At 69.9% G+C, this 56,008-nt stretch carries 51 protein-coding genes (1 of these 51 cut by a window edge); 20 read left to right on the plus strand and 31 right to left on the minus strand.

Translation table 11 applies throughout. The features are described 5' to 3' along the window. Positions 1-78: 78 nt before the first annotated feature. The 5 genes from VFZ09_RS15990 to msrB all read right to left on the minus strand — a co-directional run bounded on the left by VFZ09_RS15990 (position 79) and on the right by msrB (position 7,718). Entirely contained in the window at positions 79-1,956 is a 1,878-nt protein-coding gene (locus VFZ09_RS15990) for a sensor histidine kinase (RefSeq protein ID WP_329728444.1), read from the minus strand. Between the two features lie 10 nt (positions 1,957-1,966). After that, complete coding sequence (locus tag VFZ09_RS15995; RefSeq protein WP_329728445.1) at positions 1,967-4,282, minus strand: hypothetical protein; 2,316 nt, start codon at positions 4,280-4,282, stop codon at positions 1,967-1,969. Between the two features lie 15 nt (positions 4,283-4,297). After that, the gene (locus VFZ09_RS16000; protein ID WP_329728446.1) at positions 4,298-6,559 is read right to left on the minus strand and encodes a hypothetical protein; all 2,262 of its coding nucleotides are present in this window, start codon (positions 6,557-6,559) and stop codon (positions 4,298-4,300) included. Positions 6,560-6,690: 131 nt separating this feature from the next. Further along, a complete protein-coding gene (locus tag VFZ09_RS16005; protein ID WP_329728447.1) occupies positions 6,691-7,182 on the minus strand; it encodes a DUF6748 domain-containing protein in 492 nt (163 codons plus the stop codon). An 86-nt stretch (positions 7,183-7,268) separates the two neighbouring features. Further along, entirely contained in the window at positions 7,269-7,718 is a 450-nt protein-coding gene (gene msrB / locus VFZ09_RS16010) for a peptide-methionine (R)-S-oxide reductase MsrB (RefSeq protein WP_329728448.1), read from the minus strand. 273 nt (positions 7,719-7,991) lie between these two features. On the opposite strand from msrB, the gene dnaN reads away from it, so the two are divergent. The 3 genes from dnaN to VFZ09_RS16025 all read left to right on the plus strand — a co-directional run bounded on the left by dnaN (position 7,992) and on the right by VFZ09_RS16025 (position 13,475). Next, positions 7,992-9,098, plus strand: a complete 1,107-nt coding sequence (gene dnaN, locus VFZ09_RS16015) for a DNA polymerase III subunit beta (protein WP_329728449.1) — start codon at positions 7,992-7,994, stop codon at positions 9,096-9,098. 42 nt (positions 9,099-9,140) lie between these two features. Then, entirely contained in the window at positions 9,141-10,250 is a 1,110-nt protein-coding gene (locus VFZ09_RS16020) for an acyltransferase (protein ID WP_329728450.1), read from the plus strand. An 81-nt stretch (positions 10,251-10,331) separates the two neighbouring features. After that, positions 10,332-13,475 carry a sensor histidine kinase gene (locus VFZ09_RS16025; protein ID WP_329728451.1) on the plus strand — a complete coding sequence of 1,048 codons (3,144 nt, stop codon included), beginning with the start codon at positions 10,332-10,334 and terminating at the stop codon, positions 13,473-13,475. Positions 13,476-13,479: 4 nt separating this feature from the next. Here VFZ09_RS16025 and VFZ09_RS16030 read toward each other — a convergent pair whose 3' ends face one another. From VFZ09_RS16030 to VFZ09_RS16040, 3 genes are all read right to left on the minus strand, one after another. After that, entirely contained in the window at positions 13,480-13,881 is a 402-nt protein-coding gene (locus VFZ09_RS16030; RefSeq protein WP_329728452.1) for a hypothetical protein, read from the minus strand. Positions 13,882-13,925: 44 nt separating this feature from the next. Continuing rightward, entirely contained in the window at positions 13,926-15,209 is a 1,284-nt protein-coding gene (locus VFZ09_RS16035; protein WP_329728453.1) for a hypothetical protein, read from the minus strand. A 137-nt stretch (positions 15,210-15,346) separates the two neighbouring features. After that, the gene (locus tag VFZ09_RS16040) at positions 15,347-15,814 is read right to left on the minus strand and encodes a hypothetical protein (protein ID WP_329728454.1); all 468 of its coding nucleotides are present in this window, start codon (positions 15,812-15,814) and stop codon (positions 15,347-15,349) included. Between the two features lie 444 nt (positions 15,815-16,258). On the opposite strand from VFZ09_RS16040, the gene VFZ09_RS16045 reads away from it, so the two are divergent. Further along, the gene (locus VFZ09_RS16045) at positions 16,259-16,957 is read left to right on the plus strand and encodes a hypothetical protein (RefSeq protein WP_329728455.1); all 699 of its coding nucleotides are present in this window, start codon (positions 16,259-16,261) and stop codon (positions 16,955-16,957) included. A 15-nt stretch (positions 16,958-16,972) separates the two neighbouring features. Here the strand turns inward: VFZ09_RS16045 and VFZ09_RS16050 are convergent, their stop codons facing one another. Both VFZ09_RS16050 and VFZ09_RS16055 read right to left on the minus strand, forming a co-directional pair. Then, positions 16,973-20,770, minus strand: coding sequence for a protein kinase domain-containing protein (locus tag VFZ09_RS16050; protein ID WP_329728456.1), 3,798 nt, complete (start codon positions 20,768-20,770; stop codon positions 16,973-16,975). After that, complete coding sequence (locus tag VFZ09_RS16055; RefSeq protein WP_329728457.1) at positions 20,767-21,222, minus strand: response regulator; 456 nt, start codon at positions 21,220-21,222, stop codon at positions 20,767-20,769. The genes VFZ09_RS16050 and VFZ09_RS16055 overlap by 4 nt, the downstream gene beginning before the upstream one ends. Positions 21,223-21,408: 186 nt before the next feature. On the opposite strand from VFZ09_RS16055, the gene VFZ09_RS16060 reads away from it, so the two are divergent. Next, a complete protein-coding gene (locus VFZ09_RS16060; protein ID WP_329728458.1) occupies positions 21,409-22,293 on the plus strand; it encodes a hypothetical protein in 885 nt (294 codons plus the stop codon). Here the strand turns inward: VFZ09_RS16060 and VFZ09_RS16065 are convergent. The 10 genes from VFZ09_RS16065 to VFZ09_RS16110 all read right to left on the minus strand — a co-directional run bounded on the left by VFZ09_RS16065 (position 22,281) and on the right by VFZ09_RS16110 (position 32,644). Beyond that, positions 22,281-22,970, minus strand: coding sequence for a TetR/AcrR family transcriptional regulator (locus tag VFZ09_RS16065; protein WP_329728459.1), 690 nt, complete (start codon positions 22,968-22,970; stop codon positions 22,281-22,283). The two genes, VFZ09_RS16060 and VFZ09_RS16065, sit on opposite strands and share 13 nt — an antisense overlap. A gap of 136 nt (positions 22,971-23,106) precedes the next feature. Beyond that, entirely contained in the window at positions 23,107-23,913 is an 807-nt protein-coding gene (locus VFZ09_RS16070; protein WP_329728460.1) for a hypothetical protein, read from the minus strand. 22 nt (positions 23,914-23,935) lie between these two features. Then, positions 23,936-24,691: a hypothetical protein gene (locus VFZ09_RS16075; RefSeq protein WP_329728461.1), complete on the minus strand. Its 756-nt coding sequence runs from the start codon at positions 24,689-24,691 to the stop codon at positions 23,936-23,938. Between the two features lie 346 nt (positions 24,692-25,037). Beyond that, positions 25,038-26,102: a cysteine synthase A gene (locus VFZ09_RS16080; RefSeq protein ID WP_329728462.1), complete on the minus strand. Its 1,065-nt coding sequence runs from the start codon at positions 26,100-26,102 to the stop codon at positions 25,038-25,040. A 19-nt stretch (positions 26,103-26,121) separates the two neighbouring features. Beyond that, on the minus strand, positions 26,122-26,757 hold the full coding sequence (locus tag VFZ09_RS16085; RefSeq protein WP_329728463.1) for a hypothetical protein: 636 nt from the start codon (positions 26,755-26,757) through the stop codon (positions 26,122-26,124). Positions 26,758-26,971: 214 nt separating this feature from the next. Further along, complete coding sequence (locus VFZ09_RS16090) at positions 26,972-27,934, minus strand: hypothetical protein (protein WP_329728464.1); 963 nt, start codon at positions 27,932-27,934, stop codon at positions 26,972-26,974. A gap of 101 nt (positions 27,935-28,035) precedes the next feature. Next, a complete protein-coding gene (gene yjjJ, locus VFZ09_RS16095; protein WP_329728465.1) occupies positions 28,036-29,328 on the minus strand; it encodes a type II toxin-antitoxin system HipA family toxin YjjJ in 1,293 nt (430 codons plus the stop codon). A 183-nt stretch (positions 29,329-29,511) separates the two neighbouring features. Further along, the gene (locus VFZ09_RS16100; protein WP_329728466.1) at positions 29,512-31,086 is read right to left on the minus strand and encodes an aromatic amino acid hydroxylase; all 1,575 of its coding nucleotides are present in this window, start codon (positions 31,084-31,086) and stop codon (positions 29,512-29,514) included. Between the two features lie 69 nt (positions 31,087-31,155). Beyond that, the gene (locus VFZ09_RS16105) at positions 31,156-32,091 is read right to left on the minus strand and encodes a LysR family transcriptional regulator (protein ID WP_329728467.1); all 936 of its coding nucleotides are present in this window, start codon (positions 32,089-32,091) and stop codon (positions 31,156-31,158) included. Position 32,092: 1 nt separating this feature from the next. Beyond that, on the minus strand, positions 32,093-32,644 hold the full coding sequence (locus VFZ09_RS16110; RefSeq protein WP_329728468.1) for a Uma2 family endonuclease: 552 nt from the start codon (positions 32,642-32,644) through the stop codon (positions 32,093-32,095). 190 nt (positions 32,645-32,834) lie between these two features. On the opposite strand from VFZ09_RS16110, the gene VFZ09_RS16115 reads away from it, so the two are divergent. Both VFZ09_RS16115 and recF read left to right on the plus strand, forming a co-directional pair. After that, positions 32,835-34,052 (plus strand): hypothetical protein, encoded by a 1,218-nt coding sequence (locus tag VFZ09_RS16115; RefSeq protein WP_329728469.1) that lies wholly within the window; start codon positions 32,835-32,837, stop codon positions 34,050-34,052. Between the two features lie 47 nt (positions 34,053-34,099). Then, complete coding sequence (gene recF / locus VFZ09_RS16120; RefSeq protein ID WP_329728470.1) at positions 34,100-35,266, plus strand: DNA replication/repair protein RecF; 1,167 nt, start codon at positions 34,100-34,102, stop codon at positions 35,264-35,266. A 97-nt stretch (positions 35,267-35,363) separates the two neighbouring features. On the opposite strand, the gene VFZ09_RS16125 is transcribed toward recF, so the two are convergent. From VFZ09_RS16125 to VFZ09_RS16140, 4 genes are read right to left on the minus strand one after another with little or no spacing between them, the layout of a single operon-like run. After that, complete coding sequence (locus tag VFZ09_RS16125) at positions 35,364-36,251, minus strand: hypothetical protein (RefSeq protein ID WP_329728471.1); 888 nt, start codon at positions 36,249-36,251, stop codon at positions 35,364-35,366. 53 nt (positions 36,252-36,304) lie between these two features. Further along, a complete protein-coding gene (locus VFZ09_RS16130; RefSeq protein WP_329728472.1) occupies positions 36,305-37,024 on the minus strand; it encodes a hypothetical protein in 720 nt (239 codons plus the stop codon). 3 nt (positions 37,025-37,027) lie between these two features. Next, complete coding sequence (locus VFZ09_RS16135; RefSeq protein WP_329728473.1) at positions 37,028-38,587, minus strand: AAA family ATPase; 1,560 nt, start codon at positions 38,585-38,587, stop codon at positions 37,028-37,030. A 22-nt stretch (positions 38,588-38,609) separates the two neighbouring features. Continuing rightward, positions 38,610-38,906 carry a YiaA/YiaB family inner membrane protein gene (locus tag VFZ09_RS16140; RefSeq protein WP_329728474.1) on the minus strand — a complete coding sequence of 99 codons (297 nt, stop codon included), beginning with the start codon at positions 38,904-38,906 and terminating at the stop codon, positions 38,610-38,612. A gap of 116 nt (positions 38,907-39,022) precedes the next feature. Here VFZ09_RS16140 and VFZ09_RS16145 point away from each other — a divergent pair, with 116 nt between their 5' ends. Further along, complete coding sequence (locus VFZ09_RS16145) at positions 39,023-39,901, plus strand: LysR family transcriptional regulator (RefSeq protein WP_329728475.1); 879 nt, start codon at positions 39,023-39,025, stop codon at positions 39,899-39,901. A gap of 6 nt (positions 39,902-39,907) precedes the next feature. Here VFZ09_RS16145 and VFZ09_RS16150 read toward each other — a convergent pair whose 3' ends face one another. Next, complete coding sequence (locus VFZ09_RS16150) at positions 39,908-40,090, minus strand: hypothetical protein (protein ID WP_329728476.1); 183 nt, start codon at positions 40,088-40,090, stop codon at positions 39,908-39,910. Between the two features lie 271 nt (positions 40,091-40,361). Here VFZ09_RS16150 and VFZ09_RS16155 point away from each other — a divergent pair, with 271 nt between their 5' ends. Both VFZ09_RS16155 and VFZ09_RS16160 read left to right on the plus strand, forming a co-directional pair. Continuing rightward, positions 40,362-40,985, plus strand: coding sequence for a GNAT family protein (locus tag VFZ09_RS16155; protein WP_329728477.1), 624 nt, complete (start codon positions 40,362-40,364; stop codon positions 40,983-40,985). A gap of 102 nt (positions 40,986-41,087) precedes the next feature. Then, a complete protein-coding gene (locus VFZ09_RS16160; RefSeq protein ID WP_329728478.1) occupies positions 41,088-41,447 on the plus strand; it encodes a hypothetical protein in 360 nt (119 codons plus the stop codon). Between the two features lie 69 nt (positions 41,448-41,516). Here VFZ09_RS16160 and VFZ09_RS16165 read toward each other — a convergent pair whose 3' ends face one another. Next, positions 41,517-41,891 (minus strand): hypothetical protein, encoded by a 375-nt coding sequence (locus VFZ09_RS16165; RefSeq protein ID WP_329728479.1) that lies wholly within the window; start codon positions 41,889-41,891, stop codon positions 41,517-41,519. Positions 41,892-42,082: 191 nt separating this feature from the next. Here VFZ09_RS16165 and VFZ09_RS16170 point away from each other — a divergent pair, with 191 nt between their 5' ends. From VFZ09_RS16170 to VFZ09_RS16190, 5 genes are all read left to right on the plus strand, one after another. Next, a complete protein-coding gene (locus tag VFZ09_RS16170) occupies positions 42,083-42,601 on the plus strand; it encodes a hypothetical protein (RefSeq protein WP_329728480.1) in 519 nt (172 codons plus the stop codon). Positions 42,602-42,699: 98 nt separating this feature from the next. After that, complete coding sequence (locus tag VFZ09_RS16175; protein WP_329728503.1) at positions 42,700-43,443, plus strand: ABC transporter permease; 744 nt, start codon at positions 42,700-42,702, stop codon at positions 43,441-43,443. 1 nt (position 43,444) lies between these two features. Next, on the plus strand, positions 43,445-44,263 hold the full coding sequence (locus VFZ09_RS16180) for an ABC transporter ATP-binding protein (protein WP_329728481.1): 819 nt from the start codon (positions 43,445-43,447) through the stop codon (positions 44,261-44,263). Then, a complete protein-coding gene (locus tag VFZ09_RS16185) occupies positions 44,260-45,492 on the plus strand; it encodes an MlaD family protein (protein WP_329728482.1) in 1,233 nt (410 codons plus the stop codon). The genes VFZ09_RS16180 and VFZ09_RS16185 overlap by 4 nt, the downstream gene beginning before the upstream one ends. Positions 45,493-45,629: 137 nt before the next feature. Continuing rightward, positions 45,630-45,962 carry a MazG nucleotide pyrophosphohydrolase domain-containing protein gene (locus VFZ09_RS16190; RefSeq protein ID WP_073565996.1) on the plus strand — a complete coding sequence of 111 codons (333 nt, stop codon included), beginning with the start codon at positions 45,630-45,632 and terminating at the stop codon, positions 45,960-45,962. A 2-nt stretch (positions 45,963-45,964) separates the two neighbouring features. Here the strand turns inward: VFZ09_RS16190 and VFZ09_RS16195 are convergent, their stop codons facing one another. Continuing rightward, positions 45,965-47,215, minus strand: coding sequence for a hypothetical protein (locus VFZ09_RS16195; protein ID WP_329728483.1), 1,251 nt, complete (start codon positions 47,213-47,215; stop codon positions 45,965-45,967). 264 nt (positions 47,216-47,479) lie between these two features. Here VFZ09_RS16195 and VFZ09_RS16200 point away from each other — a divergent pair, with 264 nt between their 5' ends. Then, on the plus strand, positions 47,480-48,289 hold the full coding sequence (locus VFZ09_RS16200) for a hypothetical protein (protein WP_329728484.1): 810 nt from the start codon (positions 47,480-47,482) through the stop codon (positions 48,287-48,289). Between the two features lie 111 nt (positions 48,290-48,400). Here the strand turns inward: VFZ09_RS16200 and VFZ09_RS16205 are convergent, their stop codons facing one another. The 4 genes from VFZ09_RS16205 to VFZ09_RS16220 all read right to left on the minus strand — a co-directional run bounded on the left by VFZ09_RS16205 (position 48,401) and on the right by VFZ09_RS16220 (position 52,042). Continuing rightward, positions 48,401-48,655: a hypothetical protein gene (locus tag VFZ09_RS16205; RefSeq protein ID WP_329728485.1), complete on the minus strand. Its 255-nt coding sequence runs from the start codon at positions 48,653-48,655 to the stop codon at positions 48,401-48,403. Positions 48,656-48,729: 74 nt separating this feature from the next. Next, complete coding sequence (locus tag VFZ09_RS16210; RefSeq protein WP_329728486.1) at positions 48,730-49,056, minus strand: hypothetical protein; 327 nt, start codon at positions 49,054-49,056, stop codon at positions 48,730-48,732. Positions 49,057-49,228: 172 nt separating this feature from the next. Continuing rightward, on the minus strand, positions 49,229-50,701 hold the full coding sequence (locus VFZ09_RS16215) for an ELWxxDGT repeat protein (protein WP_329728487.1): 1,473 nt from the start codon (positions 50,699-50,701) through the stop codon (positions 49,229-49,231). 216 nt (positions 50,702-50,917) lie between these two features. Next, positions 50,918-52,042, minus strand: coding sequence for a Kelch repeat-containing protein (locus VFZ09_RS16220; protein ID WP_329728488.1), 1,125 nt, complete (start codon positions 52,040-52,042; stop codon positions 50,918-50,920). A gap of 219 nt (positions 52,043-52,261) precedes the next feature. Here VFZ09_RS16220 and VFZ09_RS16225 point away from each other — a divergent pair, with 219 nt between their 5' ends. From VFZ09_RS16225 to VFZ09_RS16240, 4 genes are all read left to right on the plus strand, one after another. Next, positions 52,262-53,032 carry an SDR family oxidoreductase gene (locus VFZ09_RS16225; RefSeq protein ID WP_329728489.1) on the plus strand — a complete coding sequence of 257 codons (771 nt, stop codon included), beginning with the start codon at positions 52,262-52,264 and terminating at the stop codon, positions 53,030-53,032. Positions 53,033-53,068: 36 nt separating this feature from the next. Then, positions 53,069-53,599 (plus strand): hypothetical protein, encoded by a 531-nt coding sequence (locus VFZ09_RS16230; protein WP_329728490.1) that lies wholly within the window; start codon positions 53,069-53,071, stop codon positions 53,597-53,599. Positions 53,600-54,196: 597 nt separating this feature from the next. Further along, a complete protein-coding gene (locus VFZ09_RS16235) occupies positions 54,197-55,621 on the plus strand; it encodes a Tox-REase-5 domain-containing protein (protein ID WP_329728491.1) in 1,425 nt (474 codons plus the stop codon). Further along, a protein-coding gene (locus VFZ09_RS16240) for an Imm52 family immunity protein (protein WP_329728492.1) crosses the window boundary here: on the plus strand, positions 55,618-56,008 show its 5' portion. Its footprint extends 329 nt past the window's final position; 391 of the gene's 720 nt are visible here — the first part of the coding sequence; the start codon lies at positions 55,618-55,620; its stop codon lies off the right edge, out of view. The genes VFZ09_RS16235 and VFZ09_RS16240 overlap by 4 nt, the downstream gene beginning before the upstream one ends.

Consider the following 56,008-nt stretch of genomic DNA (forward strand, 5'->3'; position numbering starts at 1 on the left):
GGATTTTTTTTGAAGGCCCCGAGTCCTCACATCACGTGAAGACTCGGGGCCTTCGCCTTTGCGGGCTCCTCGGTGAGCTCACACCAGGCCGCTCGAGGCCGGCGCCGCGGGCAGGAGGAGTATCACCGTCGTGCCCACGCCCTCGTGACTGTCCAGCGTGATGGTTCCACCGTGGTCCTCGATCACGCGGTGGCACACCGCCAATGACAGGCCCTTCCCCGTCCACTGCTGCTTGGTGGTGAAGAAGGGATTGAAGATGCGCTCCAGGTGCTCGCGCGCAATGCCCCGGCCCGTGTCCCGCATCTCCACGCGCACCAGCTCCGCGTCCACCACCTGGGTGCTCAAGACGAGGTTGCGCTCCGGCCTGTCCCTCATGGCATTGAGGGCGTTGCCCAGCAGCCGGCCGAAGACATCTCCCAACGCCTGGGTATCGCCCAGTACCTTCACCTCTCCCGGGTGGAAGCGGCGGTCCACCTGCACCCCCACCTGGTTCAGCTCCGCGCCTCGGGACTCCAGCACCCGCTCCAGCATCCGGTGCAGGTCCAACGGCAGCCGTCCCAATTGCTGACGCTCGGAGAGCAGTTGCAGCTCGCGAACGATGCTGGCGATGCGCTGCGCCTGCTGGTGCACCGTGCCGAGCATCCGGCGCGAGGGGTCCTCCTGTGGCAGATCCATCAGCATCAGCTGCACGTTGCCCAGCACCGCGGCCAGCGGGTTGTTCATCTCGTGCGCCATTCCCGCTGCCAGGTCTCCCATCGCCGCCAGCCGCTGGCTGCGCGAGAGCTGCACCTGCGTCTGCTGTAGCTCCCGGGTGCGCTCCTCCACCTGCGCCGCGAGCTGCTCGTTGAAGCCCAGCAACTCCCGGTGCGCCTGCTCCAGCGCCTGCCCCATGTCGTTGAAGGCTCGCGCCAGGTCTCCCAGCTCGTCCCGGCGCTTGAGCGCGATGCGGTGGGCGAGGTTTCCCCGGGCCAGCTCTCGTGCGCCCTCGGCCAGCCGGGCGATGGGCCGGGCCAGCGCGCGCGCCAGCACCGGCGCCAGCGCCAGTACCCCCACCAGCGTCAGCCCCAGCACTCCGAACGTGCTCCGCGTCAGGGCATGCAGCGGCTCGAGCGCGGCCTCTCGCGGGCGGGCCACCACCGCCACCCAGCCCAGCTCCGGCACCGGGCTGACGGCCGCCTGCCACGCGCGGCCCTCCTCCTCATACTCCGCCAGCCCCGTCCGCTTCGCGCCCACCACCCCCGGCAGCTTCCCGGTGAAGTCCTCCCGATGGCGCTCGCGCTCCGGCTCACCGTCCAGCAGCAGCCGGCCCGCTCCATCCAGCAGGAAGAGCCGTTCATCGCCCACGCCCCGCGCGGCCAGCCGCTGGGCGAGCTCCTCCAGGCCCAACTCGGCGGCGAGCCCTCCCGCCCGGGTCCCCGGCACTCGTGCCGCCACCACCACCGCCGGCCGGCGGCGCACCTCGGTGAGGTAGGGCGCGGAGACGGCGTACGCCCGGCCCTCGGGCACCTGCGAGAGCAGCTCCGCCGCCCGCCGCTGGAAGTCCTCCACCTCTCCGGCGGCCACCGTGTCGTGGCGTCGGAACTGCGGCTCCTTCCGCGCGAAGGCCTCCGGATCATCCACGAAGACGGAGGTCGTCAGCTGGCCCCCTGCATCGAAGAGCCCCACCTGGGCAATGCGGTCGCGCCGCAGGAAGACGCGGATGAGGAATTCCTGCGCTTCCGATGGGCCGAGCTCGAGCGGCTCCTGGTGCACCAGCGCGCCGCCCAGCTCCGTGGCCAGCGAGAGGACATGCGCGGCGGCATGCTCGGCTTCGACCAGCGCCGTGCGCCGGTGCTGTTCGGCCACTGCCTCCGAGAGCGCCCGCTCCGCGTCGCGCCAGGCCAACAGGCCCACCGCCACGGTGGGCACCACGGCGGTGGCGATGAGCAGCAGCAGCAGCCGGGTGCGGATTCTCATGGGCTCGGGCTCATTGGCGCTTGGGACAGCTCAACTGCAGGTTGAGGCACTGACTGACCGTCTTCCTCGCGTCCGCGCTGTCCGTGATGATGAGCTCCAGACAGGACTGCGGCTCCCGGCCCGCCACGTCGTTCAACGTGACGTTGGGGAGGGTGACGGTGCCGCCCGTGAATGGCGGCGTGGTGCTCGGGCTGAGGGGGCCGAACGGCGAGAGCGCGAGCCGGGCCGTCCCCACATAGGACGTCACGGCGTTGTTCCAGTTGTCCACCGCTTGCAGGGTGAGCTTCCAACGGTCCGAGGCGGTGATGCAGGGGGGCACTTGCGGCTGGAACCGCGCCACGGCGCCGGGGTTCACCGCGAAGGTGCCGGGCTGCTGTCCCTTGGCGTTGCCCGAGACGACGCTCAGCCTCGTACTCGAGAGGGCCAGCAACACGGTGAGCTCCACGTCGGCCTGGCCCTGAAAGCCGGTGTAGCGGGCGGGAGAGAACTGGTGCGCGTGCACTCCCTGGGCATCCAGCTCCAGCTCGTGCACGTCCCGGGTGGTGTTTCCGTAGGTGTCCACCGCGCGAATGCGCACCCGGAAGGGCACTCCCGCCGTCTGTGCTCCGGGTGTGTCCTCCACCACGAAGCGCTGCGTGGCTCCAGGCAGCACGGCGAAGCCTCCCGTGGTGGTGCGCAGCGCTCCCGGTTCCGAGACCGTCCCCTCCACCAGGTTGATGCGTGTCTCCTCCACCGCGGCCGTGAGCATCACCGGGAAGGTGATGGCGCCCGTGAAGGTGCCGCTCGTCGTGGGGCTCAGCGCCCCCTCGGGAACGCCCGAGGCGGAGAGCGTCACCGACAGCGGGGTGTCCGCCCGGTTGCCGAAGCGATCCAACGCCTCGAGCGTGAGGAGGAAGGCCTCGCCCGCCAGCTGCGGCCCCACCACCGGGGACACCGCCAGGTGCGTGGGCGGCCCCGCCTGGATGGTGAGCTCCGGGGTGGCGCCTCGTACGTTCGCCGCGTGGGGATCCTCCGCCACCACGGACACCCGCTGCACGCGGGAGAACTCGGCGTTGAAGGCCGCCATGCCCACCTCGAGCTCGACGTCGCCGGGCGAGAAGCCCGGGTCCGGCGGCGAGGTGTCCAGCCGCACCGTGCCGGTGTACGGCGTGCGGTTGTTCCAGGCATCCAGCGACGTGAGGATGAAGCGCTCGGGGACTCCCGCCTGCAGGGGGCCCGTGCCGGTGCGCAGCACCTCGAAGCGCTGGGTGGCGCCGGGCCGCACCGCGAGGCTCACCGTGTGGGGCGACAGCGCTCCGTACGTGTCCCGGTTGAAGCCGCTCGCCGACAGCCACACCTCCGCCGCACTGCGCGTGTCCTTGTAGAGCAGGGGCAGCCGGCCCTGGGAGCCCTGCAGCACGAGTGTGAGAGCGGGGTGGGAGGGGTCGCTCTCGCTGACGGCCAGTCCTCCCGCGGGCGAGTTGGTGCGCAGCGTGAGCTGGATGCCGGTGGCTGGCAGCGACGCCGGGCCGCCACTGGAGTCCAGCACGTCCACCGTCAGGGCCACGGGCTCTCCCGCCACCAACGGCGAGGTGGGCACCCGGGTGAAGCGCACCGCCGTGGGCGGGCCGAGCCGTCCTACCGCCACCGTCTGGGCGATCGGCGGCAGCTCGTGGCAGCTGGATTCCAGCGTGTGATAGCCCGGTGTGGTGTCCCGGTAGCGCAGGTCCACCCCGGACTCCCCCGGGGCGAGTGTCACCTCCAGCTCGCGCTGGGCCTCCTCCCCCTGCCCGAGCCGGGCGAAGCGGCCCGACTCCGAGTCACTGATGACGCGCAGCACGCGCGGCGTGGCAGTGGGCGCGGGCTGGCCCGAGAGGTCCCTCAGCTCGATGCGGATGGGCTCCGTCCACTCGCCGGGCCGCGCCGCGCGCATCGAGGTGACGAAGACGAGCCGGTGCACACCCCGGTCGATGACCTCGAAGGCCCCCGACAGCGTGGAGGCGCGGCCCTGGGCATCGGTGACGGTGACGTCATGGCGTCCAGGTGGCAGGGTGGCCGGGGCCGTGGCCTCCAACGCGTCGCGCGAGCGGAAACGCACGGCGTAGGCGCGCTCGGAGCCGATGCGCACCTCGAAGCGGTTCTCCAGCGACGGCGGAGCCTCCGAGCCCAGGTCCACCGCCACGTCCGGCGCGAACGAGCCACTGAGCAGCAAGCGCTCGGGCGTGCCGAACGCGGTGCTCTCCGGGGACACCGCCTGGAGGCGCGGCGTGTCCGGCTGGGCGCCGCAGGAGAGCACCCAGGTCAGCAGGGCCAGGGCGAGGAAGTGCATGCCGGTACGGAAGCGCATCCGTGCCTCCTTTCGTCAGAGCGTGAAGCGGTAGCCGAGCGACGTGGAGAGCCCGCCGATGGGGCCCTGGAAGGTGCCGCCCTCGGGAAGCCGGGCGAGGCCGTAGCGCCCCTGCAGGACGAACTCCCCGGGGCCGAGCGGGTACACCACCCCGAGCCGCACGTGGCCGCCGAACGCGGGGGACAACTGCCGCCGCGAGCCCGGGTCCAGGCTCAAGCGCCAGTCGATGCGGACGAGGTGCGCGTCGAGCCCGGCACCCGCATAGCCGGACAGCGAGCCGATGACGGGCACGAGCCAGCGCGCCCCCATGGATACGGTGGTGGTGAAGGCCTGGGCGTTCAGGTCGAAGGGCTCGTGCGCCGCGCTCTCGCCCCGCAGCGAGAAACCTCCCCAGGCCACCTGCACCGAGGCACTGGCGGCGAGCCGCTCGCCGAGCGCGTAGGGCCGCACGTCCCCCTCCAACTCCAGCGAGGGCTGTACCAGCCGGCCCAGGTTGCTCTGCGCTCCGAGCCGCAGGGCCAGGCCCCGGGGCATGCGCGAGGCGAGGGTGAGCCGCGCATCCCCCCGGGCCTCGCGCGCGGCGGCGAGCACGGTGGCCACTCCACCTTCACACCGGGCCGGTGCATGGAAGCGGGTGACGAACTCCCCTCCGCCCAGGGAGGCCACTCGCTCGAAGCGCCCGTGCTCGGCCTGCGTTCCCGCGGCTCGCAGGGTGATGGGCACGCCGTCCAGTGGGTTGCCGTACATGTCCTCGACGAGCAGATGCACCTGCGTGCTGTCCCTCCCGTCGCAGAGCACCTCGTCCTTCTCGGTGCGCACGCGCAGCCGGGCGGGCTCTCCAGGCACGAGCCGCACCGTGGTGCTGACGCTCTGGTCCTCCCAGCTCACCCGCACGAGCGCCTCGCCCGTCCGACGGACAGACTCCAGCTCGACGGTGGCGCGGCCCTCTCGTGTCGTCACCGAGGGGGGAAGCCGGCCGAGCGTGGTGGACAGGAGGATCTCCGTACCGTCCGGCGCCGGCATCCCCTTCGCGTCGCGGGCGGAGAGCTTGATGCTCACCCGCGAGAGGCCATCCGCGGGCAGCTCGTGCCCGTTCCGCTCCCTCCCGCCGAGCTCCAACGTCAGGCGGGGAATGGGAAGGAACGTCGCGCTCGACGAGACCGGTGGCACGCCGTCGAGCCACGCCATGAACCGCTCCTCGCCTCCTCCAGGCGGTGCCCGGTAGCGCGCCAGGTAGGTGCCATCTCCCTGGTCCTGCACGGGCCCCAACTCGCCGAGCGAGGCCTGGAGGCGCACGGGCTCTCCCGCCAGCGCACGCCCCCGCTCGTCGTGGACGGACACATGAACGAACGCCCCCGAGAACCCACCCTCCAGCGTCTCGACCTCGAGGGCGAGGGTGGGCTTCACCCCGGCCCGCAGCTCCACGCGCACCGTGCAGGGCTCGCCATTGCCCGCCTGCGCCGTGAGCACCGCCTCGCCCGGCGTGGTGGCCCGGGGATGGGGCACGAGCGTGCCCAGGTGGACACCCGGCGCGATGCGCTGCGCCTCGAAGGTGCCTCCCGTCGTCGATAAGCCAGGCGCGGCCTCCAGCGGCTCGCCCCGGCCGTCGAGGCCGAAGGCCCACACGCGCGGACCGCGCTCGCCATTGGCCTCGACGGAGGACTCCTCGGCGATCAGGAGTACCGTGGGCCTGGATGACACGGGCAGGGCCATGGGCCATTGCCGCGCGGGTTGGCCGGGCGCCGTGGCCGAGACGGTGGCCTGCGTGACGCCGGGCGAGAGGAGAACGGGCACCTCGGCCTGTCCGGCCGCCGTGGCGCGCACCGGCCCATGAAGCGTGTCACCGATGCGGACCTCCACCCGGCCCAGGGGCGGCAGTCCGGACAGGGGCAACACCTGGCGGCGCTGCACCTCGAGCACCACCGTGGCGTGGGCCCCCCAGGATGGCGACACGGCGGCGCAGAGAATGGGCGCGAGCGTGTCAGTGCGCGGCGGGACGAAGCCGGCCTGGAGCGTGTCCGGGGCGGAGCGTCGCGCCGGGAGGACCCGGCCCGCGCTGCACGCGAGGCGCACGTCCGGAGGCAGCCCGGGCGCTGAGACGGTGAGGGTGGCGCGGGTGTCGCGTCCGGAGAGCAGCTGGCGCGGCGAGTCCTCCAGTCGCAACGCGGCCGCCGCACGGCCCGGGCTCGCCAGCAGCAGGCACATCAGGACGAGCGGCCCGAGGCTCCACCCGGCCCCGCGCCCGCTCTGGGGTGTCTCCACCACTCGCCCCGTCATCCCGGAAGCGCCCCCTGTCCTTGAATGGAGAGAGAGCCAGGATACTCTTCCCGAGGGACGTGGGGCGTGAGGCCCGGGGAAGTGACTTCCGGGGGACGACAGGCGCGGTGCCCCCCGGGTGGGAGCCGCGACTACTGGCCCGTGACGACCCGGCGGACGCGCAGCACCGTAGCGGCGCCGGCGGGGCCCGCGTTGGGCACCGTGTCCAGCGTGCCCTCCACCTTGAGGCCGGGGTTCATGTGCGTGGCCTCCATGATGCTGGCCCGCTTCTCGTCGTCGACGCCGAGCGCCGCCGTGTCCACCTCGTGCACCTGGATGGGCTCGTCGTTGGGCCGGTCCGGCCGCGTGGCGATGAAGTAGGGGCAGGGCGTCGTCATGCAGCGCACCCCGCTGTCACGCAGGAAGAAGACGGCGGGCCCCCGCTCGGCGGAGGGCGCGGCGGCGGTGCCCCCCGAGGGCGTCTCGGGAGCGGTGGCGGGCTTGTCGGTGGGCTTGTCCATGGGCGCGGAAGGTGTGCCGCCGGACTCGGCGGCGCGGGGGGTCTCGGGGGTGGTGCCTTTGCTGCAACCGGCGAGCAGGCCAAGGGCGAGGGCGGCGGTGAGCAGGGGCTGACGGAAGGTCATGGGACGGGCTCCGGAAAGGGAGGGGGCGCAGTCTCGCCGCCTCCCGGGACAGATGCCACTTCCGACGCACGCGGGGCCCGCGTCATTCACGCCGGCACGCCGATGTCCTCCCCCAGTGCCTGCTCCTCCAGCACCTGCTCCTCGGGCTCGAAGGCCAGCGCCGCCGAGTTGATGCTGTAGCGCAGCCCCGTGGGCGGCGGCCCGTCATCGAAGACATGCCCCAGGTGGGCGCCACAGCGGTTGCATGCCACCTCCGTGCGGATGCGCAGGAAGCTGGAGCGATCCTCGTGGTGCGCCACGTGGCCGGGGCGGATGGGCGCCCAGAAGCTCGGCCAGCCCGTGCCCGGGTCGAACTTCGCCTTCGAGGCGAAGAGCGTGTGTCCACACCCCGCACAACAGTAGATGCCACGCGCGTGGTGATCCACGAAGGCCCCGGTGAAGGGCGCCTCGCTCTCCCCCTGCCGCATCACCCGGTACTGCTCCGGGGTGAGATCCTGCCGCCACTCGTCGTCGGTCTTGTAGACCCTCTCGTGCATGGCGCTCTCCTCCTGGCTCGACCCTCCCTAGTCATGGGGGCGGCACGGCCAGGAAGCACCAACCGGTTGGCGGGTCGGTAGGTGCGGCTCCTACCTGCATGCCGGGGGCTGGGGAGAGGGCGCAAGTGCCCGTCCGGCTGTGTGCCGGACAAAGGAGCATGACCGCAGACGTCAGGTTCGTTGACGACCCAATCCCCCCGGGCTACATCCGCCCGACGCGGCCACGGGGCCGCGACCCTTTCCCGACCCCCTGGTTCTTCAAGGACCCCCGAGATGGAATTCCGCATCGCCGCCGACGAGCTGAAGAAGGCCCTCTACCGCGCCCAGGGCATCGTGGAGCGCAAGACGACGATGCCCATCCTGGCCAACGTGCTCGTCACGGCCCACAAGACGGGGGTGACGGTCACCGCGTTCGACCTGGAGATCGGCATCGTGTCCGAGCACCCGGCCGAGGTGATCAAACCCGGCGCCGTGACGCTCAGCGCCAAGTACGTCTTCGACATCGTCCAGAACCTGCCGGACGCCCACGTCACGCTCAAGAAGCTGGCGAACAACTACGTGGAGATCTCCTCCGGCTCGGCGCACTTCAAGATCGTCGGCACGGCGCCCGAGGAGTACCCGAAGCTGCCGCGCGAGGAGAGCGCCCCGCTGGTGCAGGTGACGGGCAACACGCTGCTGGAGATGATCAAGAAGACGCAGTTCGCCATCTCCACCGACGAGACGCGCTACATCCTCAACGGCGTCTACTTCGAGCCGCAGCAGGGCGGCAAGGTGCGCATGGTGGCCACGGACGGCCACCGCCTCTCGCTCATCGAGCGCGAGCTGCCGGGCGACTTCAAGCTCAAGGGCGGCGTCATCATCCCGCGCAAGGGCCTGCTGGAGCTCAAGCGCCTGCTGGACGAGGCGCCCGACGCGGAGTGCCAGCTGGGGTTCGCGGAGAACTCGGCGCTCTTCAAGAAGACGGGCCTGACGATGGTGATGCGGCTCATCGACGGCCAGTTCCCCGAGTACCAGCGCGTCATCCCCAAGGAGGGCGAGAAGGCGGTGCTGGTGCCCAAGACGCGGCTGCTCGAGGGCCTCAAGCGCATCGCCCTGCTGAGCGCGGACAAGAGCTACGCGGTGCGCATCGGCCTGGCGGAGAACCAGCTGCTCATCACCGCCAACAACCCGGACCTGGGCGAGGCCAAGGACGCGCTGGATATCGCCTACCAGGGCACCTCCATCACCATCGGCTTCAACGCGCGCTACCTGATCGACGTGCTGACGGTGACGGACACGGACGAGGTGGCCTTCGAGCTGGGTGACGAGCACAGCCCGGGCGTGCTGCACGCGCCGGGGGACCGGAGCTTCACCGCCGTGGTGATGCCGATGCGCGTCTGAGCGTGAGCGGCGTCCTCTCCTGTCTTGCAACGTGTTGAAGGGATGAGTGCCCAGGCCCCCAGCGCCGAGCCACTCCCGACGGTACCGGGCTCGCGCAACACGGGCCTGGACCGGGCGCGAGCGGTGGCCACGCTCGCGATGGTGATGGGCCACACGCTGGACGCGGTGCTGTCCGACGCGGCGCGCGACGGCGTGGGCATGGTGGCGTACTGGTCCCTCCGGGCCGTGACGGCGCCCCTGTTCCTCTTCGTGGCCGGCTGGGCCTTCGCGACGACGGTGCAGCGCACGGGCGCGCATGGCTCGAGCGTGCTGCGCCGGTACCTGCCCCGCGTGGCCCTGCTGCTCGGCTGGGGTTACCTCCTGCGTTGGCCCGGCTGGGGGCTGCCCCTGCTCTTCGCCGGGGATGTGACGGTGTGGCGGCACTTCCTGGCCTTCGACGCGCTGCACGGCGTGGCGGCGGCGCTGTGCATGGGCGCGGGCGTGATGTCGGTGCTCCAAGGAAGGGCGGCGCGGATGGGCGCGCTGGCGGCGCTGGCGGTGCTCGTGCCGCTCGTGAGCCCGTGGGTGCGCGCGACGGTGCTGGCGGGCGGATGGCCCCTGGCGCTCGAGCAGGCGCTGGCGAGCAAGACGTCCAACTTCCCCCTCTTCCCCTGGTCGTCCTACTTCTTCCTGGGAGGCCTCGCGGGGCTGTGGCTCGCGCAGGTGAAGCGGGTGCCGCACTGGCTGTGCCTGATGGGCGCGGGCACGGTCATCCTGTCGCTGATGACGCTGTGGGGCGGAGACCCGCGGGTGAGCGACCCCACGCTGGTGGCGTGGCGGGTGGGGCTGCTGTCCGTGGCCGCGGGCGCGGCGATGCTGCTGCCCGCGAGGCTCGACCGGTGGATGGCGCCCGTGGGCCGCGCGTCGCTCTGGGTCTACGTGGTGCACCTGCCCCTGGCGTACGGCTGGTCCACCTTCGCGGGCCTGGCCACCCGGTTGGGCCGCTCGCAGGACGTGCTGCCCGCGCTGGGACTCGCGCTGTCCGTGTTGGCGGTGTCGCTGCTGATCGCCCTGCCCGCGAAGAAGCTCCACGGACGCTGGCGGGGGCGCAACCGCGGGCCCGCTCGTCCGGATGCCCCCGGTGACTCCACGGCCCCCGGGCTGACCCCATAAGTCCGGCTCCCGGGCCTGTGTTAGGCTGAACCCCCGGGTCCGGGGACACGGGCCCGCTTTCCCTGAGAGGCCACGGGAGCCATGCCGTCGTACCGGATCGCCACGCTCCTGACGCTGGGCCTCACGGTCCTGCTGTGGAGCAGGGAGGCTCGGAGCGGAGAGCCCCCGGGGCGCATCGGCTTCCGCAGCTACGGCACGGATTCGGGCATCGAGAACCACGACATGTCCTGCGTGATGCAGGACGCGGCGGGGTTCATCTGGGTGTGCGCCGCGGATGCGATGTACCGCTTCGATGGCGAGCGCTTCGAGCGCTTCGGCCTGGACGCGGGGCTGCCCTCGTCCATCGTGAGGGACGAGACGCTCGACTCCCAGGGCCGGCTGCTGCTGGCCACGCAGAAGGGCGTGGTGCGCTGGGACGGGAGCCGCTTCATCCCCGTGCCGATGAATGGCATCCCCTCGCTGGTGTGGAACATCCGCCTGGACGCCGGGGGCCGGCTGGTGGCGGGCACCGAGCAGGGCCTGTACGTGGAGGTGGAGCCGGGGCGTTTCGTGCCGATGCCGGGCTGGCCGGGAGGGCCGGCCATGGTGCTCTGGGCGGATGCGTCGGGCGCGCTCCAGGTGGGCTCGGGCTCGCGGGTGCTGAGCCGGGATGCCGGAGGCCATTGGCGCATCCACGAGGTGACGGACAGCCGCAATTCCATCCTCGACCTGGTGCGGGACGGCCTGGGCCGGCTGTGGGCCGCGGGCGAGGGGTGGCTGGCCATGCAGCCGCGCGAGGGCATGCCCTTCGAGGATCGCTCACACCTCTTCCAGGGGTTGATGGGAGCGGGGCGCCGCCTGCGCGTGGGCCTGCGTGGACAGCTGCTGGTGCCCAACTACCGCGGCCTGCTCTCCGTGGAGGGCGAGCGGGTGGAGCTGCACCGGCTGGGCCTCTCGGAGCGCTCGACGCGCATGCGGGACGTGCTGCATGACCGGGAGGGGACGCTCTGGGTCGTGAGCCTGGGCGTGCACCGCTCCCTGGGCCGGGGCCTGTGGACCGTCCACGACACCTCCACCGGGATGCCCTCGAGCATGATCTGGGGCCTCATCCGCGACACCCACGGGACGTTGTGGGTGGGCACGGATGATGGGCTGGCGCGCGCCACGCCCGAGGGGTGGCTCACCGTGCCCGGGCTGCGTGGGTATTCGCTCAAGAGCGTGACGGAGGGCCCGGACGGGGCCCTGTGGGCCGCGGGCAACCCGGAGGGGCTCCACCGCTACGAGCCCTGGAGTGGGCGGGTGCGGACGTACGGCGTGGCCGAGGGTCTGCCGGCGCGCTACACGTTCGACCTGCTGTGGGAGCCGGATGGGACGCTGTGGGTGGCCACCAGCACCGGCTTGTTCCGCGGCGTGCACCGGGACGGGGATTGGTCCTTCGAGCAGGTGTTGCCGCACAGCCGGCGGACGTTCTTCGGCGGAGTGGAGCTGGACCCGGCCGGGAGGCTGTGGGCGGCGGGGGATGGGCTCTTCGTGCGAGACGGGGGAGTGTTCCGGCGCCTGGGCACGGCCGAGGGGCTGCGGGACGAGCGCGTGCGCTACCTGGTGGCGCGGCACGACGGCCGGGTGTGCGTGTCCTACGTGGAGCCGCTGGGGCTGAGCTGCTTCACCTACGAGAAGGGGCGCCTCACCGAGGTGTTCCGCCTGGACCGGAGCTCGGGGCTGCTCAACGGCGTCACGTACATGGTGGACGAGGACGCGGCGGGCCGGCTGTGGGTGGGGACGGGCGCGGGAGTGCACCTGGTGGGCGAGGACGGGGTGATGGAGCACTTCGGCGCGAGCGGAGGGCTCCCGGGAGATGACTGCAGCGGCAACTCCTTCCTGGCGGAGGAGGACGGCACGGTGTGGGTGGGCACCTCGAGCGGGTTGGGGCGCTTCAACGGCGCGCGCTACACCGGCCCGGCCGCGCCCCCGCGTGTGGTGCTGCTGAACACGCGGCTCGGGCCGCACGAGGTCTCCGGCTCCGAGGTGCGGGGGCTCGAGGCGGAGCACGGAGACACGACGCTGTCGGTCCGCTTCGCCGACCTGGGCGCCCTGGACGAGGGACACGTGGGCCACGAGGCGCGCCTGGTGGGCATGGACGAATGGCACGCCGTGCCGGGCCGCTCGGTGCGCTACAGCGCGCTGCCGGCGGGCAGCTACCGTTTCGAGGTCCGTGCACGCAACGACTGGGGCCCCTGGGGGCCGGTGGCGGGCTTCGACCTGGTGGTGCACCCGCCGTGGTGGGCGTCCTGGTGGGCGAGGGGCCTGGGCGTGCTGCTGCTGAGTGTGGCGGTGGCGGGCGTGGTGCGCTGGCGCGGCATCGCCCTGCGGCGCAGGAACGCCGAGCTGGAGCGCCTGGTGGCGGCCCGCACCGCCGAGTTGGATCAGGCGCGCCAGAAGGTGATGCAGGCCGAGAAGCTCTCCGCCATGGGGCAACTGCTGGCGCGGCTCTCCCATGAAATCAACAACCCGCTCACCGCCATCCACACCAACCTGCCGGCGGTGCGCGAGTACTTCGACCAGCTGTCCGACGTGCTGCGGCGCTGCCGGGAGCGGCTGGAGGCGCACCCCGAGGACGTGGACGAGGTGGAGCGGCTGTGGCGGGAGCTGGACGTGGAGTTCCTGCTCCAGGACACGCCGGACGCGCTGGAGGCGATGCAGCATGCCACCGAGCGCATCCGGGGGATTCAAGCGGACCTGAGGGCCTTCCTGCGCGGGGAGCGCCCCCGGCTCGAGCCGGGGGACCTCAATGAAGTGGTGCGCGAGACGGTGGAGCTGGTGCGGCGCTCGTTGCCCGAGAGCGCACGGGTGGAGGTCCACTGCGGCGAGCTGCCGGTGTTCGCCTTCCACCGGGGACAGCTGGGACAGGTGATGCTGAACCTGCTGCGCAACGCCCTGGATGCGCTGGGCGAGAAGGGCGAGGTGCGCGTGAGCACGGCCGTGCGCGACGGCATGGCCGAGCTGGTGGTGGCGGATGACGGCCCGGGCATTCCCCCGGAGCTGCGGGCCCGCATCTTCGAGCCCTTCTTCACCACGAAGGACGTGGGGAAGGGCTCGGGGCTGGGATTGGCCATCTGCCGCCAGCTCATCACGGAGAACCACGGCGGGACGCTCGAGCTGGACACGTCCGTGGCGCGCGGCGCCTGCTTCCGGGTGCGGCTGCCGTTGGCGCGGGCGGACGAGCCCGCCGCACGCAAGGTGGCGTGAGGGCTCAGCGCGGGGGGCTGTTCGCGGACGCGGCCTGCACGGCTTCCAGCAGGGAGCCCAGGCCCATCGCCTCCACGCGCTCCCGCAGGTAGCTCATGCACTCCAGGACAAGGGCCGGCGGCGGATTGGGCGCCGCGGGGTCCTTCGCGTAGTGCTGGAGCACCTGGTGGAAGTCCCCGGCGAGCGTGGCCTGGAAGGAGGCCTGGGACTCCATCGCGAGCAGCGTCGCCCGCAGCTTGTTCAGCAGCCGCTGGAGGCTTCCCTTGGAGGAGGGAAGCTGCTTGCCGAGCTCGGCCAGCAGCCGCTCGCGCCTCTGGCGCAACGCCTCCGGCTCTGGCTTCAGGTGGCCCAGGACGGCCTTCACTTCATCGGGCAGATCCGCGGGAATCTCCTCGGGTTTGAACATGGCGGGCTCCTCGTTGGAGGGTGGAGAGGGAACGACGGGGAGGGTCAGTACGAGCCGCAGCCCGCGGCCTGCATCTGCCGCAGCACATCGACCAGCTGGAAGATCTGCCAGGCCTGTTGCATGGCCTCGTGGTGCACCGGGCTCTGCCCCGTCTGCTGCGCGGCGCTCGCGTGGCCGGGCTTGCGCGTGCTGTACGACGAGCTCATGTCCGCCTCGTTGAACTGGGTGTTCAGCTTGCGGATGCCGTGCTTCTCCAGGTCCACGAGCTCGCCCTTCTGGGTGATGCCGTCGCCGTTGCGGTCCTCCCAGATCTTCAGGCCATTGAGCTCCGAGCCCTTCACCTGCCCATCCCCGTTCTTGTCGAAGTAGTGGGCGAGCTTCTCGTAGCCGTTCTTGAACGTGTTCTTCCCGTTCAGGTCGACGTGGCCGAACAGCTCCTTGCCGCTGGTGATCTTCCCATCCCCGTCCACGTCCCACACGAGCATGCCGTCGCCACCGGTCTTCGAGTCCCAGGGCTTGGTCCACTCGTTCTGGTTCTGGTTGCCCCAGAAATAGAGGGGCTTGTTCTTGTTGGTGCCGTCGCGCTTGAGCTCGCTCACCAGCGTGCCGTTGCCGTCGCGGAACTCGGCGCGCATGCCGCCGCCGAGCCCCAGGCCCATGTCGCCGCCCCCCTTCTTCCAGGCCTTGCTGCCCTGTAGCTTCTTGAGCTGCTCGGCGCTCAGCGACTTCACCAGCTTGCCGTCCTTGTCGAAGACCTTGGCGGTCACCCCCGCCCCCAGCGCGGGCGCGCCGTGACCCGGGCGCCGGTTCAGGCTCTTGGTGGACCACTGGCGGTCCGAGGGGTTCAGGTCGAACCCCTTGACGGTGTTGCCCTCCAGCTTGCCATTGCCCTTGATGTTGCTGCCGGTGATGTCCGCCTTCCCGTTGCCGTTGAGGTCCAGCACGATGGGCGACTGCTGCTTCGTCTTCGTTCCCGATTTGGTGTCGAAGAACACGTCCCACATCTTCCCCTTCCCGTGCTGCTGCGGCTCCGGGGGGCACGGCGGCGGCCGCGAGGGGCAGGGGGGCGGCCGCGAGGGGCAGCCGCACTGGGGGAAGGTGGTGCTGAAGGACTGCAGCATGGAGATGGAGCTGAAGAGGTTCCCCAGCGTGTTGAGCGGGCGGTTGGAGGGGCACTTCTGGTACGCGCCATTCAGCCCGCCCAGCGAAGAGGAGGAGAAGACGGCCGAGCTGAAGGAGAAGCTGGCGAAGCTACCACCCCGCGACGAGGAGAAGTTCGAGGAGGCCTGGAACATCGCGAGCTGGAAGTTCTTTTGATTGATGAACATGGAGGAATTCCTTTCCATGAGAGAGATTGGATGTGGGGATTATCGCTCGCGGTCTCGCGGAGTTTCCTGCCGGCGCGGCGTCAGCGGGAGATGTCTGGAATTGCGTATGACAATGTCCCGCGGGGCATGTGGGGCGCTCAGCCCCGGATGCTGCTGAACTTGAGCTGTGCCTGGAGCTCCTGTTCCTCCCGGGACTCCTCCTCCGCGTGGGCGGACGGCGGGTCGGGGATTTCGTCCACCACCGCGAGCAGGGGGCTCATGCCAATGGCCTCCAGGTGCGAGCGCACGTGGTTCATGCAGTCGCGGATGATGTCGGGAGGTGGAATGACGGCGCCGGGGTGTTTCACGTAGCTGCCGAGCGCGGTGGCGAGCTCCCCGGCGAGACGGGCATTGAACGGGGCGTCGGGCCGCAGGGACCGCAGCACCGCCGCCACCTGGCGCTGGAGTTGCTGGAGCGGCTCGGTGGAAGACTCCTGGGCGGTGGCGAGCTCCGCCAGCAGCCGCTCGCGCTCCTGCGCCAACGCCTCGGGGACGGGCCGCAGGTGGGCCAGGACGAGCTTCACCTCATCGGGCACGTCATGGGGGATCTTCTTGGGCTGGGGCATCGTGGGCTCCTCGGCTCATTCGGCGAGAGGCCGGCCCTGGCCACCATCCCCTCGAGGGAATGTCTTGTTTGACAAGGGAGGGCCATCGCGGTCGCACACCGCTGCCGAATCAGATGAAGGGGTGTTCCGGCATGGTCGGCATGCGAGGGAGCGGCGGCAAGCCAGCTCCTCAGACCCTGGAGTCGCAGGCGATGGTCTTCCAGCGAGCGTTCTTCGCGGCACCTCAGGCCTCATGGACGCGCGGTCCCGGCGCACGGATTGAAGTCCGGGTAGGCCCGGGGCGCACTCTCCGGATATGGAATACTGGGGCCCTCCTCGAGCTGGAGGGTGTTTCGTGGCGTACCGCCTGGCCGTGATGGTCGTGCTTCAACGCGACACCCGAGGAGTTCGAAGCCTTGTTGCGGCAGATCTACAACCGGCCCGAGATGCGCGCGAGGTTCCCGGATGGCCTCTGACGCTCCTTCCCCGTCTCCGCGCTTCTTCGTCGTGGAAAAGCTGCGCGGAGGCCATCACGACACCGAGTTCGGCACGGATGACCTCAACACCGGCCCGGCGCCGCGCTGCCCCCGGTGTGGGGACCTCGTCGGGCTGCTGACCTGGCTGCCTCCCTACCGGGGCGAGCTGGAGCTCTACGGCAAGGACTATGGCGATCTCATGCATGCCCCTGGCGGCGGCTTGCTGATCTCCGAGCGCTTCGCGGAAGCCTTCAAGGCGGAGGGGCTGACGGGGCTCAGCGGCTTCCATCCGGTCGACATCACCCGCGTCCGCCGCAAGGGCCGTGGTCCCAAGCCCGGTCCACCCCCCCGCTACCTCTTCGTCATGCCGGCCTATGGCAACCCGGCCCTGGACATGGAGCGCAGCCGCATCCTGAGCAAGAAACCCGTGAAGTGCTCCTGGTGCCGCTACGCCGGTCCTGATGCCATCGATGGGCTCGTGCTGGAGGAAGGAACCTGGAAGGGGGAGGACGTGTTCCGGCCGCGGGGCATGTGGGGCGTCGTCCTCGTCTCCGAGCGCTTCAGGCGTTTCGCCGAGAGACAGGCCATGAGCCACCTGACCCTGGTGCCCATGGAGAAATACGTCTGGGACCCGCTGGGCCTCTGCTACCCACGGCCCATGCAGTTGGACCCGCCGGCCAAGGGGTAGCTGCCAGCACTCGCCTCAGGGGGCGTCCGCGCACAGCCGCAGGCCGACGCTGAGATCCCGGAAGCCGGGCTCGGGTGTCTCGCGGTTGGGGGCGCGCGCCGTGCTGGCTCCGAAGTAGTAGCTGCCCCCGCGCGCCGCCGAGCGGCCGGGCTGGAAGAGGGAGTCGGTCCACTCGAAGACGTTGCCCACCATGTCGTCCAACCCGAAGGGGCTGCGCGACTCGGGGTGACTGCCCACCTCGTCCGGGCCGAAGCTGGCCCCCACCTTGCCGTATGTCTCGTCGTAGTTGGCCTGGTGGGGCAACAGCACGTCGCCGTGGGGGTACTCGCGCTCGTCCGCGCCCCGGGCCGCGCGCTCCCACTCCAGCTCGTTGCACAACCTCGCACCGGGGATGCGGCCCGTCCGCGCCAGCCATGCCGCGTAGGCCCGGGCATCCGCGTAGTCGATGGCGCCCACCGGCAGCCACCGCCAGTCCTGTTCCACCCCGCGCGGCCTCGTGGTGTAGCGCAGTGGCTCGCCCTCGGCCGCCGCGTACGTCACCCCGTTGGGGTGGATGCTCAGGTGCCAGCGCCCATCCCCCAGCCGCTTCAGCTCGACCTCGGCGTTCAGCGAGGCCACCTTGGAGCCGTGCGGCGTGCGGCGGGCCCGCTCCTCCGGCGGCAGCGCCTCCAGCCAGCGCACGTACTCGCCATACGTCACCTCGGTGCGCGAGATGAGGTACGGCCCCGTCTCCACCTCGTGCAGCGGCGCCGTGTCGAAGAACTGGCGGATGTTCTCGTCCGCCGCGGTGCCGAACAGGAAGGTGCCGCGCGGCACGTAGACGAAGCCCTCGGGCACTCGGGCCGCCTCGGGCAGGGCCACCTCCAGCGTGCGCTCGGGGCCGGGCTCGGCCCGCAGCACGTGGCGCACCGGCGCATACCCGGGCGCGCTCAGCTCCACCACCCAGGTTCCCCGCTCCAGCGACAGCCCCTCCACCGGCGTGTTTCCCGCCTGGCGCGCCGCGGTGAGCACCCGCCGTCCATCACTCGTGGGCTCGTAGCGCGCCAGCGTCACCGTGGCCCCGGCCGGCCGCGTCCGCACCTTCACGCGCAGCGGCGCCTCGAAGCGCGCCAGGCGCTCGCCCGAGGTGTCATAGAGCCGCAGGCGTTGCAGCAACTCGTCGCGTTCGCCGGGGCGGAAGGTGCGCTCGGCGAGCCGGGCGCGCTCGGCGAGCACGTCCGCGAAGGCGCCTCGCACCTCCTCGCGGCCCGGGTCGAGCACCAGCGCCTTCTCCATCTCCTCGCTGGCCCGCGCATAGGCCTGCTGCGTCCCCGTCTGAATCCGCAGCGCTTCGGCCCAGCGGGGCCGGGCCTCGTCCAGCTTGCCCACGTCGAAGAGGGCGAAGGACTCCGTCCGGACCGCCTCCAGGGAACGGTCGCGCTCCCGGGCGTTCTCCAGGCGGGAGCGGGCCTCGCCCAGTTGTGTGAGCACCTGGCCCTCGAGCCTGTACCAGGCCTGGAGACGCAGGCCGGCGTACAGCAGCGCGAGCGAGGCGACGAAGCCCACGGCCAGCATGCGCGTGAGCAGCCTCCCCCGGCGCACGCCTCCGCGCGAGGCCTCGAGGAAGGCGGCCTCGCGCTGGGTGAGGCTCTCCGGGGCGAGGCCATGGACCTCGGCGAGGTGGCGGGTGCCCCACAGCGCCTCGCGCGGACGTCCCATCCGCTCCCACTCGGCGGCGGCCCGCTCCAGCCGGGCGTGGAGCTGACGGGCCTCGTTGGCTTCCAGCAGCCACTGGGCGAGCGTGGGCCAGCCGGTGAGCAGCGCCTCGTGGGCGATGTCGAAGGTGGTGCCCTCCTCGGTGCGGCGCACCATCACGAGCCGCGCGCGGATGAGCGCCTCCAGCGCGGCGCGCGAGGCCGGGTCCTGTCCCAGCAGCTCTGCCTCGGAGCGGCGGGCGCGTGTGCCGTCCACCGTGACGAGCCGCATGAGCAACTGCCGCGCCGCGCCCTGCTGATCCGGCAGCAGCTGGGCCATGACACCATCCGCGTACCGGGCGAGCGCGCCACTGACGCCGCCGAGGGACTCCAGCGCCGCGGCGGGGATGATGCCGCGCTCCTTGTCCCGCGCCTCCCACAGCTCGGCGAGGGTGAACTGGAGCAGGGGCAGGCTGCCCTCGGCGCGCAGGGTGGACTCCACCAGCGTGTCGATGAGGGCCTCGGACTCGAAGCGCGCGCCCTTGGCCCGGGCGGGGCCCGTCACCACCTCGCGCACCTCGGCGCGGCCCAGGGGGCGCAGCAGGTAGAGGGCGCGCGAGAGGGCCTCGCCCAGGCCGGGCAGCGCGCCCAGGCGGGTGAGGAAGTCGCTGCGGGACGTGGCCAGCAGCCGCACGCCCGCCACCCCCGAGGCGAGCTGGCCCAACAGCTCCGCCATGAGCGCGGCCTCGGACGGCTCGCTCAGGGTGACGAGCTCCTCCAACTGGTCCACGTGCAGCACCACGCCGCGGCGGGCACCTTCCCCGAGGGCCGAGCGCAGGGCGCGCACCAGGGTGGTGGGCTCGGCGCGGGCGAGCTGCTCGAGGCGGGCCTCCTCCAGCGCGACATGGGGCGCGAGCGCGGCGGCGAGGGTGGCCACGGGCCGGCGGCCGGGCACCATGCGCGCCACGCCCCAGGACAGGCCATCCTCCAGCGCGCCCTCGCGCACCCGCGGCAGCACGCCCGCCAGACACAGCGAGGACTTGCCCACGCCCGAGTCGCCAGTGACGAGCACGAAGGCATTGGCGCGCAGCCGCTCCAGCACGGCGCGCACCTCCTGCCGGCGGCCGAAGAAGAGGGCGCGGTGCTCCTCCTGGAAGGCATTGAGGCCGCGGTAGGGATTGCCCTCGGGGATGGGCGGGGCGGTGTCGCTGGCGCGCAGGTCCTCCAGCGCCTCGAGCAGCGCGTCGGCGGAGGCGAAGCGCTCGGTGGGCTCGCGGCGCAGGCAGCGGTCCACCACCGTGGCGAAGCGCGGGTCCACCCCCGGCGCGGCCTCGAGCAGCGGACGCGCCTCCTGCTCCTGCAGCGCGCGGGGCAGCTCCCGAGGGGGGATGTGGCGGAAGGGGCCCTGGCCCGCGGCGAGCTCGTAGAGCAGGGACCCCAGCGAGAAGAGGTCCGAGCGGACGGAGGCCGGCTCACCCCGCCACGTCTCGGGGGACATGAAGTAGGGCGTCCCCACCAGGGTGCCGTGGGGCAGGGAGGGCAGCTCGAGGTTTTCGGAGGAGGACTCCGTCGCGCCGGAGGCGGAGCCGGACGAGGCATCCGTGGCGTCGCCCGGAAGGGCCTCCGAGGGAGCGTCGAGCAGCTTGGCCAGGCCGAAGTCGAGCAGCTTCACCTCGCCGGACTCATCGAGGATGGCGTTGGCGGGCTTGATGTCGCGGTGGAGGACGTTGCGGCGGTGGGCGGCGGCGAGCCCGCGCGTCAGGCCGATGCCGATGTCCAGCACGCGCTGCCAGGGCTGGGGCCTGGGGAGCCGGTCCAGGCTGGTGCCGCGGATGTACTCGGAGACGAGGTACGGCAGGTCCTCGAACTGGCCGGCGCGGTAGAGGGTGGCGACGTTGGGGTGCTGGATGCGGGCGGCGGCGCGGGCCTCGATGAGGAAGCGCGAGAGCGTCTCGTCATCGAGCGCGGGGATGAACTTCACCGCCACGGTGCGCTCGAGCAGCGTGTCGTGGGCGAGGTAGACGTGCCCGGTGCGTCCCCGTCCGAGGGGGCGCAGCAGGCGGTACTCGTCGAACTCCCTCGGAGGCTGCCAGGCGGCGCCGGAGGCAGGGTCCCGGGGAGCCGCGGGTGGAGGGCTCACCGCGAGCGGGGTTTGCTGCCCGTCTTCTGCAGCAGGGCACGGATCTTGTCGGCCACCGTGTCGGGGAGGGCGGGCTTGGAGACGAACTCGTCACAGCCCACCTCCTTCGCCTTCTCCGAGTGCGTGGCGAGGACATGTCCGGTGAGCGCCATCACGGGGATGTGGCGGGTGCGCGCATCCTGCTTGAGCTGGCGGGTGGCCTCCCAACCGCTGACCACGGGCAGCGACAGGTCCATCAGGATGACGTCCGGATGGGACTGGTGGGCGAGCTGGAGGGCTTCCTGTCCATCCCGGGCTGTTTCGACCTGGTAGCCGAGGAACTCGAGGTACTCGGCGTACATCTCCCGGGCGTCGTCGTAGTCATCCACCACGAGCACCTTGCAATCACCCGGCTGGTGCTCCGAGGGGGCTTCAGGTGCTTCGGGCGGGGGCAGCTTTCGAGCGGAATCCATTGGACCTGGGGGTTGGCTCGATTGTGGCCCCAACGCCAGGAAGGGGCAATCCCCACACACTTCGAGTGTTGGATGACACAGTACAACGTCCCGGGGGCTGGACGGAGGGCTTGCCAGACGTCAAATAATGACTGACCGACCGGTAAGTCCCTGCCCCCCTGGTCGGCAACCCCACCGAGGTTCCCCATGGCCGACGCAATGGTGTCCACGTCCCTGCGCCCCAGCTTCTACTCCCCCATCCCCGAGTCCGCGCGGGAGGACCTGCTGCTGGCGTACCGGCAGTTCCTCGAGCGCCGCAACGGCGACATGAACTTCGAGCGGGGCTTCTCGCTGCGGGAGGACTGGCTGCGCCAGGCGGCGGGCTGGGACAGTGAGTACAAGGGGAAGGTCGACACCCAGGCCTTCAACCGGGCGTACGCGAGCTTCGACGCGGTGAAGGAGCTGTCCATCCAGGAGGTGGCGCTGCTGACGTTCGTGAAGGCGAACGCGGGCGAGGCCTACGGGGTGGAGGTGGTGGGCAAGGCGCGGCAGAAGCGCTACGACACGACGAAGCTCTTCTACCAGGTGGAGAAGCTGCTGGGCTTCGAGGAGACGTACCACACGCGCATCCTCATCGGCGCCACGCAGCACTTCGGCGTCAAGGTGGAGGGGGCGTGGAAGCCGCCGCTGCGGCTGCGGCTGCTCATCGGCACGCTGGCCCACGCGCCGGGCCTCTTCTTCCACCCCATCCTGCTGGCCTCGGAGATCGCCGGCGTCTTCTCCTTCAACTGGATGCTGCAGCGGGTGGGGGAGATCTTCCGGGACCAGCCCGCGGTGCGCGAGTCCATGGAGCAGCGGTTGATGGAGATTCTGGTGGACGAGGTGGGCCACGTGGCCTTCAACCGCATGGCGGTGGGGCCCACGGGCCTGGAGGTGGCGCGCCGCCTGGCGGTGGGCGTGCTGGAGGGCGTGTCCGGCACCACGCCGGAGTACAAGGCGCTCGGGTTGAACGAGGACGTGATGGGCAGGCTGGCGGGCTTCGACCTGCACCAGCTGCCCGAGGAAGTGCTGCGCCGCGCCTACTTCGTCTGACGGCGGGAGGCGGCGGGACGCGGCGTGTCGTGGGGCTCGGGGCTGGCGTGGGTGAAGAGGTAGCGCTCGATGATGCGCACCACCTCGCCCAGCCGGCGCTCGCGCCACTCCGCGTCCGTCACTCCCGGCCAGCCCTCCAGCGGCAGCAGGGCGAAGGTGGTGAGCAGCAGCGTGCCGACGTGCGCCACCGCGGCCTCGGCATCGAGCTCCTGGCGGATGCGGCCCTCGTGCTGGCCCTGGCGCAGCGTGTCCGCCATGAGGCGCAGCCACGGCTCCACGCCCTGGCTCAGCCGGGAGACCTGCGTGCGATCCCCATCCAGCAGCTCGCGCAGGATGACGCGCGCGGCGTGCGGGTCCGTGTCGAAGAACTCGCGAATCTGCGCCATGGCGCGCTCCAGCCGTTCCTCGCCCTTGCCGGAGAAGGCGCCGAGCAGCAGCAGGAGGTGGCGGTTGGAGTGCTCGATGAGCGAGGCGACGACGGCCTCGTGGAGGGCCTCGCGCGAGGGGTAGTGGTAGAGCAGGGCCTGCTTGCTGATGCCCACGGCGCGGGCCACGTCGTTGACGGAGATGGCACCGAAGCCGCGCTCGGCGATGAGGCGGGTGGCCTCCTGGAGGATGCGCTCGCGCGGCTCGGAGGCGGGAGCCTTCCTGGCCACGCGCGGCCCGCGTGTCTTCACGTCTCCGGCTCCATTGGGGTCTTTGCGCCGCATGGCTGGAGCGGGAGGAAGTACCTCATGGCGCGGCGGGAGCGGAAGTCCGCCGCGCAGTGTTGCCGGCGGAACATGGAAGTGCCTGGAATTCCTTCAACGGCCACTATTGTAGGTCGAGTTGCCGGTCCCATATGTACAACCGTTGGAGTACGGCACCCGGGCGTACGGCGGAGATGCGCTCGAACTCCGCGGCATCCAGTGTGGCGAGATGCTCGCGCCAGGCGGTGGAGTCCATCACCACCTGTGGGTGGGTGATTCTATGTCTATCCGCGAAGGGGAGGATGCGAGGGAGTTGTCGCAGGATGGTCTCGGCACACTCCTCTCGTGTTGCTCGTGCCATGCGCTCCGCGGCTACGGAGAACCGGGCGCAGACGGAGGCCCCTCCTTCGGGGCTCCATGCGTCCATGGCCCAACCACAGGCGTCGGTCATGAGCTCTTCCAATGTCATGAACGTATTGAGCTTCTTGTGGAGGTAGCGCCCGTGCTGGAGCGAGTCCCAGAAGCGGAGCACGGCCTGGAGGCGCAGCGCGATGCGCTCCGCGCTCTCGGGCGCCCGTCCAGAAAGCGCGAAGAACAGCGCGCCCCACGCTGTTTCACGAAAAGTCGTCTCGTACAGGTTTCCCAGGTGGCGATGGTTCTTTTCGTCCACGTCATACAAGGTCATCATCACCTCCGGGAGCATGTACAGCCGCCAGGCGGGAAGTTGGTCCTGGAAGTCGACGACGTCGTGCGTGAACACCACCTCGTTGGGGGCGACTCTTCGTAGCTCACGCGGCTGAGGGAGGGTGCCGTTGAGTTGATACTGTTTCCCACAACGGCGCCCCTCCGCCTTGGTCTTGCTCTTGATGGCGATGGAGGGGCCATGAAGGAAGGACGGCAGTTGGAGTGTGGTGGCCGGGAGGGAGTGCATGGTGTGGGGGTCCTGGGTTCACTCACATTCCCGATGCCTTTGGCAGTCGGGCGGGGAGTGCCGTGGGCGAGGACTTCGAGGGAAACGGGAGGAGCTTTCCTCCTGGCTGAGTGGCGCCGCGCTCAGCGGACGTCGCAGAGGATAGGACGCTCATCGCGACATGGCCTACGATGTCGATTGCCATGCCGATGGCTCCACTGAGCGTGGCGACGCGCTCTCTCCTCTCGACAAGGCCCTCGACAACCTGGGCTATCCATCCGCCGTGCCGCTTGAGTTCCTGCTCGGAAATCTCCACCCATTGATTGGATTGGTACGCGGCGGCACTCGAATCGAAGCGCTCATGGCTGCGGGTCCAACGATACTGGGTGACTCCAGGCGTGTTGGTACACCACTCCAGACGCCAGATGTACTGTCCCTGGGCGAACTGGATCAGGATTTCGCCCTCGAAGTTCCTGCCACCCGAGAATCTGCTCGCGGGCGTCATGATGGTCCGGTTCAGTGCGAGCAGGTACGTCTGGAGTTTCTGGAGACCTTCTTGGCGCCCCTTTTCATGATGGGGCTTTATCTCAAAAAGATAGAGCGCATCGGTGTCGGTGATGTCCGGACGCATGGCACGTTCAGTCTCGGATAGGAGTGACCAGTCCCCGAGCCCTGTGTCCTCGAGGATGGTCTTGATATGGGTGTTGTTGGAGTAGACATTGTTTGTCGGGTGTCTCGTGCGATAGATGTACGCAATGAGCCGGTGCGAGGCATTGCCGAGGAAGAGTTCCCACGGCACTTGGGAGTCCGGTTTCCGGCCGGGCACTTTGTAACCCGGGAGGGCCTGGGTGGAGGGGTTCTCGCAAACCGAGGGGCGGTTGCCCGGGGGCGTGCTACCCGCTGGGGACCGGGGGCCAGGTGGCTCCGCGGAGGCGAGTCCCACCCAGGCGGTCACCAGCACGAGTCCCATCAGACGGGCGAGGTCCCTGGTGCGTGAGGGGCGCACTTGACGCCTGCTGGCCCTCGGCTTCGTGGCAGGGAATGGAGGGTTCACGGTCGGGACGGTATGCCGGGGCCCCGAGGGCTCGAGGCGCGCGTCTTCTCCAGATGGCACGGCGGAAGCGGAAGTCCGCCGCGCGTGCGATTCAGGAGGCCTTGGCGAGCAGCACGCCGGGCAGGAGCGAGCGGGCCGAGGCGCCGTCGGGGCCGCGCTCCAGCCAGCGGGGAACGGGGAGGCCCTTGGAGCGGAGGAAGTCGGGGTTGAAGAGCTTGCTGGCGTAGCGGTTGCCGGAGTCGCAGAGGATGGTGACGAGGGTGTGCCCGGGCCCGAGCTTCCGGGCGAGGCGGATGGCCCCGGCGACGTTGACGGCACTGGAGGCGCCGAGACAGAGGCCCTCGTGCTCGAGCAGCTCGAAGAGGAGGGGGAGGGCCTCGGCGTCGGGAATCTGGAAGGGCTCGTCGACGGGAGCGCCCTCGAGGTTGGCGGTGATGCGGCCCTGGCCGATGCCCTCGGAGATGGAGGAGCCCTCGGACTTGAGCTCGCCGTGGGCGTAGTAGTGGTAGAGGGCGGCGCCCATGGGGTCGGCGAGGCCGATGACGACGTTGGGGTCGCGCTCCTTGAGGGCCATGCCGACACCGGCGAGGGTGCCGCCGGAGCCGACGGCGCAGATGAAGCCATCGATGCGGCCGCCGGTCTGGCGCCAGATTTCGGGGCCGGTGGTCTCGAGGTGGGCGCGGCGGTTGGCGACGTTGTCGAACTGGTTGGCCCAGATGGCGCCGTGGGGCTCGCGGGCGTCGAGGGCCTCGGCGAGGCGGCCGGAGACCTTCACGTAGTTGTTGGGGTCCTTGTAGGGGACGGCGGGGACCTCGAGGAGCTCGGCCCCGACGAGGCGGAGCATGTCCTTCTTCTCCTGGCTCTGGGTGTCGGGGATGACGATGACGGTGCGGTAGCCGAGCGCATTGCCGACGAGGGCGAGGCCGATGCCGGTGTTGCCGGCGGTGCCCTCGACGATGACGCCGCCGGGGCGCAGACGGCCGCGGGAGATGGCGTCACGGATGATGAAGAGGGCGGCGCGGTCCTTGACGGACTGGCCGGGGTTGAGGAACTCGGCCTTGCCGAGGATGGTGCAGCCCGTGAGCTCGGAGGCGCGCCGGAGCTTGATGAGGGGCGTGTTGCCGATGGCCGAGATGACGTCTTGATGGAAGTGCATGGCGCTCCTTCAACGGCCCTCATTGTACGTCGAGTTGCCGGTCCCACCGATAGAGGCTGCCGAGCACGGCCCCCGGACGTACGCCGGAGATGCGCTCGAATTCCGTGGCGTCCAGTGTGGCGAGGTGCTCGCGCCAGGTGGTGGAGTCCATCACCACCTCCGGGTGATTGAGTTTGTTCCTGTCGGCGAACGCGAGGATGCGGGGCAGCTGGCGCAGGATGGCCTCGACACAGTCCTCTCTCGTGGCGTTGGCCATACGTTCCGCGGCCACCCTGAAGCGGGAGGGGACGGAGGCGCCTCCCTCGGGGCACCAGGCATCCATGGCCCAGCCGCAGGCGGCGGTCATGAGCTCTTCCAGGGACATGAACGTATTGAGCTTCTTGTGGAGATAGCGTCCGTGTTGGAGCGAGTCCCAGAACCGGAGCACGGCCTGGATGCGCGGCGCCACGCGCTCCGCGCTCTCCGGGGCATGCCCGGAGAGCGCGAAGTACAGCGCGCCCCATGCGGTCTCCCGAAAAGTGGTCTCGTACAGGTGGCTGAGGTGGCGATGGTTCTTCGCGTCCACCTCGCACATGCTCATGATGACCTCCGAGAGCATGTACAGCCGCCAGGCTGGGAACTCGTCCTGGAAGTCGACGACGTTGTGCGTGAACACCACTTCACCGGGAGCAATCGCCCTCAGGTCATGTGGCTGTGGGAACGAACCCTTGAGCCGATACTGCTCTCCACAGCGACGGCCCTCTCGTTGCGTTGCGCTCTCGATGGTGGTGTAGGCGCCGTGAAGGAAGGATGGCAATTGGAGCGTTGTGGTCTGGAACGGTTCCATGGTGTGAGGAGCTTCGTCGTGGCTCTGGCCACTTCTGGATATGTCACATGCCCGAGGCCTTGGGTAATCGTACCGGAGGCGCGGCGGGTGGGGGGCTCGAAGGAAAGCGGAGGACCCTTGCTCCTTGTTGAGCGGTGCCGCGCTCGCCGCCGGACGCCGCAGTGGAGATGACGAGCATGGCCACTTGCCCCACAACGTCGATGGCGACGCCGATGGCCCCGCTGAGTGTGGTGAGCCGCTCGCGCCGCTCAACCATTTCCTCGCTGGCTCGAGCCACCCAGCCTCCGTACTTCTTCAACTCTTGTTCGGAGATTTCCACCCATTGTGCTGCTTCGTACGCAGCAGCATTCGACGCGAAATGCTCCCGGCTGCGAGTCCAATGATACTGGGTGACTCCGGGGGTGGTGGTGCACCATTCCAGGCGCCAGATGTACTGGCCCTGGGCGAACTGGATCAGGATTTCACCCTCGAAAGCCTTGCCGGCTGCGAATCGATCCGCGGGCAGTACGGTCCGATTCAATACGAGAAGGTACGTTTGAACCTCCTGACTGCCATCCAGGAGACCCTTCTCATTGTAGGGTTTGATCTCGAAGACTTCTTTGGCACTGACATCGGTGATGTCAGGGCGCATGTCACGTTCTCTCTCGGAGAGAAGTGACCAATCACCGATACCTTGTTCCTGAAGGATGCGTTTGATGTTGTGATTGTTGTAATAAACAACGTTCGTCGGGTGTCTCGTGTCGTAGATATATGCAATGAGCCGGTGCGAGGCGTTGCCGAGGAAGATCTCCCAGGGCAGCTGTGAGTCCGGCTTTCGACCGGGCACCTTGTACCCTTGGAGGGTCTGCGCGGTCGGATTCCCGCAAATCGACGGGCGGCTGACCGAGTTCGTGTTGTCGGGAGGAGACGAGGGTACAGGGGGGGCCGCGGAGGCGAGGCCCGCCCATGCCGTGGCGAGCACGAGTCCCACCAGACGGGAGAAATTCCTGGCGAGTGAATACCGCATCCTACGCCTGCTCGGTTCTGGCTTGATGGACGTGCATGGAGGGCTCGCGACGACGCTACTACCCGGTCCCCAACGGGCTCAAGGCACCCACCGTGTTGGAATCAGAGCGGCCCCCGCTCCCGGAGCGCCTCCAGTGCGTTCCGGCACCGTTGCGCCAGGGTCCGGAAATCCTCGCCGAGCGCCGCGCAGTCGATGACCCGGGTCCAGAAGTCGTGCGCATGGCGGGCCGCGTCCGCCCAGACATCCAGGGTGTCCGCGCTCGGTGGCGCGGGCTCGAACGGGCGCTCGACAACCGTCGTGCCCGAGGGCGCGAACAACATCGGGAGCATGTCGTACGCAGGCGCCAGGCTCCGCGTGCCGTCTTCCTGCTCCAGGAAGCTCACATTTCCGAAGTGGCGGTCCGTGTTGCCGATGAGCTGCCCGAAGACATCGAGCCAGCGGATGCGCCGCGCGTCCTCGGGGCCGATGAGCTTCTTCTCCAGCAGCTTCGGCGTGACACGCGTCCAGGATGCGCCACGGCCGGAGTCGCCGATGTACTCCTGGTCCAGCGCCTCGAGCGAGACCACTCCGCGTCTGCCTCTCTCTCCCACCCGGTCGAAGCGCTCGACCTCCAGGAACCGGAAGCCGCGCTCATCGAACCACCGTGCCCGGGCCGCATCGAGGCCCGCGGCGTGAATCACCTCGAGTGCGAGGCTTTCGCAGACGAGCAGCTCCCTCCACCTGCGAGCGACGGCTCCTTCATCATCGCTCACGAACTTGACCAGGACGTGACGGCCTCCCGCGTACGTCAGGAACTTGGGGTGTTCTCCTCCGGCGGAGGAGCCCGGCTGTTCGCGGGCCGAGCGGCGGGCAAGATCCGGCCAGGCGCCGCGGTCGGAGGGCACGAGCGTGCTCGCGAGCCATCGGTTCAGGGACTCGTCACCGAGGATGAGATGGCCGACGCAATCCTCGCCACGGCGTGCCAACGCGATGAGCCGGTGGTCATCGCTCCAGTCTCCCAATCGGGAGGGAAGCTCCAACTCGGGGTAGCGCGCGCTGAACGTCCGTCCGACGTACCCCTGAGGGCTCATGTCGGAGGCGAAGGGAGGTAGGCCCTCGAACAGCGTCCCCGTGCCGTCGGACGCGCTGAGCCAATGTCTTCCCCCCTCCAGCAGGTGCAGGGCTCCGAATGGCTCGACCTTCCCCGACTCATGGACCCGGTAGATGGGGAGTCGTGTTCCGAGCCCTGGAAGCGTGCGTGTCCGCGCGTAGCGGGTCGCGCGTGTCTGCCCCATCCGGCACACGCGGTCTCCCGCGGCCCCGATCAGCCGGGACACGGTCGGCTGGGACACGCCCAGTTCCCGGGCCAGGTCCTTCGCTTGTGCCTCGCCCAGCCGGGCGAGCGCTCCAAGCATCCGTTCGAGGGCGTCCATGAATAGAAAGATGAATGGAAATCCAGGGGATGGCCAGTAGCAAAGGCTCGAAAACCAAGGGCTATTTCGAGTCGCTGCCATGAAACGTGAATAGAAAAAGGGCCCGAATCACCCCGAAGGGGACTCAGGCCCTCTGTGCTCCCGGGAGGCGGCTCCCGGCGGTACCTACGCCCGCGCGGACTTCTTCAGCTCCTCGACCTCGAGCTGGAGGAGCCAGTCATCCCGGAAGTCGGTGGCGGCGTTGGAGATCTGCTCCAGGCGCGCGAGGTTGAGGCTCTTCGACTCGCGCATGGTGCGCACCTCGCGGTAGAGCGCCGCGAGCGACGGGTGCAGTGCCGCGGCCTTCTTCTCGCGGGCCTTGGCCTCGCCCTCGCCCTCGGCGAAGGCGTTGAGCTCGCCGAACCAGCGGTCCCACGTGCCCGGATCCGCCGGCCCTCCGGCCACCGAGGGCAGCCCCGTGCTCAGGAACAGCTGCGCCACGCTCGGCAGCTCCACCGGACGGCCATCCAGCTCGCCGCGCAGGTTGAGCACCTCGCCCCCGCCCACCGCGAAGCCCCGCAGCTTCAGGCCGCTGGCCAGCTCCAGCTTGAAGTCCCCCTTGTCCGGCAGCTCCCCCTCGCCGAACGCCACCAGCGCCAGGCCCGGCCACGGCTTGCTCCCGTTCTTCCCCTCGCGCGACACCATCACCGGGCCCTCCAGCCGCACCAGCGCGCTGCTCAGGCCCTCGGCCACGGGACGCGCCCCGGGCAGCGCCTCCACCACGCGCGCGGTGATCTCCCGGCCATCCGCCAGCACCAGGTGGTTCACCGTGCGCGCCTGGAGGGCCTCGTTCAGCCCGTAGTCCCCGCCCCGCTTCCACGCGAGCGTCGCCTCGAACCCGCTCAGCACCTCGAACAGGTGCTCGAAGTCCCGCGCCACGAAGAGCTGCGGCTGCATGCGGGTGATGTCGTACTCGGTGTCCGCGCACGCCACGCTCAGCGGCACCTTCTTCACCGCGTCCGTGAGGCAGTGCTTCGCCTCGCCGATGCTCGAGAGCAGGCCGGCGCCGTAGATGCGCGGCTGCTCCATGCCGCCGATCATCCCGTACTCGGCCGTCCACCAGTACAGCCGCGAGGCGCGGGTGCTCTCGCTCACGTAGCGCCGGCTCTGGTTGGCCGCCTCCAGGCGCGCCTGGGCGTGGGCAATCTCCTCCTGTGTCGCGGTGGGGTCCTCCTTCACCACGCTCAGGTTGCGGATGGCCTGGAAGACGGCCTCGTCCTCCACCGTGGCGATGGCCTTGAAGCCCACCAGCCCGCAGCGCTTGAGGTACTCGGCATAGCGCTTGTTGGCGATGATGGGCGCGTGGCCCGCGCTCTCGTGGATGATGTCCGGAGCCGGCGTGTACTGGATGTGCTCGTGGGTGCGGATGTCCGCCGCGATCGCCAGCACGCCCAGGGCCTGCAGCTCGGTGAACACCGCGGGCGGGATGAAGCCGCGCACGCCCACCGCCGCCCAGCCCAGCTGGGACAGCTTCTCGTTCATCTCATCCAGGCTGGGGATGCGCTCCAGGCCGATGCCGGTCGCCTCCAGGCCCTCCAGGTAGACGGCGTGCGCCTTGTCCGACAGGTGGCCGCGCAGCTGGCCGAGGATGTGACGCCACACCGCCTGGTCCCTCGGCGTATAGGCGTCGTAGTCCTGGCTCACCACATAGCGCCGCAGATGCGCGGGCAGTCGGGCAATGGTCCGTTCGGTGGGCGTCATGGGGGCTTCTCCGTTGCATGAAATCTACGCACCGGGAGCCCCGACGGAAATCCGATAAAAACCGACGTCTTATTCGATTTTCCGCCGTTTTGACGCGAGGCGCTGACGCAGCCCGCCAAGGACGAGCTGCGCCGCCTCGGAGCCCGGGCCCCCCGAGGGACGCAGTGTCACCACCTCGACGAATTGGGGCTGTTCCTCGCGCAGGGGCCAGACGGAGAGGTCCTCGGGGAAGGAGCGCAGCAGCCGCAGGTCCGGGGCGATGGCGCAGGCGTGGTAGGCGCGCAGCAAGTCGAAGAGGTGCAGGAAGCTCTGCACGCGCGACACCTCGCGCACGGTGACGTCATGGGCGGCGAAGCGGGCGCTGTTGGCGCTGCCGTACGGGTCCTCGCGCTGCCAGTCCACGAAGGGCTGGCCCTCCAGGTCGCGCACGTGGAGCGTGCGGCGTGCGCCGTGGCGCGAGGACAGCTCGCCGCCGGGGCCGGCGAGCACGACGAAGGGCAGGTTCAGCAGGGACTCGGCCTCGACGCCGCGGTGCGGGGGCAGCGGGGTGAAGTCCACGGCGAGGTCCAACTGGCGCGTCTGCACCTGGCGCACGAGCTCGAAGGTGCCGCCGAAGCTGACCTCCAGCTTGATGCCGGCCCGGGCCACGTCTCCGGCGATGCCCGCGAGCAGGAAGTTGGAGAGGGTGGGGTTGAGGCCCAGGCGCAGGCTGGCCTCGGCGCTGGCCAGGTCCCTCAGGCGCTTGAGGCCCAACTGGTGCAGGGGCGTCTGGGTGCCCTCGTAGAGCTTCTCGCCGCGGGCGGTGAGGTGGAGGCGGCGGCCGGGGCCGCGCTCCAGCAGGGGCTGGCCCTCGGCGAGCGTGTCCTCGAGGGCGCGGATGTGCTCGCTGACGACGGAGCGGGCCACGCCCAGGTGCTCGGCGGCGCCTTCGATGCTGCCGGACTCGACGGCGGCCGCGAAGGACTCGAGCCAGACGAGGTGCCGGGGGAGCTTGCGCGGGGGCATCTCACCGGTCCCAGAGAACGCCCAGCTTGAACTCCAGGGCATCGAAGGGTTCCGCACGAATCAAGGCGTCCTCCGCGTACGAAGCGAGCAGCGTGTAGTTCGTGTCCACGAGGCGGAAGACCTCCAGGGTGCGCACGTCGGGATCCACGAGCCACACGTGCCGGATGCCCTCGCGCGCATAGAGGGGGAGCTTGACCACGCGGTCATGTGCCTCGGTGGACGGAGAGAGGATTTCACAGGCCCAGTCCGGAGCGAGCGTCAGGGCCGCGGTACGGGGAGCCTCGGGGAGCCGCTCGCGGCGCCAGCCGGCGAGGTCCGGGACGAGCACATCCTCTCCCAGGTGCAGCTCGGGTTCATCGAAGATGAGCCATCCGCCCGGGCCGTTCCATCCGAGGTCGAACGGACCCATCAGCACGCCACCGAGCCGGGAATAGGCCCGGCTGTGCGGGACCGCGGGCCGGGGGCTCGTGTACAGCTCGCCAGCGATGATCTCCCCCACCATGTTGGGCGGGAGCTCTTCCAGGTCCGTGTAGGTCGCGGGTCGCTTTCCCATCCCCACTCCATCCACATCCATCCGAGCGACAGGTTCCATGTCTGGAACATGTCGCCCCGGTCCGACACTTCTTCCCATGCACCGTGCCGGACGTCGAGTGCCGGGCATCCTCATCGTTCACTCGTCACCCCGGGAAGCCCGCCAGGGGGGCCTGCCACCGGGCCCGGGGGTCCCTATATTGGACGCCACCGTGGCCACCCATCCGGACAACCTGCGAGCGCGGCTGGAAGAGCGCGCGGATCTGCTCGAAGCCACCCGTCTGCGCTACCGCGCGCTGCACAAGCTGCTGCGGGCCTTCTTCTGGAAGGACCGGGTGCGGACGAACCTGGAGCTGCTGCGCGAGGTGGCGCTGGCCCAGCCGCAAGTGGACGCCACGTTGGAGGCGGTGGCCCGGCGCGCGGAGGCGGAGGGCTGGCCGGCGGGCTCGGCGCCGATGAAGCTGCTGGCCGAGGTGCGGCGGTTGCGCGAGGCCCTCGCCTGGGAGGTGCGGCGGAGGCTCATCGCGAAGAAGAAGCCGGAGCTGCTCGGCGAGGCGCTGCTGAAGCTGGAGGAGGAGGTGCTGGACGCGGGGCCGCTGCTGGGGCGGCGGCTGTGGGCCCAGGCGGTGGAGATATTGCCGCGCAACCTCCCGGAGCTGCGGGCCGCCTGCGCGGCGGCGGAGGTGCTCGAGCGCGTCTTCAAACGTCCGGCCCCCGAGGGAGCGCTGCCCTTCGACGCGGCGGAGGCGGAGGAGCTCCGGCGGGCGCTGCCCCTGGCGGACGAGGCGCTGGCGGCGCTGTGGGCGCGGCTGGACCGCTTCGACGGCACGGGCCGGGTGAGGGCCTTCCTGGAGAAGGGGATGAAGCGGGCGCCGGTGCACCCTCCGCGCAGCGGACCGGAGCTGTTGCAGCACGCGGCCTTCTGGCAGGACCTGGCGCGAGCGCGGCTGAGGGCGCTGGGGGAGTCGCGGCTGTCGCCCGTGGTGCCGCGGGAGGAGGAGTGGCCGGAGCTGCTCGGCTGGCTGGTGGAGCGGGAGGGCGCGGCGCGGGCGCCACTGGGGGCCTCGGAGGTGCTGAGCGAGGGCCGGGCGGGGCTGCTGGAGGTAGCGGCGGAACTGGCGGCGCTGTCTCGGGCACGTCCGGTGGGGCCGTGGAACGAGGAGGCCGCGTGGGTGCGGCTGTGGACGGCGGCGCAGCGGGCGAGGTCCGAGGAGGGCCCGGACGCGGAGCGGCTGCGCGACTCGTTGCGCCTCTTCATCCGGCTGCGGGGGCAGGGACAGATGCCGGCGCGGCTCTTCTCCCCGGAGCGGAACGTCCTCGCCGGGCCGGGGGGCGGACGGGCGGGCGGCGAGCCAGAGGATCTGCCGGGGCTGGTGCAGCGGGCGAGGGAAGCAGCCGGGCGGCCTGGGACGGGGAGGGTGCCAGGGTAGGGGTTTAACCTGGACGCACACGTGTACGGATGGGAGAAAGGCCTCCCGTGCGGCTGCTGGCACTTCACGTTCAGGACTTCCGAAACCTTGGCCAGGTGACCCTGGCGCCGAGTGCGCACGCGTCCATCGCGGTGGGGCAGAACGGCCAGGGGAAGACGAACCTGCTGGAGGCGCTCTACTTCCTGGCGACGCTCAAGCCCCTGCGAGCGGGGCGGCTGTCGGAGCTGGTGAAGTGGGGAGCGTCGTCGGCGCGGGTGACGGGCCGCTTCCTGCTCAAGGGAGCGGAGCGGGAGATTTCGGTCGAGGTGGCGGGAGGGGTGCGGCAGGCCTTCGTGGACGGGAAGAAGGCGGCGAGCCTGGAGGAGTACTTCGGGGGCGTGTCGGTGGTGGCCTTCACGCCGGACGACCTGGAGGTGGTGAAGGGCGGGCCGGATGCGCGCCGGGCGTTCCTGGACCGGGCGGTGTTCAACCGCTTCCCGGCGTTCCTGAGGGAGAGCCGCGAGTACGCGCGGGCGCTGAAGAATCGCAACCGGTTGCTGAAGGCGGGCCCGGTGGACGCGGCGTACCTGGAGGCCTACGACGAGACGCTGGCGAAGACGGGAGCGCGGGTGTACGCGCGGCGGCGGGCGCTGATGGCGGAGCTGGCGCCGAGGGCGCAGGCGACGTTCGGCTCCATCGGGAGGACGCCGGAGCCGGCGGCGTACGGGTACCACCCGGCGCACCTGGGAGACGTGGACTTCGCGGGAGCGGACGAGGCGGCGCTGGCGGTGGCGTTGAAGGAGGCGCTGGCGGCGCGGTCGAGGAGGGACCTGGACCGGGGCTTCACGTCGGTGGGGCCGCACGTGGACGACGTGACGGTGACGCTGGGGGCGAGGAGCGCGAGGGCGTACGCGAGCCAGGGCCAGCAGCGGGCGTTGGTGCTGGGGTGGAAGATCGCGGAGATCGAGAACCTGGAAGCGGCGATGGGGTTCCTGCCGTTGCTGCTGCTGGACGACGTGTCGAGCGAGCTGGATCCAGAGCGCAACGCGTACCTGATGAACTACCTGGCGGCGAGCGGGGCGCAGGTGTTCCTGACGACGACGGACGCGGGGCTGGTGAGGGGAGCGGCGGCGCAGGACACGCTGTGGCTGGGAGTGAGGACGGGAGAAGTGACGAGCGTTCCGACGGAGCAGGAGCCCGCGGCACAGGCCCAACACGCGGACGAGCCCGCGTAGAACATCGCGTAGAACAGTCTCCACTGAGCCCAATCACCCCTCGCCCTCCGGGAGAGGGACGGGGTGAGGGTATCGAGCATCCCAGGTTGCATCCGAGTCAATCCCCTGAGGGTCTACCGCTCCAAGCCTTGAACCCGTTCATCCGCTGTTCGAGCCGGAGCACCTTCACGGTGGCGGAGACATCCCCCCGGTGTGCCTTGAAGGCGCGAAGAAAGGTGTCCACGGGCTCGGCCTGGCCGGCATGGGGACCGACGGGACTGCCCCACCTGTCCTGCCGTGGGCTCGAGCCCCACAGCGCCTCGAGGAACGGCCGCACGTCATGAACGCCCCGAAGCATGCGAGGGCGGACGGGTTCCACGGGGATGCTCACGGTCTCCAGGACGAAGCACCCGGGCTCACAGGAGCATGCACGGCGGCGGCGCTCGGAGCGGTACTGGGGAACGAAGGTGACGCGGAGCCACCGGTTGAAGGCGCGGTGCCCGCCGGGGGCGAGCAGCAGTGCACGCAGCAGCTCGGCCTGCTCTCCGCGCTCCAGCCAGGGAGGAGTCCTGCCCCGGGCCCACCGTCGCCGCAGGGCCTCGCGGTGCGCGGCCTCGGCGGGGTGAACGAATTCCCTCTCATGCGCGAGATGGAACAGCGCATGGTCACCGATGACGCCGGGAGGGACGAGTCCCCGGAGGTGCCCCATGCGGCTGTGCTGAGGCAGCTCGCGGGTGATGGAGCGGGCCCAGCGGATGAAGGGGGCGAGCTTGTCGCCATCGCGCCGGCCGCGCACCATCTGGCGGATCTCCCCGGTCACATCGTCATCGAGCCCGGCGAGGTCCTCGAAAGCCTCCGGGTCCCGGGCGAGCTGTGCCATCTCCACACGGGAGCGATGGCGCGCGGAGCGGTGGATGGAGGCGCGCGCGGAGCGTGCGGACTCGCGATGGCGCGAGGGCAGCAGCGAGCGGGTCATGTCCCGCGCCTTCTCGTCTCCGTGGCTCATCGGGTCCTCCCGGCGGGGAGGACGAAGCGAGCCGTGGCTTCCTGACGGCCGTGCTAATCCCAGCGTCCCCCGCGTCCGGCGGTGAGGAGCGAGGTGGGGATGACGCTCACGATGACGAGCACGCCCAGGTAGAACCCGAGCATTCGCAGGGGCTCGTTGCCGAAGCGCGCGAGGAGCACGGGCAGGCCGATGGCGGAGGCCGCGGCCACCTTGCGAGCGAGCGGCTGGGGGATGAGCCGCAGCAGCCCGAAGGCGAGGCACGGGGTGAAGAGGGGCTCGAGCTTGCTGACGAACGAGCGCTCCTGCTCGAGCGCCAGATGCAGCTGCTCCAGGTACCGCTGCTTCTCGGCGAGCTGCTCGGCGGTGGCCTGCTGGTGGGCCTTCTGGCGGACCTGCATCTGCGCCTGGAGCTCGGCCTCGGCCTGCTCACGGGCACGGGCGCGCTCCGCGTCATGGGCGAGCTGCTCGGGGGACTGGAGGTCCGCGCCGCACGTCGTGCACTCCCGGGCGAAGCGGCCGTTCTCGGCCTCGCAGCGGACGCAGCGCGGAAACTGTTGTCCCCGCGAGGGCTCGGCATCGAGCGCCAGCGGCGTCTGTCCATGGAGCTTGAAGCGCTCGACATGGGCCTCGGGGACGGAGGCGGGGGCCTCGGGGCCGGGGCCGGCCACGGACTCGAAGCGGCCGCCGTCCTGCAGGCGCACCTGTCCTTCGGGGCCGGGCTTCTCGCCGCGCGCGCGCTCGAGGTGGAGGAATCGGGACTTGTTGGTGGACATCGCCTATTCCTTCCTCGAGCTGCCGGACGACGAGGCGGGACGGGTGCGCCCGCGGGCCCACTCGCGCAGCCGGACGATGTCATCGCGCATGGTGACGGCGAGCGGAACGGTCTCCTGGAGCGCTCCGGCGATGTGGCGCTGCTCCAGCTCCACGCCCTGGCCGAAGGCCTCGTAGAGCGCGGCGATGATGGCCTGCTCTATCTCCGCGCCGCTGAAGTTCTCGGCCAGGCTGGCGAGCGTGTTCAAATCGAACGCGGCCGGGTCGCGCTTCCGCCGCTGGAGGTGGATGCGGAAGATGTCGCGGCGCTCGGCGGCCTCGGGCAGGTCGATGAAGAAGATCTCATCGAAGCGGCCCTTGCGCAGCAGCTCGGGGGGAAGGCCTTCAATGCGGTTGGCTGTGGCGACCACGAAGACGGGAGACGTCTTCTCCTGGAGCCAGGTGAGCAGCGTGCCGAAGACGCGCGCCGTCACGCCGCCGTCCGTGGTGCCCGAGGAGGCGACGCCGGACAAACCCTTCTCAATCTCATCCACCCAGAGCACCACGGGGGCGATGCTCTCGGCGACGCGGATGGCCTTGCGGAGGTTCTCCTCGGAGGAGCCCACGAGGCCGCTGAAGATGCGGCCCATGTCGAGCCGCAGCAGGGGCAGGTTCCAGTGCGCGGCGATGGCCTTGGAGGTGAGGCTCTTGCCGCAGCCCTGCACGCCGAGCAGCAACAGGCCCCGAGGCTCGGGGAGGCCGAACTGGCGGGCGCGCTCGCCGAAGGCGGCGGTGCGTTGGGTGAGCCACTGCTTGAGGTGCTGCAGTCCGCCCACGTGGCCCAGGTCCTGCTCCGGCGGGTAGTACTCGAGCAGGCCGCTCTTGCGGATGACCTGGCGCTTCTCGTCCTGGACGCGGCGGATGTCCTCGGCGCTCAGCTTGCCGTCGTGGGCAATCGCCTTGGCGAAGGCATTCTCCGCCTCGGACAGCGTGAGGCCCTGGGCCGCCTGGATGAGCTGCGCGGCCTGCTCGCGAGACAGGTCGATGGTGGCCTTGTTGCCCCGCCGCACCACCGCGACGATCTCCTTGAGCAGGTTCATCAGCTCCTGGAAGCCGGGCAGGGGGACGTCGAGGACGGAGACCTCCTTCTCCAGCTCGGTGGGGATGACGAGCGTGGGGGCCAGGAGGATGACGGTGGTGAAGGTGCTCTTGAGGGCGTGGGCGAGCTCGCGCAGGGCGCGCACCACACCCTTCTCCTCCAGATACGGATGGAAGTCCTTGAGCACGACGAGCGAGGGCTCGGAGAGCTTCTCGATGGCGGCCAGGGCGTCGATGGGGTTGCGGGTGTCCTCGGGGAGCGCGGGGCCGCGGGAGCCGCCGAGGTAGCGCAGGCCGCGGGTGATGGACCAGGACAGGAGCACCTTGCCGTGGGCGCGAGCCATGTCCGCGAGCAGCGAGTCCACGCGGTGCTCCTCCCACGACACGAGGTAGAGGAGCGGGTAGCGGGCGCGGATGAGGATGTCGAGCTCCTCCAGCCACGGAGCGGAGGAGGACCCGGGGCGGGGGAGCGCGGGACTGGACACCATGCCCCGGGTATATCAGGCCCGCCTACTTGAGGGCGACGGGGTCCACCTCGGCGAGCAGCTTGGTGACGCGGGCCTCGTCGATGCGGGCGGTGAGCCGGTCCTGCTCGTGCTGGTCGCGCACCGTCTTGGACAGGCTGAAGGTGGAGCCGATGCTGAAGAGCAGGCCCATGCCCAGGAAGGCCTTCTGCCAGCCGTCGACGGGCAGGTGGTAGATGCCGATGGCCATCACACCGATCGCCAGTGCGAAGGAGAGCCAGGCCTGGATGACCCAGGCGCCACTGTGGGTCGGCTGCACGGCGGTGGTGTTGGGGCGGGCCATTGTGAACCTCGTTCGAAGGGCGCTTCCGGTGGAAGCGCGTGGACGAGACACAGAATGCACCCGTTCCTCGCAAACCGCATGGAACTAATGGCTCGTCCTTCGATAACCTCCCGTGAATGATTCAGCTCCAGCGTCTCGAGGGCTTCTACTGGGTGGCACGTTGTGAGGGTTACGCCCGGGCGGCCCGCGCCTTCCCGTACCCCATCACCCAGCCGGGCGTGCACCAGCAGGTGAAGCGGCTCGAGTCCGAGCTGGGCGTGCGCCTCTTCGAGCGGGTGGGCAAGGATCGCGTCGTGCTCACGCCGCAGGGCCGCGCGCTCTACGAGTACCTGGCTCCCTTCTACGAGGGCCTGTCCTCGCTGGAGCGCTCACTGCGCTCGGGCACGATGGGCGGGCGGCTGCGCATCCACGCCTCGGGGCACACGCTGCGCCACCTGCTGCCTCCGTGGCTGCGGCGGCTGCAGGGCCAGCGGCCCGACATCGAGGTGGCCCTCTTCGAGGCGAAGGTGCCCGCGGTGTCCCTGGTGCGCTCGGGTGAGGCAGATCTGCTGGTGGACCACCTGCCCGAGGTGCCCGCGGACCTGGAGGCCCGGCAGGTGGGCAAGACGCGCCCCTTCCTCGTGTTCCCGTCCAACCACCGGCTCGCGCGCAAGGGCCCGGTGAGCCCCGAGCCGTTCCGGGACGAGCCCTTCATCACCTACAGCTCGGATCCACAGTTGAGGGACCTGCAGCTCGCGGCCCTCTCACACTTTGGCGTGGTGCCGCAGCGGATGTACGCGGCGGATTCGTCCGAGACCATCCTCGGCTTCGTCGCGGCGGGGCTCGGCTATTCACTGCTGGCGTCGCTGCAGCCCCGCGGGCCGCAGGTGCCTGGCGTGGTGGCGCGGCCTCTCTCCGAGCCGGCTCGCGAGTTCCCCATCTACGTGGCGTGGCGCAAGAGCTCGCAGCGCAATCCCCTCATCGAGGCGATGCTGGGGCTCGCGCCGAAGCCCTGAGATGGCCTACTGCCTCTCTGCCTGGCTGACAGACGCCTGCTTGCCAGCCTCGGGGGCCTGGGCCTCGGCGCTCTTCTGCTTCTCCTTGAGCGTACCCAGGCTGTTGCTCCACCACTCCGGGCACAGAAGGATGAAGAGGCCTCCGAACAGCACCATGCCCACCAGCGAGACGATGATCACTTCACCCATTCACTCCTCCACACCGCCCTGACTCCCAGGACGGCCACGTTCCTCTACAACACCGGAGAACCGCCGTTTCACCCGGGGTCCGAGGACTGCAACAGACCGCCTGTTGAGAGGGAACAGGCCAGCTGGGCGGACCATCCAGGTTCGAACGTCTACACGCTACCAGGGCCGAGGGCCCGTGGCCCACACGTCCAGCGATGTCTCCAGCGGGAACTTCCCCGGTCAGGGCGCACAGGATGAGCGAGCCACGGTGGGCCGGAGTAAGAACCCCGCCATGAGCGCCACCTCCCCTGCCTACAGCATCCGGACTCCCCGGCTGCTGCTGCGCTGCTGCGAGCCCTCCGACGCCGCGCCCCGCCTGGAGGCGGTGACGTCCAGCGGCGCGCACCTGCACGAGTTCTTCCCTCCCCAACCCGAGGGTCCTCCGCCGCTCGCGCTCCACGTGGCGCAGCTGCGCAAGATGCGGGGCGGCTTCGACCTGGATCAGGATCGCCCCTACGTGGTGGTGGAGCTCCACACCGGGCGCTTCCTCGGCGAGGTGGGGCTGCTCACCCGGGCGGGCCTCGGCGCTCGCGAGGTGGGCTACTGGCTGCGCCGCGATGCGATCGGCCAGGGCCTGGCCACCGAGATGACCGCGGCCGTCATCCGCACCGCCTTCGAGCTCGACAAGGTGAGCCGGGTGGACCTGACGTGCGACCCCGCCAACGCGGCCAGCGCGGCCGTGGCGCGGCGGCTGGGCTTCACCCTCGAGGGCCGCCTGCGCGAGCGGCAACTGGCCCCGCACCACGTGCGCGGCGACATCCTCTGCTTCTCCCTCCTGGCCTCCGAGTACCCCCACGGCCCCGCTCACGCCGTCCCCATCGAGGCCTTCGACTACCTCGGTCAGAGAATCCTCTGAGTTCCAAGAATCCTCCATTTACGACGCGGCATGTCAGGCCCGGGTGTTACGTCGGGTCCCTGGGCATGTGGGACCGCGCGTCCCCTACCTTGGAGGAGTCTCGTGAAGAAGCTGTCGATGCTGCTCGCCGTGCTCACGCTGGCCCCGGTGCCCGCCTTCGCCGCCGACTACACGTGCAGGGGCAACCGGGTGGAGAAGGGCGGCACCACCCAATACACCGTGCGCACCTCGGGCGCGGACATCGTCATCGAGAAGGGTGGCAGTACTCGAGGCAAGGCCGTGAAGCGCGGCGATGACTACGCCGTCGAGGTGGGCGGCAGCACCCAGGCCACCATCGAGAACGGCCGCATCTACAAGGGTGGCTCCACCTGGAGCTCCGTGGGCGAGGCCCAGCGCGTCTTCGACTGCCCGGACATCGTCGCCGCCACCCTCTGGGTGCTCCAGCAGAAGGGCCAGCTCTAGGAGTCCGTCTCCCAGGCCCCCTGGCTCCTCACCGGCCCGCCGTGACGCCCACGGCGGGCCGCCGTGTCTTCACGCCCGCCGGCGCAGGCGGAAGCGCCGCAGGAGCGGAGTGCCCGGCCCCGCGGCCTCCTGCGGCATGTGCTGGAAGTAGGGGAAGCGGAACTCCGCCCACAGCACCAGGTAGGCCACCCCGAAGATGCCCGTGGCCACCACCCACCACCACGACACCGCGAAGGCCAGACTCACCAGCGCCGCCAGCACGCACACCGCCCCGATTCCCAGTGCCACCTCCCGCCGCCGGGGTGACTCCGACATGGCCAGGCCCATGGAGACGAGCGACATCGCCAACAGCAGCCACGCCAGCCCGAAGGCCTCCCGGGCATACAGGAGGGCAATCGACAGCAGGAACAATCCCAATCCGAACAGCCCCAACCCACCGTCCATGAGGTGCCTCCTCCTCCGGATTTGCCAGAAGCAAGGGTTCAGGCCCTAACATCCGCATCTGTCCACCACTGGAGGAACGCTCGGCGCGGCGTGCGCCCGGCTCGTCCGGCAGCCCTCCGCGTGGCGGACATTCAACCTTTCATTCCCGCCACAACTCACCGCCTCTTGCAGGGGTGCCTACCCTCGCGGCGATGAGCAGGGCCGTCCTCCGCCACGTCCTTCCGTTGTCCTTGCTGCTCGCGTCCGCCGTGGGGTGCCACCGCGGGGTGCGCTTCGAGGACCACGTCTTCTCCAAGCCCGGGGTGCGCTACCGGCTCGGCGCGCTGCCGCCCGGCTGGCAGCGGGTGAAGCTGCCCAACAACGACCTGGCCTGGTACACGGACGCGTCCGGCCACGCGCTGTCGGTGAACTCCACCTGCCAGGAGCACGAGGACGCGCCGCTGGACGTGCTCACGCGCCACCTCGTCATGGGCTTCACCGAGCGGCTGGAGGTGGAGCAACAGACGGTGGTGGTGGACGAGCGCGAGGCGTTGCGCTCGCGCTACCGGGCCAAGCTGGACGGGGTGCCGGTGGAGCTGCTCTTCCTGGTGCTCAAGAAGGACCGGTGCGTCTACGACTTCACCTACGTGGCGCCGCTGGGGCGCTACGAGGAGCGGCTCGAGGGCTTCGAGTCGCTGGTGCGCGGCTTCCACGCGGAGAGTGCCTCATGAGCACGGATGCCGGGCTCAATCCTTCTCGTCTGCGCCGGCCGGTGGAGACGTCGCAGGCCGGGGCCATCAACCCGCTGGGCGGCTCCTTCACCCAGCGCATGTCGGAGCGGATGGCGCGGCTGGGCTCGCTGGTGGTGATGACGGGCCAGGTGGCGGTGCGCGCGGTGAGCCCGCCGTACGCGCCCTCGGCGCTCGTCTACCAGATGGAGGCGCTGGGGGTGCGCTCGCTGCCCATCGCCCTGCTGACGGCCACCTTCGCCGGCCTGGTCATCTCGTTGCAGTTCGGCTTCTTCCTGGCGCGCTTCGGCGTGCAGTACACGGTGGGCCGGGTGGTGGTGCTCACCCTCTTCCGGGAGCTGTCCCCCGTGCTCATCGCCCTCACCGTGGGCGCGCGCGTGGGCTCGGGCATCGCCGCGGAGCTGGGCTCCATGACGGTCACCGAGCAGGTGGACGCCATCCGCGCGCTGGGGGCGGATCCGTTGCGCAAGCTGGTGGTGCCCCGGGTGCTGGCCTGCCTGCTGCTCACGCCCGCGCTCACCGTGCTGGCGGACGTCATCGGCATGCTGGCCGGCGCCCTCGTGGTCAACGTGCAGTACAGCATCAGCTTCCACCTGTTCTTCCAGGGGGCGCTGGACATCCTGCTGATGAGCGACTTCCTCTCCGGTGTCTTCAAGGGCTTCATCTTCGGGGGAATCATCGGCGTGGTGGGCTGCTTCAAGGGGCTCACCGTCGAGGGCGGCACCGAGGGCGTGGGCCGCGCCACCACGCAGACGGTGGCCATCACCTCCGTCTCGGTGTGTCTGGCCGACTTCTTCATCACCAAGATTACCCTGACCTTCTGAGATGCTCCTCCGACGCCATCCACCCCGTCTGCAGTTCCGGCCGCCCACCCGGGGCGAGGAGCTCATCCGCTTCGAGCACCTGCAGAAGTCCTTCGGGCCCAAGCACGTCTTCGACGATCTGCAGCTGTCCGTGTACGCGGGCGAGACGCTCACGGTGATTGGCGGCTCGGGCACGGGCAAGAGCGTGCTGCTCAAGTGCCTCATCGGCCTGCTGCGCCCGGACGCGGGACACATCCTCTTCGAGGGGCAGGACCTGACGGGCTTCCACGAGGAGGACTTCATCGGCGTGCGCCGGCACGTGGCGATGGTGTTCCAGGGCTCGGCGCTCTTCGACTCGCTGACGGTGGGGGAGAACATCGCCTACCCGCTGCGCGAGCACTTCCCGCGCATGCCCCCCGAGGAGATTCGCGAGCGGGTGGCCCGGAAGCTGGAGCTGGTGAACCTGCCGGGCATCGAGGACATGAAGCCGGCGGACCTGTCCGGCGGCATGAAGAAGCGCGTGGGCCTGGCGAGGGCCATCGCCACGGACCCCGAGGTCATCCTCTGGGACGAGCCCACCACGGGGTTGGACCCCGTCACCACCGAGAACATCAACCAGATGATTCGTTCCATGCAGAAGCAGCTCGGGTGCACGTCCATCGTGGTGACCCACGACATGATGAGTGCCTTCACGGTGTCCGACCGCATCGCGATGCTGGCCAACCGGCGCATCATGCAGGTGGGGACGCCGGAGGAGATGCAGGCATCCACGGTGCCGGAGGTGCGGGCCTTCCTGGACGCGCGGCGGCAGGCGCCGTGGGCGCAGGAGGCAGTGCGATGAGCTTGTTCAGCACCACATCGGCGGAGAAGCGCCGGGCGCTGCGGGTGGGCGCCTTCGTGGCGGTGGCCATGGGCATGGCGGGCCTCGTCGTCTTCCTCATCGGAAACGAGACCCACCTCTTCGAGAAGGAGGTGGTGTACCGCACCTACTTCGAGAACGTGGAGGGCCTGACCGAGGAGTCCCCGGTGTGGCTGGGGGGCCTGGAGGTGGGCCGGGTGGCCGGGGTGAGCTTCCCCTCGAGGCCCGGGGAGACGCGGCTGGAGGTGATGCTGCGGATGAGCTCGGAGCACGCGTCGCGGGTGCGGGGAGACTCGGTGGCGCGGCTGTCGAGCATGGGCGTGCTGGGAGACAAGGCGGTGGACATCACCGTCGGCTCGCCGGACCAGCCCGCGGTGGCGCCGGGCGGGGAGATTCCGAGCGCGAGCGGCGCGGACATCTCCTCGCTGATGCGCAGCGCGGCGCAGGTGATGGAGGACACGGTGGCCGTGAGCCGCACGGTGCGCAAGTCGGTGGAGGATCTCGCCACGCCGCAGGTGACCGAGGACCTGGCCGCCAGCATGCGCAGCCTGCGCAAGCTGCTCGAGGAGGTGGAGAGTGGGGACGGCGCCCTGCACGCGCTCATCTACGACAAGCGGACGGGCAACGAGGTGCGCCGGCTGATGGCCAATGCCTCGCGCACGGCGCTGCGGATGGAGAAGGCGCTCGGGCACGTGGAGGGCCTGCTCGACGAGGTGGAGAACGGCGATGGCTCGGCGCACGCGCTCATCTACGGCCAGGAAGGCGCCAAGGCGCTGGGCGAGCTGGGGGCAGCGGCGGGACAGCTCGCGGTGCTGATGGAGGACGCGAAGAAGAACCCGGACGGCGCGGTGCACCAGCTCGTCTACGGGAAGGCGGGCAACATGCTGGCGGACCTGGGCAGCGCGGCGGCGGACATCAAGCAGATTACCTCCATGGTGGCCAGGGGCGAGGGCTCGCTGGGCGGCATCCTGAAGGACCCCACGGTGTACGAGGACCTGCGGGAGGTGGTGGGCAACGTGCGGCGCAACCGGGTGCTGCGCACGCTGGTGCGCTTCGCCATCACCAACAACGACAACGTGCAGTACGTGGGCAAGCCCATCGAGCCGCCGAAGGACGAGGAGTCGCGGACGGGAATCGGCGGCGCGGGCGGGCATACGCCGGACGAACCGAAGACACCGCTCGTCCTGCCGCCGCCACCCCCCGTCCCTTGAGCAACGACATCCCCTCGCCCTCCGGGAGAGGGTCGGGGTGAGGGTATCCGGCTCGCGAGTTCCCATCCGTGCGGAGCGGGCCCGTTCATCTGTCGAGACGATTGACAGCCGGAGGTCCTCCAGCGAGGAAGGACGGCATGATCACCCTCCCCGAGAACGCGTCGATGAAGGACTACCAGCGGTACATCCATGAGCTCGAGACGATGCATGGATGGCTGAAGGTGGACCTGGTGCACAACTGCTTCCTCATGGGCGAGGAGATGGGAGAGCTGTTCAAGGCGGTGCGCCGCTACAACAAGCTCTTCGACGAGGGCCAGGGCACGCCCACGGAGCAGGCGAAGGCCAACCTCGCCGAGGAGCTGGTGGACGTCTTCAATTACCTGGTGGCCATCGCCAACCGGGTGGACGTGGACCTGGAGCAGGCGTTCCGCGAGAAGAACGCGAAGAACCAGCAGCGCACCTGGAGCTGAGGCTACGGGCGGCGGAGCACCAGGATCTGACGGCCGCGCCCCGGGACCGAGCAGTACAGCCGGAGCACGTCCGGAGCCTCCAGGGGCTCCGCCAGGGATTGGCACCAGCGCAGCAGCTCGCGCAGGGAGGCGTCGTCCTGGAGCCGCAAGCGCTCATCGGTGGCGACGCGGTGGCGGATGCGGGCCAGCGCCGCGGCGGAGACGCCGGCCAGGGTGCTCGTGCGGGTGATGAAGTACAGGCGGCGCAGGAACGGGCCCTGGCCGGGCTCGCGCCGGAAGTGCCGGAAGGAGCCGCGCGTGAAGAGGAAGCGCTCTCCGTCCTGTTCGTGCACGGCCTCGCGGTCGAAGTGCCCGGAGCGGAAGTAGCGGGTTCGATACTCCTTCGAGTCGTAGTGCGCGGTATCCCCCGTGAACCAGGCCAGGTTCTCCTGGCGGCGGCGGAAGCCGTGGGCCACGTCATTGAGGTTGCGCTTCACCTCGACCAGGGCGAGCACCTCCACCGGTTGCCCGGGGCGGAGCGGCTGACGGATGAGCAGTTGATCGAGCTCGGTCCGCGCCGCGCCGAGACCGACGCCCGTGAGCACCCGGAGCCGAGACGTGGCTCCGGCCCGCGCCCTCCCGAGCAGCTCGGGCACGATGGCCTGCCACGTCAGCGCGAGGACCTGGTGCTCGAAGTCTCCCCCCGTGTGCCCGGACCGGTGGCCCTGGTTCAGCAACAGCCCGGCCAGCTCGGCTTCCGCGCGCTCCAGCCCCAGGCGTGAGCGGAGCTGCCGCAATTCCTCACGGACGCGGAGCAATTCCTGACGCGGAGGGCTCGCCTGGGTCCGTTGCTCCTGTTCGCGTTGAAGTGCCCGCTGTCTGTCCTGGAAGCCCTCGAGCTTCCGCCGCAGTGCTGGTTGTGCTTCTGGTTCGGCCCGGGCGAGTGCCGCACTGAGTCCCGCGATGGCCTTCCCAGTCCTGGTGAGTTCCTCTCCTATCTGGAGCAGGCGCGCGAAGTGGGGAGAGGCCTCGTCCGCGGCGGAGGCGCGACGGCAGGTCCGCTCCAGCGCATGGAGTTCGGGATGGGCCCGCCGCAGGTCACGGATTCGAGCGCGCTGAACGAAGGCCGGGTCCGACTCCCAGAAGGGCAGCTGGCCGGTGAGCCAGCGGCGGAAGCCCTCCAGATCGAGGGTCCGGAGATCGACGGCCTGCCGCAGCAGGCGGTGCAGCTCGCGCGTGCCTCGGGCAACTGGGAGTGGGGCGGAAGAGACCATGAGAGCAGGGGTTCTGTCAGCGTAACTGCTCAGGGGGCGCCGCACTGTGAGAAGCGTGCAGCCTGTGATGGGTCTCCGGGAAGAATGTTTGCCTGCCAATGTTCTGGAGACGGGGTTCTCACGCTCGTTCGAGCAGCAGCCTGCCTGGGATGGCTGTCTTTCGTGCCTCTTGGAATGGATGGCTTTTCCTGTAGGGTGGATGCCAATGGTGCGCGCCCTCAGGCGCATCGCAAATTCACACATCAAAAGAGAAGACCACTGCTCATGATGAAGTTCTTCAGGAAGAGGACCTTGGCGGTCGGGCTGCGCATGTCGTCCATGACCACCCGCCTGGGAGTTCTGACGGGCGTGATGGCGGGACTCACGGTTTCTGCACAGGCGCAGGCGCAGGACACCCAGAACCGGCTGGCCATCACGAACGTGGAGGTGGATTACGCCCAGGGCCAGATGTTCATCTATGGCCGTAACTTCAATACCGCCACCGGTGTCCCGCCCATCGTCCATCTCATGGAGATCGGGGTGACCGTCAAGACCTACGGTCCCTCCACGGTGGTCGTCTACCTGCCTCCGATGCTCATGCGCTCCGGTTCCTATCGGCTGACGATGTCGACCGGTTCCAACGTGGAGCAGAACGACACTTTCGAGGTGACCATGGGCGCGGTGGGGCCGCAGGGCCCGGTGGGTCCGCAGGGTCCGATCGGCCCGCAGGGACCGATGGGCCAGCAGGGTCTCAAGGGCGATCCGGGGCCGATGGGCGCGGTGGGTCCGCAGGGTCCCCAGGGCGAGCCGGGCCCCCAGGGTCCTCAGGGCGTTCCAGGACCCAACAAGGTGCTGTCCTGCCGTTATGTGGCTGGACCTGCGGTGAACAGCTATGCCTACCCTGGTTCCCACGTGGGTTGTGTGTCTGGAGAATTCCTGACGGGTGGCTCGTGCTACTCGAACTCGTCCACGGTTGCGGCCGTTTCCCATATGGGCTGGGTGAGTGGAGTCTACTCCTACACCTGTACCTTGAGAGGACCGGCTTCGACGACCGCGAAGGCCACCGCCATCGCCATCTGCTGCGAACTTCAGTGAGCGACAGCCCCCTCCACCCAAGAGCCTGATTTTTCCCTTTCTTGCGAGAGGGGTGGATGAGGGAGGCGCTTCATTCCCCGGAATGCATGCCCGGGGAACTCGCACCAGCGGTCAGGCGGCCAGGCGCTGGCCGTCTGCCGTCACGTGCACGGCGATGGGCCTCAACTGGTCCGCCGTCGGGCTGTACGCCATGGCGCGGGCCGTCTGGTACAGGAGGTGGGCCGTGACCGCGACCGAGCCCACGAACGCGGCGAGCGCGAAGATCGCCTGGCCGTAGCGGATGTCGAGCAGCAGCGCGGCGATGGTCAGCGCGTAGCCCAGCGCGTACATCGCGAACGTCTTGAGGGAAGTGGTTGGGGTCGCCATGAGAAGTGCTCCATGCTGTGTGGGGGTTTTGCTACACAGATGGCGTCACTTCGCGCTTGTGACGGGAATGTTCCCTACCAGTGCACGAAAAATGAAACGAGCAGGGAGGCGAGCGCCATGATGCCAATCACGGTGAGCGCCGCGGGCGTGCCCTGGAAGATGGCGCCGAGGTTCTCCGACTCGCCGTGGTGGGGCCCGTGGGGCGTCCGCTCGACGATCGCCCGGTCGATGAGCAGCACCGAGAGACTGGCCGCGAGCCAGAGGCCCACGGCCAGCCAGGGCACCGCGCGCATCAGGTAGCCCAGCACGCACGCCCCGGCGGCGATCGCATACGCGATGGCGTACGCCACGAGTGTCCGTGGGGTGAAGTAGTGACTGGGACGGGTGGTTCCGCGGACCATGGCGCACTCCTCTCCCCCTCGTCGCCGCAAACGTGGGGAGTCACGGGTATGCGGGCAATCCCAGACGTGACGGAGGCACGGAGCCCGGGTCACGTCTGGTTGCCTCCTGGGTGAGCGGCGGGTCGTCCATGGACCGGACGCCCGCGAGCCACACTGGCGTTCACCTCCGGAGCTACCGGCCGCAGTGGCCCTCGGGACGGAAGGGCAGGGCCCACAGCTCGCGGCCATGCTCGCCGTCATCCGCGCTGAAGAAGACGTCCCACCCCGAGCGGATGAAGTCGCTCGGGTCGGAGCCCGTGGGCCCCGGTGCCAGCTCCGTGAGCGCGCGCGTGCCGCGGGACGTGCCGTCGCTCACCCACGCCTCCCGGCCCTTCTCCGCCGTCTCCGCGCTGAAGAAGAGCGTGTCCTGGATGGCCGTCAGCTCCGTGGGCGACGCGCCCGCTGCGCCCGGCTCGAGATCCTTGAAGAGCCGCGTGCCACCGGACGTCCCATCGCTCACCCACAGCTCGCGTCCCCGCCTCCCATCGTCCGCCGCGAAGAAGAGCCTGCGGTTCATCACCGTCAGCGAGCCCGGCCGCGAATCTCCCGCGCCCCGGTGGATGTCCTCGAGTACCCGCGTGCCCCGCGTCGTTCCATCGCTCACCCACAGCTCCTCGCCCTCGGGCTCCCCCTCCAGTCCGTCACTCCCCCGTCCGGCACTGAAATAGAGCTTCCCGTTCAGCGCCGTCAGGTCATGCGGGTAGGCCCCGTGGAAGAAGCGCAGCCTCCTCGTGCTCCCGAGGGTCCCCCGCGTCACCCACAGGCTCGCCTCGCCCTCGTCGTTGTCCACGAGGAAGAACAGCTGCCCGCTTCCCACCGGCGTCATGCGGAAGATGACGTTGTCCTCGAAGGCCTCGAAGACTGGCGTGGCGCCCGGCTCGCCCTCGCTGCGCCATAGCTTCACGTCCCGGCCCACGTTGGCCACGAAATAGAAGGCGTTCGGCGTGCGCGTCATGCGGCGCGGGCTGGATGAGCCCGGGCTGTCCGGGTCGAAGATGTCGCCGCCCGGGTACAGGTCCTCCACCATGAAGGTGCCCGCCTCCGTGCCATCGCTCACCCACAGCTCGCGTCCGTGCACCCCGTCATTCGCGGCGAAGTAGACCCGCCCGTCGAACTCCACCAGCCCGCTCGGGCCAATCTCCAACGGCGAGGCGTGGATGTCCTTCACCAGCGAGGTGCCCGTGGCCGTGCCATCGCTCACCCACAGCTCGCGGCCGTGCACCCCGTCGTCCGCGGTGAAGAAGACCCTGTCTCCCACCACGGTGAGCTCGTTGGGCTCGGCGCTGTCGAGCCCCGGGCGGACGTCCTTCACCAGGAAGGTGCCCGTTCCCCCCGTGCCGCTGCTCACCCACAGCTCGCGGCCGTGCACCCCGTCATCCGCGGTGAAGAACAGACCGTCCGCGCCTTTCACCAGGCTCTCCGGCAGCGAGCCCGGTGCTCCGGGCTGGATGTCCCTCAGCATGCGGGCCTTGGCCGTGCAGGGCTCCCAGGTGACGCTCGACTCCAGCGTGGCGAGCCCGTCGCCCGCCGGGGTCTCGTCCTCGAGGGGAACGGCGCAGCCCGTGGCGAGTGCCAGCAAGGCCGGAACGGCTCTCCAGTATCTCATCGTGTGCAGCTCCTGCAGTGGCGGCTGGCGCCGCGTGGGGCCGCAATGTGCTCACGAGAGTCCGGCTGCCCACCCGTGCACGGGTGCAACGGGCGGTCGTGCATCGACAGTCATGCAGTTGCGCGCGCCACTCGTTGCGATGGCGAGCACATCCAGGGGGGAACCACCGGGCGGGCGAGTGGGCGCCCTCCCGGTGGCCTGCCGTCTTCCGCCCGCTCAGCGCGTGAAGCGTTCCACGGAGCGCGGGCTGCTGCTGGTGCCACCCACGAACAGCACCTCGCCCGTGTGGAGCAGGGTGGCCGTCGGGGACGAGCGGCCCTGCTTCATGTTCGGCGTGGGCGTCCACGTGTTCGTCGCCGGGTCATACAGCGCAGCCTGGCCGATGGCGTCCGTCACCAGCACCTCGCCCGAGTAGAGCATCGTCGCGGAGAAGAGCGGCGTCAGGTCGTAGGGGAAGGGCGGGCCCAGGGACCACTGGTTGAGGTACGGATCGTAGAGCTCCACCGTGTTGCCGCCGTCGATGCCGCCGACGATGAGCACGTTGCCCGAGTAGAGCCGGAGGGCGGCGTGGCCGTGGCGGGCCCGGGCCAGGTTGCCGGCGCGCGACAGGCTGTTCGAGGCCGGGTCATAGAGCCAGGCCTCGGAGGTGGCGGTGCCGGAGTGCGCCCACAGGTAGCCACCGGTCACCAGCACCTGGCCCGAGTAGAGCACCGTCAGGGCGGTGCGGCTGCGCGGGAGGATGAGGCCCGAGGAGACACCGCTCCACGTGTTCGTCTCCGGGTCATACACCTCCGCTTCGGGCCCCTCCCAGTTGGCGGGCGTGTTGCCGCCCATCACCAGCACCTTGCCCGAGTCGAGCAGCGTGGAGGTGTGGTTGCCGCGGGGCGTGAGCATGGGGGCCGCGGAGCTCCACGTCTCGGTGGCCGGGTCGTACAGCTCCGCGTTCGAGGTCCAATCTCCCCAGGTTCCGGCATGGCCGCCCATCACCAGCACCTGGCCCGAGCCGGAGAGCTCCGCCGCGGTGTGGAGCGTGTGGGCGTTGAGCGGCGAGGCCGTGCGCCGCCACGCGTTGGTGTACGGGTTGTAGACCTCCGCCCCGCTGCCATCCACCACCAGCACGTTCCCCGGGCCGTTGAGCAGGGTGGCGGTGTGGCCTCCGGAGTGCGCGTTCAGTGATGAGGCATTGCTCGTCCAGGTTCCGACGGGCGTGGCCAGCGCCGCCTCGTGGGCCTTCAGCGTGGCGCCAGGCGCCTGCGTGGGTGGTGCCCCGGTCTCGGGCTGGCATCCCACGGCCATGGATGCGAGGCCCGCCAGCAACAACGACAAACGGGTTGTCTTCATGTGTACCCCTCCCTCTAGTTGTCCCGCGGCCAGGAATTGACCGGGTAATCAGTTTAACTGAATCGCAGCGCATTCCCGTTGCGCCCCCCCGCGTCATGCGCCCGGTGCACCTACGCAATACCCCTGATTCATGGGTGGGATTGGGTCCGCCGCTGTACTCCTTTGAATCCCTCGCATGTGGAGCCATTCGTGGCTCCGGGGCGGGGTAGAAGGTGCCGCATGGACCTGGAATTGAAGGGCAGGGCGGCACTCGTCACGGGCAGCAGCCGGGGCATCGGCCGGGCCATCGTCACGGCGCTGGCCCGCGAGGGCGCGCGGGTGTGTCTGAGCGCGCGCGGCGCGGAGGCACTGGAGAAGGCGGCGGCGGAGCTGCGGGCCTCCGGTGCCGAGGTGGCCACCGTGGTGGGGGACGTGGCCACACCCGAGGGCGCGGCGGCGGCGGTGGACGCGGCGGTGAGGGCCTTCGGGGCGTTGGACATCCTCGTCAACAACGTGGGCGGCAGCGGGGGCGCGGGCGCCTTCGACGTGGCCACGGCCGCGCAGTGGAAGGACGTGGTGGACCGCAACCTCATGGCCTCCGTGTGGTGCAGCCAGCACGCGGTGGAGGGGATGAAGGCCCGGGGCGGCGGCTGCATCGTGCACATCAACTCCATCTACGGCCGCGAGTACGGCACCAGCGCGCCCTACACGGCGGCCAAGGCGGGCCTGATGGCGCTCACCAAGGAGATGGCGTTGGACCTGGCGCGCCACCGCATCCGCGTCAACGGGGTGGCGCCGGGCTCCATCCTCTTTCCCGGGGGCAGCTGGGACCGGAGGCGGCAGGCGCAGCCGGAGAAGGTGGAGAAGATGGTGCGTGAGGAGTTGCCCTGGGGCCGCTTCGGCACGCCCGAGGAGGTGGCGGACGTGGTCGTCTTCCTGTGCTCCGAGCGGGCGCGCTGGGTGACGGGCGCCACGGTGCCGGTGGATGGTGGACAGGGCCGTGCCTTCTGACTCGGGCGGGAGGGCGCTCGCGTGTAGAGTGCGCGCGTGCTGAGGCTCTACAAGAAGGAAGGCGACACGCTCCGCTACTGGGAGGCCTGGGTGAACGGGGAGACGCTCACCGTGCACCAGGGCGTCGTGGGCGAGATGGGGGAGCAGCGCGACACCCCCGTCCCCGCGGACGAGGACCCGGACATGGTCATCGCCCAGGCGGCCGAGCCGCTCGTGGACCAGGGGTATGACGAGCCCGACCCGGAAGCCATGACGCCGCTCGTCGTCCAGTACGCGCTGCAGGGCAAGGGCTCGGGGCAGGACTTCCAGAAGCGCCACGCGGTGGAGGAGGTGCTCACGGACGCGCTGGGCTGGACGGGCAATGGCGAGGTGGAGGGCGGCGAGACGCAGCCCGGGCGCATGAATGTCTTCTGCCGGGTGATGGACCCGGACATCGCCGTGCGCACCTTCCTCGAGGTGCTCGACGACGAGGAATTGCTGGAGGGAGCGGTCATCGCCCGGGTGCCCGAGGACGGCGAGCCCCGGGTGCTCTGGCCCGAGGAGCACCCGGGCCCCTTCCGCGTCTGAATCGGAGCGACCCCCTCTCGCGCGAGCGGGCGGGCGGTGTGCACTGTGGAGGTGGCGTGGAGATGGAGTCCTTCCACGCGACGGAGTTGCCGAAGCTGCTCTCGGGGCCTCGGGTGGCCGCGGATACGGCGCCGTGAGGCGTTAGCGGCTGACTGATGGCTATGTCCCAGGGTTGTTTCTCCTGGGGGAAAGGCCAGCGCCATGCTGAAGGAGTACCGGAGTCCTGGTGCGGGGGAGGGCGGCGGTACGCAGTTCGCGCTTCGGGGACGCCCGTGGGGCAGGGCCTGGTGGGCGGCGCGCGTCATGGTGCTGGTGCTCCTCGGGCTGCAGACGGCGTGCGCAACGGGGTCCCCCATGGGCGGGCTGCCGGGGGGTGGTTCGCGCCATCGGAGGCGAGTGCATCGCACGAGTCCCAGGCCACAGGAGATCACTGTCCAGGCCCTGGAGGTGTCTGCACCGAGGACCGGGGATGCCTCCGAGGACTTGGAGGGCACTGGCCCGCGGACTGAGGCGCGTGAAGCCGGTGTCCCGGCGGTGGGCACGGACGAGAAGGCCGGGGCGCCAGCGCGGGCGTGGCATCGAGCGCGTGCTGCGAGCGTGGATGACGAGGAGGACCTGGAGGGGAAGGGCATTGGGTGGCCGGACGGAGTGGGCGACGGACGGCCGTTCGAGGTGCCCATGACGCTCGACTACTTCCAGGGGTTCCTCTCGCAGGCGGGCGTCCCGAGTACCGCGTTGCCCCGGGATGGGCGGACGCTATCGCCGCGGCAAGCGCTGGAGCTCGTGCCTCATCTGCTCTCCACGCCGGTGACACTGGGTAACTTCGGGCTTCGCCGCATGGCAGCGCACCTGCTCTTGGAGGTGGCTACGGGGAGCGAGGTGGTGACGAGGGACGAGCTCCACGCGCGCATGCGGCGCTTTTCGCGACTGCTGGTGCTTCGTCCAGACGGATACCTGGTGAGGACCACCTCTGGAGGAGCAGTCCAGAAGGCGGGGCAGGTCGTGCTCGCCGAGGACGGCACGCTCCGGGCCGGGCGCTTCGAGGTGGGTCCATTCTACGCCATCGAGGGCGAGCGCCTGTTTCCGGTGAACCAGCAGCTCGAGGTTCCAAAGGGGGCTCGGCCGGCGGGCTTGTATGCGCCCGACGACAACCCGGCGCTCGCGCTGGCCGAGGGCGCCGTGCTCGCGGTCGTGGATGTGGTGGAGGGCCTCTACCGGCTTGTCTTCTACACGGGCGAGACACTCGAGGGGCTGGCACGGCTTCCGGGTGCGGTGAGGCAGCTGTACGAGAACTCTCCGCAGCTCTGGGAAGAGTTCCGCCACAAGCCCTATGCGGAGAGGGTACGGACGATCTCGCGGCTGGCGACGGGGATGGTCCTGACGGTAGGCACCGCCGGGGCGGGGGCTGCGAAGGCCGCGTCCTGGGGCGGGAGGCTTGGAAGCATGGGTGTGCCGCTCTTGTCGCTCTCGGGCGATGGGCTTCTCGCGGTGCGCGTGGTCGCGGTTCCTGTCGGGGGCGCGGTTGCAGTTGCGGGAAACGCGCTGAGTGCCACCTACGTCCTGCACATGGCCAACATGGGCGCTCAGGGCGGGGGCGGCTGGCCTCCGTCCGGCGGTCCTGGGAAGTGGGAGCAGGCAAACGAGAGCATGTCGGAGGACTCTCGCTGCTACCAATGCCAGGTGACGGGGGCGCCGCCGGGATGGGTCTACCGTGTTTGGAGGAATGGAGAAAAGGCGGACTTCGACGGCTACAGCATCTCGGAGGGTGTTCTGCAGGACGGCAAGGCGTTCAGCTACGCCAAGCACTACGACGAGAACCTCGAGCCCAAGGAATATTTCCGGGGCGCGAAGAAGCTGCTGGAGACAGCAAAGCGCCAGAGCAGGGTCGCTGGTGGAGTCCCTATCCGGTGGTACGTGGCGGAGCCGGAGATGGTCGGTATTCTCGAGAAGATGCTCGAGAACGAGGGCCTTCACGGGATTGAGATTGTCTACCAGCGGGTTGCAGCGGGAGGAGTGCCATGACGGAGAGATACTACGCAGGCGTCTACTGGCCAGCCCGGCTCGAGTCCGCGGAGGAGTGCGCCCGGCGTTCGGTTGCCTTCTTTCGTCTCCTCGCGCAGTGCGACGAGATCTACGCTCGTTGGTTCGAGCAGGGAGACTCACCGGAGGAAGCGCTCCAGCGGGAGTTCACGCCAGACTTTGAGACCTTCCTTCGCTTCTTTCAGTGTGAGGAGAACCAGCTCGGAAAGGACGGATTCAGCCTTGGGGCCTGGACGGGGCACGCGGAGGCCGGGCGCGGGGGCATGGTGCACCTCACGTGTGGGGATGCATCTGGGGCGTACCCCAATTGCTGCTTGCTTCATCTCCCTCGGACGGACGTTGAGCCAGAGGGCTCACGTGTGCTGACAG

The sequence above is a fragment of the Archangium sp. genome (genome assembly GCF_036277355.1).
Lineage (GTDB): Bacteria > Myxococcota > Myxococcia > Myxococcales > Myxococcaceae > Archangium.

Bases quoted from the DNA above. Each gene is read 5' to 3' on its own strand.
- VFZ09_RS16190 (WP_073565996.1), top strand. From the start codon at position 45,630: ATGATCACCCTCCCCGAGAACGCGTCGATGAAGGACTACCAGCGGTAC.
- VFZ09_RS16080 (WP_329728462.1), bottom strand. From the start codon at position 26,102: ATGCACTTCCATCAAGACGTCATCTCGGCCATCGGCAACACGCCCCTC.
- VFZ09_RS16195 (WP_329728483.1), bottom strand. From the start codon at position 47,215: ATGGTCTCTTCCGCCCCACTCCCAGTTGCCCGAGGCACGCGCGAGCTG.
- VFZ09_RS16205 (WP_329728485.1), bottom strand. From the start codon at position 48,655: ATGGCGACCCCAACCACTTCCCTCAAGACGTTCGCGATGTACGCGCTG.
- VFZ09_RS16185 (WP_329728482.1), top strand. From the start codon at position 44,260: ATGAGCTTGTTCAGCACCACATCGGCGGAGAAGCGCCGGGCGCTGCGG.
- VFZ09_RS16070 (WP_329728460.1), bottom strand. From the start codon at position 23,913: ATGCACTCCCTCCCGGCCACCACACTCCAACTGCCGTCCTTCCTTCAT.
- VFZ09_RS16030 (WP_329728452.1), bottom strand. From the start codon at position 13,881: ATGTTCAAACCCGAGGAGATTCCCGCGGATCTGCCCGATGAAGTGAAG.
- VFZ09_RS16090 (WP_329728464.1), bottom strand. From the start codon at position 27,934: ATGCGGTATTCACTCGCCAGGAATTTCTCCCGTCTGGTGGGACTCGTG.
- VFZ09_RS16020 (WP_329728450.1), top strand. From the start codon at position 9,141: ATGAGTGCCCAGGCCCCCAGCGCCGAGCCACTCCCGACGGTACCGGGC.
- VFZ09_RS15995 (WP_329728445.1), bottom strand. From the start codon at position 4,282: ATGCGCTTCCGTACCGGCATGCACTTCCTCGCCCTGGCCCTGCTGACC.
- VFZ09_RS16130 (WP_329728472.1), bottom strand. From the start codon at position 37,024: ATGTCCACCAACAAGTCCCGATTCCTCCACCTCGAGCGCGCGCGCGGC.
- VFZ09_RS16105 (WP_329728467.1), bottom strand. From the start codon at position 32,091: ATGCCCCCGCGCAAGCTCCCCCGGCACCTCGTCTGGCTCGAGTCCTTC.
- VFZ09_RS16040 (WP_329728454.1), bottom strand. From the start codon at position 15,814: ATGCCCCAGCCCAAGAAGATCCCCCATGACGTGCCCGATGAGGTGAAG.
- yjjJ (WP_329728465.1), bottom strand. From the start codon at position 29,328: ATGCTTGGAGCGCTCGCCCGGCTGGGCGAGGCACAAGCGAAGGACCTG.
- VFZ09_RS16025 (WP_329728451.1), top strand. From the start codon at position 10,332: ATGCCGTCGTACCGGATCGCCACGCTCCTGACGCTGGGCCTCACGGTC.
- VFZ09_RS16200 (WP_329728484.1), top strand. From the start codon at position 47,480: ATGATGAAGTTCTTCAGGAAGAGGACCTTGGCGGTCGGGCTGCGCATG.
- VFZ09_RS16005 (WP_329728447.1), bottom strand. From the start codon at position 7,182: ATGACCTTCCGTCAGCCCCTGCTCACCGCCGCCCTCGCCCTTGGCCTG.
- VFZ09_RS16055 (WP_329728457.1), bottom strand. From the start codon at position 21,222: ATGGATTCCGCTCGAAAGCTGCCCCCGCCCGAAGCACCTGAAGCCCCC.
- VFZ09_RS16060 (WP_329728458.1), top strand. From the start codon at position 21,409: ATGGCCGACGCAATGGTGTCCACGTCCCTGCGCCCCAGCTTCTACTCC.
- VFZ09_RS16225 (WP_329728489.1), top strand. From the start codon at position 52,262: ATGGACCTGGAATTGAAGGGCAGGGCGGCACTCGTCACGGGCAGCAGC.
- VFZ09_RS16045 (WP_329728455.1), top strand. From the start codon at position 16,259: ATGGCCTCTGACGCTCCTTCCCCGTCTCCGCGCTTCTTCGTCGTGGAA.
- VFZ09_RS16175 (WP_329728503.1), top strand. From the start codon at position 42,700: ATGTCGGAGCGGATGGCGCGGCTGGGCTCGCTGGTGGTGATGACGGGC.
- VFZ09_RS16135 (WP_329728473.1), bottom strand. From the start codon at position 38,587: ATGGTGTCCAGTCCCGCGCTCCCCCGCCCCGGGTCCTCCTCCGCTCCG.
- VFZ09_RS16150 (WP_329728476.1), bottom strand. From the start codon at position 40,090: ATGGGTGAAGTGATCATCGTCTCGCTGGTGGGCATGGTGCTGTTCGGA.
- VFZ09_RS16180 (WP_329728481.1), top strand. From the start codon at position 43,445: ATGCTCCTCCGACGCCATCCACCCCGTCTGCAGTTCCGGCCGCCCACC.
- VFZ09_RS16125 (WP_329728471.1), bottom strand. From the start codon at position 36,251: ATGAGCCACGGAGACGAGAAGGCGCGGGACATGACCCGCTCGCTGCTG.
- VFZ09_RS16145 (WP_329728475.1), top strand. From the start codon at position 39,023: ATGATTCAGCTCCAGCGTCTCGAGGGCTTCTACTGGGTGGCACGTTGT.
- VFZ09_RS16220 (WP_329728488.1), bottom strand. From the start codon at position 52,042: ATGAAGACAACCCGTTTGTCGTTGTTGCTGGCGGGCCTCGCATCCATG.
- VFZ09_RS16210 (WP_329728486.1), bottom strand. From the start codon at position 49,056: ATGGTCCGCGGAACCACCCGTCCCAGTCACTACTTCACCCCACGGACA.
- VFZ09_RS16110 (WP_329728468.1), bottom strand. From the start codon at position 32,644: ATGGGAAAGCGACCCGCGACCTACACGGACCTGGAAGAGCTCCCGCCC.
- VFZ09_RS16170 (WP_329728480.1), top strand. From the start codon at position 42,083: ATGAGCAGGGCCGTCCTCCGCCACGTCCTTCCGTTGTCCTTGCTGCTC.
- VFZ09_RS16035 (WP_329728453.1), bottom strand. From the start codon at position 15,209: ATGTTCATCAATCAAAAGAACTTCCAGCTCGCGATGTTCCAGGCCTCC.
- VFZ09_RS16000 (WP_329728446.1), bottom strand. From the start codon at position 6,559: ATGACGGGGCGAGTGGTGGAGACACCCCAGAGCGGGCGCGGGGCCGGG.
- msrB (WP_329728448.1), bottom strand. From the start codon at position 7,718: ATGCACGAGAGGGTCTACAAGACCGACGACGAGTGGCGGCAGGATCTC.
- VFZ09_RS16140 (WP_329728474.1), bottom strand. From the start codon at position 38,906: ATGGCCCGCCCCAACACCACCGCCGTGCAGCCGACCCACAGTGGCGCC.
- VFZ09_RS16155 (WP_329728477.1), top strand. From the start codon at position 40,362: ATGAGCGCCACCTCCCCTGCCTACAGCATCCGGACTCCCCGGCTGCTG.
- VFZ09_RS16100 (WP_329728466.1), bottom strand. From the start codon at position 31,086: ATGACGCCCACCGAACGGACCATTGCCCGACTGCCCGCGCATCTGCGG.
- VFZ09_RS15990 (WP_329728444.1), bottom strand. From the start codon at position 1,956: ATGAGAATCCGCACCCGGCTGCTGCTGCTGCTCATCGCCACCGCCGTG.
- dnaN (WP_329728449.1), top strand. From the start codon at position 7,992: ATGGAATTCCGCATCGCCGCCGACGAGCTGAAGAAGGCCCTCTACCGC.
- VFZ09_RS16215 (WP_329728487.1), bottom strand. From the start codon at position 50,701: ATGAGATACTGGAGAGCCGTTCCGGCCTTGCTGGCACTCGCCACGGGC.
- VFZ09_RS16165 (WP_329728479.1), bottom strand. From the start codon at position 41,891: ATGGACGGTGGGTTGGGGCTGTTCGGATTGGGATTGTTCCTGCTGTCG.